General features: G+C 30.0%; 59 protein-coding genes, 1 pseudogene and 1 other annotated feature (1 of these 61 running past the window's edge). Of the genes and pseudogenes, 52 read left to right on the forward strand and 8 right to left on the reverse strand.

Annotated features, from left to right (window positions below; translation table 11 throughout):
* The first annotated feature begins 131 nt into the window (after positions 1 to 131).
* Entirely contained in the window at positions 132 to 506 is a 375-nt protein-coding gene (locus B5F09_RS02455) for a RidA family protein (RefSeq protein ID WP_087371246.1), read from the forward strand.
* A gap of 31 nt (positions 507 to 537) precedes the next feature.
* Here B5F09_RS02455 and B5F09_RS02460 read toward each other — a convergent pair whose 3' ends face one another.
* Positions 538 to 1,131, reverse strand: a complete 594-nt coding sequence (locus B5F09_RS02460) for a LexA family transcriptional regulator (protein ID WP_087299063.1) — start codon at positions 1,129 to 1,131, stop codon at positions 538 to 540.
* A 136-nt stretch (positions 1,132 to 1,267) separates the two neighbouring features.
* Between B5F09_RS02460 and B5F09_RS02465 the strand changes: the two genes are divergently transcribed.
* Together B5F09_RS02465 and B5F09_RS02470 are read left to right on the forward strand one after the other, a co-directional pair.
* Positions 1,268 to 2,524: a DNA repair protein gene (locus B5F09_RS02465; RefSeq protein WP_087371249.1), complete on the forward strand. Its 1,257-nt coding sequence runs from the start codon at positions 1,268 to 1,270 to the stop codon at positions 2,522 to 2,524.
* Positions 2,514 to 2,828, forward strand: a complete 315-nt coding sequence (locus B5F09_RS02470) for a YolD-like family protein (protein WP_087371252.1) — start codon at positions 2,514 to 2,516, stop codon at positions 2,826 to 2,828. Before B5F09_RS02465 ends, B5F09_RS02470 begins: the two co-directional genes overlap by 11 nt.
* Before the next feature lie 37 nt (positions 2,829 to 2,865).
* Here B5F09_RS02470 and B5F09_RS02475 read toward each other — a convergent pair whose 3' ends face one another.
* A complete protein-coding gene (locus B5F09_RS02475) occupies positions 2,866 to 3,705 on the reverse strand; it encodes an undecaprenyl-diphosphate phosphatase (protein ID WP_087371255.1) in 840 nt (279 codons plus the stop codon).
* Between the two features lie 95 nt (positions 3,706 to 3,800).
* Here B5F09_RS02475 and B5F09_RS02480 point away from each other — a divergent pair, with 95 nt between their 5' ends.
* The 5 genes from B5F09_RS02480 (at position 3,801) to spx (ending at position 6,744) form a co-directional block, all read left to right on the forward strand.
* Positions 3,801 to 4,379 carry a hypothetical protein gene (locus B5F09_RS02480; protein WP_087299055.1) on the forward strand — a complete coding sequence of 193 codons (579 nt, stop codon included), beginning with the start codon at positions 3,801 to 3,803 and terminating at the stop codon, positions 4,377 to 4,379.
* A gap of 62 nt (positions 4,380 to 4,441) precedes the next feature.
* On the forward strand, positions 4,442 to 5,140 hold the full coding sequence (locus B5F09_RS02485) for an ABC transporter ATP-binding protein (RefSeq protein ID WP_087299053.1): 699 nt from the start codon (positions 4,442 to 4,444) through the stop codon (positions 5,138 to 5,140).
* Entirely contained in the window at positions 5,134 to 5,838 is a 705-nt protein-coding gene (locus B5F09_RS02490) for a hypothetical protein (protein ID WP_087299051.1), read from the forward strand. Before B5F09_RS02485 ends, B5F09_RS02490 begins: the two co-directional genes overlap by 7 nt.
* A gap of 8 nt (positions 5,839 to 5,846) precedes the next feature.
* Positions 5,847 to 6,203 carry a GntR family transcriptional regulator gene (locus tag B5F09_RS02495; RefSeq protein ID WP_087371258.1) on the forward strand — a complete coding sequence of 119 codons (357 nt, stop codon included), beginning with the start codon at positions 5,847 to 5,849 and terminating at the stop codon, positions 6,201 to 6,203.
* Between the two features lie 94 nt (positions 6,204 to 6,297).
* Positions 6,298 to 6,744, forward strand: a complete 447-nt coding sequence (gene spx / locus B5F09_RS02500) for a transcriptional regulator Spx (protein ID WP_087299047.1) — start codon at positions 6,298 to 6,300, stop codon at positions 6,742 to 6,744.
* Positions 6,745 to 6,763: 19 nt separating this feature from the next.
* On the opposite strand, the gene B5F09_RS02505 is transcribed toward spx, so the two are convergent.
* Positions 6,764 to 7,336: a CYTH domain-containing protein gene (locus tag B5F09_RS02505; protein ID WP_087371262.1), complete on the reverse strand. Its 573-nt coding sequence runs from the start codon at positions 7,334 to 7,336 to the stop codon at positions 6,764 to 6,766.
* Between the two features lie 53 nt (positions 7,337 to 7,389).
* Between B5F09_RS02505 and B5F09_RS02510 the strand changes: the two genes are divergently transcribed.
* A complete protein-coding gene (locus tag B5F09_RS02510; protein ID WP_087299043.1) occupies positions 7,390 to 8,172 on the forward strand; it encodes an NAD kinase in 783 nt (260 codons plus the stop codon).
* The gene (locus B5F09_RS02515) at positions 8,169 to 8,984 is read left to right on the forward strand and encodes an RluA family pseudouridine synthase (RefSeq protein ID WP_087371264.1); all 816 of its coding nucleotides are present in this window, start codon (positions 8,169 to 8,171) and stop codon (positions 8,982 to 8,984) included. Before B5F09_RS02510 ends, B5F09_RS02515 begins: the two co-directional genes overlap by 4 nt.
* Positions 8,985 to 9,011: 27 nt before the next feature.
* On the opposite strand, the gene B5F09_RS02520 is transcribed toward B5F09_RS02515, so the two are convergent.
* On the reverse strand, positions 9,012 to 10,208 hold the full coding sequence (locus B5F09_RS02520; protein WP_087371267.1) for an FtsW/RodA/SpoVE family cell cycle protein: 1,197 nt from the start codon (positions 10,206 to 10,208) through the stop codon (positions 9,012 to 9,014).
* A gap of 86 nt (positions 10,209 to 10,294) precedes the next feature.
* On the opposite strand from B5F09_RS02520, the gene B5F09_RS02525 reads away from it, so the two are divergent.
* The 9 genes from B5F09_RS02525 to B5F09_RS02565 all read left to right on the forward strand — a co-directional run bounded on the left by B5F09_RS02525 (position 10,295) and on the right by B5F09_RS02565 (position 19,999).
* The gene (locus B5F09_RS02525) at positions 10,295 to 10,636 is read left to right on the forward strand and encodes a PTS transporter subunit EIIB (protein WP_087299037.1); all 342 of its coding nucleotides are present in this window, start codon (positions 10,295 to 10,297) and stop codon (positions 10,634 to 10,636) included.
* A gap of 41 nt (positions 10,637 to 10,677) precedes the next feature.
* Positions 10,678 to 12,921 (forward strand): tetratricopeptide repeat protein, encoded by a 2,244-nt coding sequence (locus B5F09_RS02530; protein ID WP_087371270.1) that lies wholly within the window; start codon positions 10,678 to 10,680, stop codon positions 12,919 to 12,921.
* A 4-nt stretch (positions 12,922 to 12,925) separates the two neighbouring features.
* A complete protein-coding gene (locus B5F09_RS02535) occupies positions 12,926 to 14,158 on the forward strand; it encodes an aminopeptidase (RefSeq protein WP_087299033.1) in 1,233 nt (410 codons plus the stop codon).
* A gap of 205 nt (positions 14,159 to 14,363) precedes the next feature.
* Entirely contained in the window at positions 14,364 to 15,950 is a 1,587-nt protein-coding gene (locus B5F09_RS02540; RefSeq protein ID WP_087299031.1) for a peptide chain release factor 3, read from the forward strand.
* A 79-nt stretch (positions 15,951 to 16,029) separates the two neighbouring features.
* Complete coding sequence (locus tag B5F09_RS02545; RefSeq protein ID WP_204215184.1) at positions 16,030 to 16,290, forward strand: hypothetical protein; 261 nt, start codon at positions 16,030 to 16,032, stop codon at positions 16,288 to 16,290.
* A 10-nt stretch (positions 16,291 to 16,300) separates the two neighbouring features.
* Entirely contained in the window at positions 16,301 to 16,822 is a 522-nt protein-coding gene (locus B5F09_RS02550) for a GNAT family N-acetyltransferase (protein ID WP_087371274.1), read from the forward strand.
* Between the two features lie 57 nt (positions 16,823 to 16,879).
* A complete protein-coding gene (locus B5F09_RS02555; RefSeq protein WP_087371276.1) occupies positions 16,880 to 18,829 on the forward strand; it encodes a hypothetical protein in 1,950 nt (649 codons plus the stop codon).
* Between the two features lie 35 nt (positions 18,830 to 18,864).
* Complete coding sequence (locus B5F09_RS02560; protein WP_087299025.1) at positions 18,865 to 19,167, forward strand: YbjQ family protein; 303 nt, start codon at positions 18,865 to 18,867, stop codon at positions 19,165 to 19,167.
* Positions 19,160 to 19,999, forward strand: coding sequence for an RluA family pseudouridine synthase (locus B5F09_RS02565; RefSeq protein ID WP_087371279.1), 840 nt, complete (start codon positions 19,160 to 19,162; stop codon positions 19,997 to 19,999). Before B5F09_RS02560 ends, B5F09_RS02565 begins: the two co-directional genes overlap by 8 nt.
* A 183-nt stretch (positions 20,000 to 20,182) precedes the next feature.
* On the opposite strand, the gene pfkB is transcribed toward B5F09_RS02565, so the two are convergent.
* The gene (pfkB, locus tag B5F09_RS02570; protein WP_087371282.1) at positions 20,183 to 21,103 is read right to left on the reverse strand and encodes a 1-phosphofructokinase; all 921 of its coding nucleotides are present in this window, start codon (positions 21,101 to 21,103) and stop codon (positions 20,183 to 20,185) included.
* 205 nt (positions 21,104 to 21,308) lie between these two features.
* Positions 21,309 to 21,431 (forward strand) — a sequence feature (ribosomal protein L20 leader region).
* Between the two features lie 14 nt (positions 21,432 to 21,445).
* On the opposite strand from pfkB, the gene infC reads away from it, so the two are divergent.
* The 8 genes from infC (at position 21,446) to B5F09_RS02605 (ending at position 26,621) form a co-directional block, all read left to right on the forward strand.
* On the forward strand, positions 21,446 to 22,000 hold the full coding sequence (gene infC, locus B5F09_RS02575) for a translation initiation factor IF-3 (protein WP_087299019.1): 555 nt from the start codon (positions 21,446 to 21,448) through the stop codon (positions 21,998 to 22,000).
* A 17-nt stretch (positions 22,001 to 22,017) separates the two neighbouring features.
* Positions 22,018 to 22,212 carry a 50S ribosomal protein L35 gene (rpmI, locus tag B5F09_RS02580; protein WP_087299017.1) on the forward strand — a complete coding sequence of 65 codons (195 nt, stop codon included), beginning with the start codon at positions 22,018 to 22,020 and terminating at the stop codon, positions 22,210 to 22,212.
* Between the two features lie 22 nt (positions 22,213 to 22,234).
* Positions 22,235 to 22,594 (forward strand): 50S ribosomal protein L20, encoded by a 360-nt coding sequence (rplT, locus tag B5F09_RS02585; RefSeq protein ID WP_087299015.1) that lies wholly within the window; start codon positions 22,235 to 22,237, stop codon positions 22,592 to 22,594.
* Between the two features lie 120 nt (positions 22,595 to 22,714).
* On the forward strand, positions 22,715 to 23,110 hold the full coding sequence (locus B5F09_RS02590; RefSeq protein ID WP_239404223.1) for an SRPBCC family protein: 396 nt from the start codon (positions 22,715 to 22,717) through the stop codon (positions 23,108 to 23,110).
* A gap of 186 nt (positions 23,111 to 23,296) precedes the next feature.
* Complete coding sequence (locus tag B5F09_RS15125) at positions 23,297 to 23,974, forward strand: FtsX-like permease family protein (RefSeq protein ID WP_239404224.1); 678 nt, start codon at positions 23,297 to 23,299, stop codon at positions 23,972 to 23,974.
* Complete coding sequence (locus B5F09_RS15130) at positions 23,967 to 24,587, forward strand: hypothetical protein (RefSeq protein ID WP_239404226.1); 621 nt, start codon at positions 23,967 to 23,969, stop codon at positions 24,585 to 24,587. Before B5F09_RS15125 ends, B5F09_RS15130 begins: the two co-directional genes overlap by 8 nt.
* Before the next feature lies 1 nt (position 24,588).
* Complete coding sequence (locus tag B5F09_RS02600) at positions 24,589 to 25,359, forward strand: ABC transporter ATP-binding protein (RefSeq protein WP_087299011.1); 771 nt, start codon at positions 24,589 to 24,591, stop codon at positions 25,357 to 25,359.
* Entirely contained in the window at positions 25,359 to 26,621 is a 1,263-nt protein-coding gene (locus B5F09_RS02605) for an FtsX-like permease family protein (RefSeq protein ID WP_087371285.1), read from the forward strand. The genes B5F09_RS02600 and B5F09_RS02605 overlap by 1 nt, the downstream gene beginning before the upstream one ends.
* Here B5F09_RS02605 and B5F09_RS02610 read toward each other — a convergent pair.
* On the reverse strand, positions 26,614 to 27,156 hold the full coding sequence (locus tag B5F09_RS02610) for a metallophosphoesterase (RefSeq protein WP_087371288.1): 543 nt from the start codon (positions 27,154 to 27,156) through the stop codon (positions 26,614 to 26,616). The genes B5F09_RS02605 and B5F09_RS02610 overlap by 8 nt on opposite strands.
* 219 nt (positions 27,157 to 27,375) lie before the next feature.
* Here B5F09_RS02610 and B5F09_RS02615 point away from each other — a divergent pair, with 219 nt between their 5' ends.
* The 4 genes from B5F09_RS02615 (at position 27,376) to B5F09_RS02630 (ending at position 34,647) form a co-directional block, all read left to right on the forward strand.
* The gene (locus B5F09_RS02615; RefSeq protein WP_087299071.1) at positions 27,376 to 28,080 is read left to right on the forward strand and encodes an ABC transporter ATP-binding protein; all 705 of its coding nucleotides are present in this window, start codon (positions 27,376 to 27,378) and stop codon (positions 28,078 to 28,080) included.
* Between the two features lies 1 nt (position 28,081).
* Complete coding sequence (locus tag B5F09_RS02620; protein WP_087371291.1) at positions 28,082 to 31,306, forward strand: FtsX-like permease family protein; 3,225 nt, start codon at positions 28,082 to 28,084, stop codon at positions 31,304 to 31,306.
* 227 nt (positions 31,307 to 31,533) lie between these two features.
* Complete coding sequence (locus tag B5F09_RS02625) at positions 31,534 to 32,997, forward strand: C40 family peptidase (RefSeq protein ID WP_087371294.1); 1,464 nt, start codon at positions 31,534 to 31,536, stop codon at positions 32,995 to 32,997.
* Between the two features lie 174 nt (positions 32,998 to 33,171).
* Positions 33,172 to 34,647, forward strand: coding sequence for an NAD(P)H-hydrate dehydratase (locus B5F09_RS02630; RefSeq protein WP_087371297.1), 1,476 nt, complete (start codon positions 33,172 to 33,174; stop codon positions 34,645 to 34,647).
* A 12-nt stretch (positions 34,648 to 34,659) separates the two neighbouring features.
* Here the strand turns inward: B5F09_RS02630 and pgeF are convergent, their stop codons facing one another.
* Positions 34,660 to 35,409: a peptidoglycan editing factor PgeF gene (pgeF, locus tag B5F09_RS02635; RefSeq protein WP_087371300.1), complete on the reverse strand. Its 750-nt coding sequence runs from the start codon at positions 35,407 to 35,409 to the stop codon at positions 34,660 to 34,662.
* A gap of 76 nt (positions 35,410 to 35,485) precedes the next feature.
* On the opposite strand from pgeF, the gene B5F09_RS02640 reads away from it, so the two are divergent.
* Complete coding sequence (locus B5F09_RS02640) at positions 35,486 to 35,830, forward strand: hypothetical protein (RefSeq protein WP_087298997.1); 345 nt, start codon at positions 35,486 to 35,488, stop codon at positions 35,828 to 35,830.
* Positions 35,831 to 35,852: 22 nt separating this feature from the next.
* Here the strand turns inward: B5F09_RS02640 and B5F09_RS02645 are convergent, their stop codons facing one another.
* Complete coding sequence (locus tag B5F09_RS02645) at positions 35,853 to 37,496, reverse strand: NFACT family protein (RefSeq protein ID WP_204215186.1); 1,644 nt, start codon at positions 37,494 to 37,496, stop codon at positions 35,853 to 35,855.
* A gap of 113 nt (positions 37,497 to 37,609) precedes the next feature.
* Here B5F09_RS02645 and gmk point away from each other — a divergent pair, with 113 nt between their 5' ends.
* The 20 genes and pseudogenes from gmk to B5F09_RS02745 all read left to right on the forward strand — a co-directional run.
* Positions 37,610 to 38,182, forward strand: a complete 573-nt coding sequence (gmk, locus tag B5F09_RS02650; RefSeq protein WP_087298995.1) for a guanylate kinase — start codon at positions 37,610 to 37,612, stop codon at positions 38,180 to 38,182.
* Between the two features lie 64 nt (positions 38,183 to 38,246).
* Positions 38,247 to 39,089: a patatin family protein gene (locus tag B5F09_RS02655; protein WP_087371303.1), complete on the forward strand. Its 843-nt coding sequence runs from the start codon at positions 38,247 to 38,249 to the stop codon at positions 39,087 to 39,089.
* 171 nt (positions 39,090 to 39,260) lie between these two features.
* Entirely contained in the window at positions 39,261 to 39,680 is a 420-nt protein-coding gene (locus B5F09_RS02660; RefSeq protein WP_087298991.1) for a YjdF family protein, read from the forward strand.
* A 25-nt stretch (positions 39,681 to 39,705) separates the two neighbouring features.
* On the forward strand, positions 39,706 to 40,281 hold the full coding sequence (locus tag B5F09_RS02665; RefSeq protein WP_087298989.1) for a YdcF family protein: 576 nt from the start codon (positions 39,706 to 39,708) through the stop codon (positions 40,279 to 40,281).
* Positions 40,282 to 40,318: 37 nt separating this feature from the next.
* Positions 40,319 to 40,837, forward strand: a complete 519-nt coding sequence (locus B5F09_RS02670) for a nitroreductase (RefSeq protein WP_087298987.1) — start codon at positions 40,319 to 40,321, stop codon at positions 40,835 to 40,837.
* Between the two features lie 94 nt (positions 40,838 to 40,931).
* Positions 40,932 to 43,127, forward strand: a complete 2,196-nt coding sequence (priA, locus tag B5F09_RS02675) for a primosomal protein N' (RefSeq protein ID WP_087371306.1) — start codon at positions 40,932 to 40,934, stop codon at positions 43,125 to 43,127.
* Between the two features lie 12 nt (positions 43,128 to 43,139).
* A complete protein-coding gene (gene rsmB, locus B5F09_RS02680) occupies positions 43,140 to 44,393 on the forward strand; it encodes a 16S rRNA (cytosine(967)-C(5))-methyltransferase RsmB (protein ID WP_087298983.1) in 1,254 nt (417 codons plus the stop codon).
* Between the two features lies 1 nt (position 44,394).
* On the forward strand, positions 44,395 to 45,423 hold the full coding sequence (gene rlmN, locus B5F09_RS02685; RefSeq protein ID WP_087298981.1) for a 23S rRNA (adenine(2503)-C(2))-methyltransferase RlmN: 1,029 nt from the start codon (positions 44,395 to 44,397) through the stop codon (positions 45,421 to 45,423).
* On the forward strand, positions 45,423 to 46,160 hold the full coding sequence (locus B5F09_RS02690; protein WP_087371310.1) for a Stp1/IreP family PP2C-type Ser/Thr phosphatase: 738 nt from the start codon (positions 45,423 to 45,425) through the stop codon (positions 46,158 to 46,160). The genes rlmN and B5F09_RS02690 overlap by 1 nt, the downstream gene beginning before the upstream one ends.
* Before the next feature lies 1 nt (position 46,161).
* On the forward strand, positions 46,162 to 48,132 hold the full coding sequence (gene pknB / locus B5F09_RS02695) for a Stk1 family PASTA domain-containing Ser/Thr kinase (RefSeq protein WP_087371314.1): 1,971 nt from the start codon (positions 46,162 to 46,164) through the stop codon (positions 48,130 to 48,132).
* Between the two features lie 9 nt (positions 48,133 to 48,141).
* A complete protein-coding gene (gene rsgA, locus B5F09_RS02700; RefSeq protein ID WP_087298975.1) occupies positions 48,142 to 49,017 on the forward strand; it encodes a ribosome small subunit-dependent GTPase A in 876 nt (291 codons plus the stop codon).
* Positions 49,010 to 49,651 carry a ribulose-phosphate 3-epimerase gene (gene rpe, locus B5F09_RS02705; protein WP_087371317.1) on the forward strand — a complete coding sequence of 214 codons (642 nt, stop codon included), beginning with the start codon at positions 49,010 to 49,012 and terminating at the stop codon, positions 49,649 to 49,651. The genes rsgA and rpe overlap by 8 nt, the downstream gene beginning before the upstream one ends.
* Complete coding sequence (locus B5F09_RS02710; RefSeq protein WP_087298971.1) at positions 49,648 to 50,247, forward strand: thiamine diphosphokinase; 600 nt, start codon at positions 49,648 to 49,650, stop codon at positions 50,245 to 50,247. The genes rpe and B5F09_RS02710 overlap by 4 nt, the downstream gene beginning before the upstream one ends.
* A gap of 138 nt (positions 50,248 to 50,385) precedes the next feature.
* A pseudogene (locus B5F09_RS15135) lies at positions 50,386 to 51,207 on the forward strand (penicillin-binding transpeptidase domain-containing protein).
* A 45-nt stretch (positions 51,208 to 51,252) separates the two neighbouring features.
* Complete coding sequence (locus tag B5F09_RS02720) at positions 51,253 to 53,820, forward strand: ATP-dependent Clp protease ATP-binding subunit (protein WP_087371320.1); 2,568 nt, start codon at positions 51,253 to 51,255, stop codon at positions 53,818 to 53,820.
* 92 nt (positions 53,821 to 53,912) lie between these two features.
* Positions 53,913 to 54,737, forward strand: a complete 825-nt coding sequence (locus B5F09_RS02725) for a YihY/virulence factor BrkB family protein (protein WP_204215190.1) — start codon at positions 53,913 to 53,915, stop codon at positions 54,735 to 54,737.
* A gap of 101 nt (positions 54,738 to 54,838) precedes the next feature.
* Entirely contained in the window at positions 54,839 to 55,579 is a 741-nt protein-coding gene (locus B5F09_RS02730) for a 16S rRNA (uracil(1498)-N(3))-methyltransferase (protein WP_087371324.1), read from the forward strand.
* A complete protein-coding gene (locus B5F09_RS02735; RefSeq protein ID WP_087371328.1) occupies positions 55,576 to 56,349 on the forward strand; it encodes a hypothetical protein in 774 nt (257 codons plus the stop codon). Before B5F09_RS02730 ends, B5F09_RS02735 begins: the two co-directional genes overlap by 4 nt.
* On the forward strand, positions 56,346 to 57,635 hold the full coding sequence (gene mtaB, locus B5F09_RS02740) for a tRNA (N(6)-L-threonylcarbamoyladenosine(37)-C(2))-methylthiotransferase MtaB (protein ID WP_087298958.1): 1,290 nt from the start codon (positions 56,346 to 56,348) through the stop codon (positions 57,633 to 57,635). Before B5F09_RS02735 ends, mtaB begins: the two co-directional genes overlap by 4 nt.
* On the forward strand, positions 57,632 to 57,671 hold the start of the coding sequence (locus B5F09_RS02745) for a UDP-N-acetylmuramoyl-L-alanyl-D-glutamate--2,6-diaminopimelate ligase (RefSeq protein WP_087298956.1). It continues 1,421 nt past the right edge of the window; 40 of the gene's 1,461 nt are visible here — the first part of the coding sequence; the start codon lies at positions 57,632 to 57,634; its stop codon lies beyond the right edge, outside the window. Before mtaB ends, B5F09_RS02745 begins: the two co-directional genes overlap by 4 nt.

Raw genomic sequence — 57,671 nt, forward strand, 5'->3', positions numbered from 1 at the left:
TATAGATTGATTTCATGGGGAAATTAATCAAAATATATAAAAACCAAGGTAGAATGAGGTTTTAAGTTAATTTATATATAAAATAAACTAACTATTTTTGACACTACCTGAAAAACAAGGAGGAATAGAAAATGAAAAATGTAGTAAAAACAAATAAAGCTCCAGGAGCAATTGGACCATATAGTCAAGGAATTAATGTTGGTGATTTATATTTCTTTTCAGGACAAATCCCATTAAATCCAGAAACTAATGAAATGCCAGAAGGAATCGAAGCACAAGCGCATCAGGCATTAAAGAATGTTAAAGGCTTATTAGAAAGTCAAGGATTGGATTTTTCTAATGTTATAAAAACAACAGTATTTTTAGATAACATGGAAGATTTTAATACGGTAAATGAAATTTATGCAACATATTTTGTAGAGCCATTTCCAGCAAGAAGTGCTGTTGAGGTAGGAAAATTACCAAAGGGTGCTTTAATTGAAGTTGAAGTAATTGCTTGTAAATAATAAAGATAGAATTTTGTAATTCTATCTTTTTTTAAAAATAATTTTTTACAAAAATGACTTTACCAATAACTTTAACCGGTAAATCATTAGCTTCTTTTAAAGTATAATGAACATCATTTATTGATGGATTACAGGCTATCAAAGTAATTCCAGTATCATCTTGATAATATTTTTTAATTGTTACTTGATCACCAATTTGAATAACAGCGATATCGTTATTTTTAACTGTATCTTGACTTTTTACATATATTAAACTACCATCAACAATTCCAGCATCTTTCATAGAATCACCAGTTACTTTTAAAAAATAGTCACCTAAATGATATTCTTCTAAAGTGATTCTTTCCTCACCGAGATAGTTATTATCCAAAAATAAATCATATCCGCCTTTAGCTATCCCTAAAATCGGTTTTTTTAAAGTGATTGCAGTTCCGTTCAATAGCGAACCAACATCAAATTCTAAAACCTCTGACATTTTATCAATTGTTTCTTGTTGTAATGATTTAACAGAGCCGTTTAACCAGCGGCCAACGGTAGTATGAGTTACGCCAAATTCTTTAGCGATTTGTTGATTTGTTAAATGATAACGAGATTTATACTCTTTAATAAATTGTTTTAACTCCATCGTTGTCACCTCAATTAAAATTATACCTGAAGATAAATGGAAAATAAAGGATTTCAATTCAATAAGTAGCACACAATTGCATAATTTATTTGAATATGCACATTTTGGATACTATAATGGCATTGAGGTGATTGGATTGAAACGGGTATATTTGTGCATTGATTTAAAAACTTTTTTTGCTTCTGTTGAATGTGTTGAACGAAATTTAGATCCCTTTAAAGTAAATTTAGCAGTTGCAGATAAAGAGCGTGGTAAAGGGGCTTTGTGTCTAGCAATATCACCAAAACTAAAAGCGCTGGGAATAAAAAATCGTTGTCGTTTATTTGAAATTCCATCTTATCTTGATCTAATAATTGCAAAACCACGGATGAAATTATATATGCAATATGCAGCTAATATTTATGAAATTTATTTAAAATATGTCTGCGATGATGATATTCATGTTTATTCTATTGATGAAGCATTTTTGGATATTAGCACTTATTTTAAATTATATCGTAAAACGCCATTACAAATGGCTAGAATGATTATTGATGATATTTTTGAAACTACTGGTATTACAGCAACCGCTGGCATTGGCAGTAATTTATATTTAAGTAAAGTAGCATTAGATATTAGTGCCAAACATAATCCTAGTAATATTGGTATTTTAAATGAACATCTTTATAAGCAGACTCTTTGGCATCATCAGCCAATCACTGATTTTTGGCATGTTGGTAGGGGAATCGCTAAACGATTAGCTAAATATCAAATTTTTGATATGGCAGGCGTTGCTTTTTGTGATGAAAAGATCTTATATCAAGAATTTGGAGTTAATGCCAAATATTTAATCGATCATGCCTGGGGTAAAGAACCAACAACGATTGCCCAAATAAAAAAATATCAGCCAGAAAATAATTCGATTTCACACTCGCAGGTTCTATTTGAAGATTATAGTTATGAAGATGCATTATTAGCGATGAAAGAAATGGTTGAGTTAAAAGTGCTTGATTTAGTAGAGCAGCATTTAGTAACTAGACATATTGCCTTATATGTTGGTTATAGTAATAAAAAAATTAAAGCAACTGGTGGTTCGTTAAAAATAGGGGTTTGTACTAATTCTTATCGAATTTTATTATCGGAGTTTATAACATTATATAAACGAACAACACATTTAAACTGTCCAATTAGAAGGTTAGGAATTAGTTTTGGAGGTGTAATTGATGAAAAATATGAAGCTTATGATTTATTTACTGATTATCAAGAAATTGAAAAGGAACGTAAGTTACAAGAAGCATTAATTAATATTAAAGGACGCTATGGGAAAAATGCTGTTTTTAAAGGGATGGATTTATTAGAAAAGGCGACTACTTTAAAGCGTAATAAATTAATTGGAGGTCATAATGGTGAATAATCTAGAAAAACGAGCGCGCTTATTTCTTTCTTTTGATTCATTAAAAGGGTTTAAAGATTATTTAAAGGCTAAACAAAAAATAACTGTTGATCCAGTTGAGCTAGCCCCTGATGCTTTAGATGAACTAAATTGGAAAATTAAACAGGTACAGCCGGGTATGATGATTACGGTTGTTTATTATAATCAAGGTGAATATGTTTTACGCACAGGTTTAGTTAGTAAAATTGATTTTGAATGTAAAAGATTAACAATAGTTAATCAAGAAATTAATTTTAATCAGATCATTAAAATTAGTGATTTATAAAAAAAATCCCACCAATAATTATATTGGTAGGATTTTTTTATAGGAATAAAACACATATGATTCCAACAAATAAACAATATACTGAAAAAATATGTAATTTTCTATTACTTAAAAATTTAAATAATAATTTTAAAGAGAAATATGTAACAACTCCACTAACAATAAATGCAATTAAATATGGTAACCAAAGTGTACTTAATGCAGTTGAACGAAAAAAGTCACCTAGTTTTAAAATAATTGCTCCAATACTTACAGGCATAAACATGAAAAAGGAAAAATCTCGAGCGGCTTTTTGTGTTAAACCACCTAACATACCACCAGTTAAAGTAGCACCACTACGGGAAATACCAGGAAGCAGGGCCAATAATTGAAAAAAGCCCAGTCTTAAAGCGTCAAAAAGATTTATCTTACGAGCAGTCCTTTTGCCATGATAGCCAAATTTATGAATTAAAAGCAGAAAGATTGCAGTGACTAAAAGACAACAGCCGACTAATTTTGGGGCAGAAAAAGCAGCCTCAATTTTATCATTAAGGAAAAAACCACCAATAGCAGCTGGGATTGTTGCAACAATTAGTAATACACAATATCTAAATTCGTTTTCATAATAGTTCCTTTTTCTTGAATCAAAAATATAGCTAAAAAACGCGATGAATAATCCGATTATTTGTTGACGATAATAATACATGATTGCAAGTAAAGAGCCAGTATTAACGATGACTTCAAAAGTAATATCGTTTATTGGCACCATTAATCCTAGTTTTTTAAAAATACTTTGAAAAATAACTAAGTGACCACTACTAGAAATAGGGATAGGTTCACTAAACCCTTGAATAGCTCCGAGGATACTATAAACAATGATATTTTTAATTAATTCCATCTTTTCACCTCGCGATTATTATAACTTAATTGAAAATAAAAAGATAGGAAAACATGATTTAACAAAATTAACATATATTTATATGGGAGGAAACTATGAAAGATATTATTGTAAATTGGGTTAAAGAAGATGAAGAACTTTTAGAACCATATGAATGGGATGAAGATGATGATTTAGAAATCATCTCGCGGCTAAAAGGTTATTTAGTTGATCAAGATACATTACATGATTTTATTTATGGTTGTATTAATTTATATGAAAAAAAATATTTTAATCGAATCTTTATAGTCGGTGATGGTAAATATAGTGTTGTTGTTGAAATTAATTCTAATGGTAAACTATCATATCGTTCTTTAACGATGATGAAACAGCGTAATTTAATTAATGACTATTTAAAAAAACAGCCACTTACTAAATTTAATTATCATATGTATGATGAAGGCTTGCTTAAAGAATATGGCTTAACGCGCAATGAACGTATCAAAAAACAGTATGTTGAACATATGATAGATAAAATATACGTGGAAGATTATGACCGGTTTTTAAAAATTTGCAGTCAATTAGAAATTAATGATGAAAAAAGTATTGGTAAATATTTACATTTAAAAAAGAAATTAGAGATAGGCTATTCATTTATCCATGAGTTACTTTATAACCAGTTAGTAAAGAAATAGTGTTGACAAGATTCATAATACGTGTTACTGTATTAGTGTATTAATACAGTAGGAGGTTAGTTATGAGTGAATTGTTGAAAATTGACAACGTTACCAAAAAATATGGGCGTTTTAAAGCATTGGACAATGTGACTTTAACATTACAGTCAGGTAAAATTGTTGGTTTATTAGGTCCTAATGGTTCAGGAAAAACAACGTTGATTAAAATCATTAATGGTCTATTAAAAGATTATCAAGGTAATATTTTAGTAGATGGTAATCCAATTGGGGTGGAATCTAGAAAAATTATTTCTTATTTGCCGGATGAAAATTATTTTCAAGATTGGATGTATATTAAAGATGTATTAAATATTTTTAGTGATTTATATCAGGATTTCCAAAAAGATAATTGTCTAGAATTGATGAAACGTTTTAATTTAGAACCAAATATGAAAATTAAATCTTTATCTAAAGGGATGAAAGAAAAGTTTCAATTATGTTTAGTAATGTCTAGAAAAGCTAAATTATATATTTTAGATGAACCGATTGCTGGAGTTGACCCAGCGGCACGTGAAGTGATTTTAGATGTTATTTTAAATAATTATGATGAAGATGCTTTGGTTTTGATTTCAACACATTTGATCAGTGATTTAGAAACAATTTTTGATGAAGTAGTATTTTTAAAGGAAGGAAAAGTTGTCTTACATCAAGAAACTGAACAACTACGTCATGAAAGAAAACAATCAATTGATGAAGCATTTCGGGAGGTATTTAGATGTTAAAGTTATTAAAGTATGAAATAATCGAATCATATCGCCAATATTTATTGACTTTTGTTGTTTTTTTGATGCTTTGTGCAATTACACCATTAGTTCCAGTATTTATCAGTAATATATTGTCAATTTTAGTTGCGATAGCTTTTACGGGAATATTTATTGCGATATTTTTAAATGTAATTATCAGTTTTAATCGTTCAATGTATAAACGACCTGGTTATTTAACTTTGACTTTACCGGTTAGAACGGAAAATTTAATTGGTGCTAAATTAATTGGTAGTTTGATTTGGGTTGTTATTAGTACATTGGTTTTATTGATTGGGATAATGATTTTAGTAATGGCTACTGGTGAAGTGTCATTATTAGAGGTTATAGAGCTTACTAGAAACAGTTTTACTTATATTGTTGATCATTTAGGTAATATTGTAATGGAATTTGTCAACGCGATGATTGCTATGGCAACAATAATTTTATCATTTTATTTAGTTATAACATTTACAAAGACAAAATTTGTCCCTAAATATAAAACAGTATCAGGGATTGCCCTTTATTTTATTGGATGGATCTTAATCGCCAATCTTCTTATGAAGTTACCAATAGCTAGTGATGATATGTTAGTGTCAATTGCCCTTTGTATAGTTTTATCGGTTATTTTCTACATTGCAACAGTCTATTTGATTAATCATCAAATTGAAGTAGAGTAGGTGAAACAATGAAGAATGAATTTGATCCTAATTTACCGATTTATCTGCAAGTAATGGAAGAAATTAAAAAAGATATTTTTGTTGGTAAATATCATTGTGGTGATAAAATTGCTTCAGTACGTGAGCTAGCTTTAGTATATAGTGTTAATCCTAATACCATTCAAAAAGCATTAAGCGAGCTAGAAAGAACGGGAATAATCTATAGTAAACGAGCTCAGGGTCGTTATGTAAGTGAAGATAGTAATTTAATTGATGATTTAAAAAAAGAAGTTAGTGATCAAAAAATCCGGACATTTTTAAATAAAATGATGGAAATTGGTTATGATAAAAGTATGATTATTAAAATGATTGAGGAACTTGATTAACTGATCAAGTTCCTTATTTTCGGTATTATTATTTAAAAAGGATAGAAAAAAAATTAAATTAATGTATAATAGTAAAGGTAAGGGAGATGATATTATGATTCGCATTTACACGGCACCTAGTTGTGCATCATGTCGAAAAGTAAAGGCATGGCTGAAAGAACATAATATTCCTTATGTGGAAAAGAATATTTTTTCAACCTTGCTTAGAGAAGTTGAATTAAGAGAATTGTTAGAGCGAAGTGAAAATGGAACAGACGATATCATTTCTAAAAGAAGTAAAATAATCAAAGAAAATGATATTGATTTAGATAGTATGTCAATCAATGAATTGATAAAATTCATTCAAGCTAATCCATCAGTTTTAAAACGACCAATTATGATTGATGAACGACGTTTTCAAGTTGGATATAATGCTGAAGAGATTAGAGTGTTTATTCCTCGAGAATTACGTAAATTGGCAGAATGTCCAAATAGCGAATCTTGTCCGCAATTTGTTAACAATCCAGATTCGATTAAAGAGGCTTATCGAAGTGAAAAATAGCAGTGAATGTATCGTGTCATCACTGCTTTTTATTTTGGATACTAGTTATTACACGGTTAATTTTACTCATACAGTTTCTAGAATAATCTAAGTGATATTGATTGATGAAATCTAAAAATGCTTGTTTACCTCTTTTATAATCAAGTACTTCATATTCTAATTCATAATCAATAATATTATTATAGACATTATAATCAACACAAATAAGACCATCTGGGGTGCTGATTTCATAACGAGTAGTTGTCAAACTATAATCGGTAATAAACATAGTGCTATTAAGATTTAAGGGTTTTAGTTTATCAAATACTTCATTAGTAACTAATTGATGATTAAGGATTTTTTCTTTTGTTTCTTTATCAATCATTAAATTTGTTTCTAAAGTGCCTTGTTTTTGAGGTTGTTTTAAAGTTAATTCAAATTGATCGTTTTTATCGCGAATTCTTAAAGAATATCTTAGTTTAGATAATCTAGGATGTGATAAATAATGGTTTGTTTGTTTATAACAGCAATCAATTTGATGATCATTAATAATCTGATCAAATATTTCTTTAGTAATTAAGATTTTAAATTCTATTTCTAAGTTTTCTTCCATAGTATCCTCCATTGGTATATAATATATTATAAACGCTAAGGTTGGTGAAAACAATGATACAATATGCATTAGTAACTAAACAAGATGAATTATCAAAAAAAATAGCTCAAGAAATTAAAGATGGGCTAAAAGAAATTGCAAACTATAATCAGGAAAAGCCTGATTTAGTAATTAGTGTTGGTGGTGATGGAACGATGCTAACATCAGTCCACCAGTATTTAAATCAAGATGTGGGGTATATCGGAGTTCATACTGGGACATTAGGCTTTTATACAGATTATTTAAAAGATGAAATAGATGAATTAATTATGGCAATTAAAAATAATCAGTATAAAATCAATCATCGTAATTTATTAGAAGTAAGTGTTTATCGTCATGGAAAAAAAGATACTTATTTAGCGTTAAATGAAATGCGAATTGATTATGGCTTTGTTACGCAGGTAATTAATGTTTATATTGATGATGAACTATTAGAAGTATTTAGGGGTAATGGTTTATGTGTTTCTACACCATCAGGATCAACTGCTTATAATAAATCTATTGGTGGGGCAGTTATTTATCCTGGAACTCCTTTAATGCAGCTAACAGAAGTAGCACCAATTCAACATAATGCTTACCGTAGTTTAGGAGCAAGTATGATTTTAGATGCCAATAGGGTTATTAAATTAGAAAGCAATCATTTTAAATGTGTTAGTATGGGAATTGATAATCTTCATTTTGATTTTAGTGATGTTGAAAAAATAGAAATTCGTATTGCAACAAAGACAGTTAATTTTATCGAATATCGATCAATGTCTTTTATTCAAAGAATTAGAAGGGCGTTTATTTGCGAATGAGATATGTAGCTTGTGAAAGTGGTATTTTATTAAGAGAATTTTTATTTAAACAAAATCTAAGTAAAAAGGCTATTAAGGCGATAAAAACTAAAGGGGATATTTTAGTCAATGGTAGTCATCAAAGTGTTCGTTATATTTTGAATAAAGGTGATATTATTGAATTGATATGGCCATTAGAAAATAATGAATTATCTTCATATGATATAAATTTAAAAATTTATTATGAAGATCCTTACTATTTGGTAGTTGATAAGCCTGCCGGTTTGCCAAGTATTCCGACTCGAAGATATCCAGATAAAACTCTAGCTAATGCCTTAAGTGCATATTATCGAAAAAACAATATAAATGCTGCTATTCATTTAGTTAATCGTTTAGATAAAGATACTCAAGGACTATTATTAGTGGCTAAAGACCGTTATAGTCATTATTTGCTTTCTAAAGATATTAAACAGATTAAACGAGTTTATCATTGCCTGGTTGATGGAAAATTAGAAGGATTTGGAACAATCGATAAAGCGATAGCTAAAGTAGAAAACAGTGTTAAACGGATTATTAGTGATACTGGTAAAAAAGCTGTCACTCACTATCAAGTAATTGAAAGTGGTAATCAACAAAGTAAAGTAAGATGTGTTTTAGAAACCGGCCGAACTCATCAAATTAGAGTTCATTTAGCTAGTTTACATCATCCACTTACTGGCGATAGTTTATATGGTTCGAATATAGATATTAAATATTATTTAGATAGTGTTGAATTATCGTTTATTCATCCTTATACTAATCAATTAATAGAGATAAAAAAAGAGGTGGTCTAATATGATTATCATATTAACCATCTCTTTTTAATAACGTTTTTTACCTTCAATTATTCTTGTCTGACGTTCCATATCTAAGAAAATTCCTATTGCGATCATATAAGATAATAATGAAGAACCACCATATGATAAAAACGGCAGGGTGATACCGGTTATTGGTAATAAGCCAAGAACCATACCAATATTCCAAACCTGCTGGAAGATTAAAAGACCAAGAATTCCAGCGGTCAAATATTTATCACGATTATTTTTAGCTCTAAAACCAATTCTGATAATTATTGCATCTAATGCACAAATAACTAAAATTGTAAAACCACCACCGATAAAACCGAAACTTAAAGAAATAACAGCAAAGATAAAATCGGTCTGGGCTTCTGGTAAAGAAATAACAGCATTCTCTAAGCCATATCCCCATAGACCAGCAGTACCATATGAAAGCATCGCATTAAATAATTGATAACCTTCTTCATTATAAGTACCTTCAGGATCGATCCAGCCATAAAAACGACTTAATTTATGACCGCCACCAATGATACTTGCAAAAACATCATGCTGGTAAACGAAAAGATAAACCATGATTATAATTATAACTAAAGCAATGATACCACCAATAATAAACCATCCCGCTCTTATTCCCGACATAAAGAGAATAAAAACAATTGATGAAAGCATGATCATAGCTACTCCAGAGTCATTTTGAAGATAAACTAGAATACAGGGTGGTAAAGAAATTGCTAAGATCTTACCAATTAAAATCAAATCGTTATGAAAGTCATGAACTAAATAACGATTATTGTGTTTATCAATAGTATCAGCCATAACCACAACCATAATAATTTTCATGAATTCTGATGGCTGTAAGTCAAAGCCTGGTAATGTGTACCATGATGTGGCCCCGTTGTTATTTTTGGCTAAGGGTATAATCGAAATACCAAAATGAGTAATTAAGAAATGTTCAACAGCTAATCCTACTAACAAGACCATTAAAATACCATATATAATCCACATAGAAGAATAGATCCGGTCATTTGATACTTTATAAACAATAGCTATTACAACAAAAGATATAGCATAAAATACTAACTGCCTAATCCAATATGTACTTGGATTCCCAACGGTAATTAAAGGAGTAGCACTTTTGATTCCTAAACAGCTAATAAAGCATAGTAATAAAATAACAATCAATAAAGGTTTACAGATTACGGATTTTTCTTTTTCTTCCACAAAATCCCTCCTTATAAAAAAGATAGTTTTTTTATTCATGGTATAGTATACTATAATTAAGCAATAATTAATAGGGGGTTATTTTAATGAATTATTTACCATATATTTTAATTGCAATTATAGTTATTGTTATTTTAGCTTATATTTTTATAAAATCAATGAAAAATAAAGGTCCAAAGCAAGTAACATCAGCTGATATTCCTGTTGATGTTAATAAAATTATTGAAGCAGTTGGTGGTAAGTCTAATATCAAAGAAACTACAGCTACTTCTTCTAAAGTTACTTTCTTTGTAAATGACGATAATTTAGTTGATAATGAAAAGCTTAAGGCTTTAGGAGCTTCGGGAATTGTTCAAACAACTAATAAGGTTACAGCGATATTAGGAAAGTATTCTAAGGAAATATCTCGGGTAATTAATGATCAATAAGCAGATAATTAATCTGCTTATTTTATTAAAGGAGCAAATTTATGGATATAAAAGATCGGATGATAAATTATGAACCGTTGTTTAATCAATGGTTGTTTGATGAACTATTAGAAATCCATGATCAAGAAGCATTAATTAAGGTAAAGCCGCAAGGAATAGAAACTGAAAAAGAAGCATATATCAAAGTAATTACGATTTACAATCAAAATGATAATTTAGAAGAATTAGAACAGCGCATGGCGCAGATTAAAACGGGATTGGGACTTGATAATATTAACCAGACTGAATTTCTTGATTATGAACAATATTTAATTGAAAACAATCAAGGAATGATAATTGGAATGGATTTATGTTTGTTATTAGAAAATGATGATTATCAAATAACTGATATAGATAAATTAAATGGGCATTTATTATATGAAGAGGGATTGAAATTATTTGATCGCCGTCAATATCAACAAGCTTTAAAGTATTTTCAAAAAGGTGAAGAACTAGAAAACAGTGATTGTATTTGTATAATAGGATATCTATATGAACGTGGTTTAGCATTAAAACAGGATTATTTTCAAGCGCGCAAATATTATCAGCGTTCTAGTAATTTAGGAAATGTTGTTGCTAGCTGTAATTTAGCTTATTTATATGAACATGGATTAGGTGGTATCAAGGATTATCAAAAAGCTTTTGAATTGTATCGATACGGAGCAAAAGCTGGTTTTGCAAGAGCTATTTGTAATTTAGGATATTGTTATGAATATGGTCATGGAACTCAAGCGGATATGGATAAAGCAGTTGAATGTTATATTGAAGCAGCACAACTAGGGTATAGTGAAGCACTGTTTTGTCTAGGAACCTGTTTAGAGTTTGGTGAAGGAATGGAGCAGGATTACTATCGTGCCTTTAAATGTTATGAAGAAGCAGCCAATCAGGGTCATGAACGTTCAGCCCATCGTTTAGGATACTGTTATGAAACTGGTCAGGGAACGACTCAAGATTATGTTAAGGCGTTTTATTGGTATCAACATGCTTGTCAAGCTAATTATGCCCCAGCCTTTGTTTCTTTAGCTTATTGTTATGAAAATGGTTTAGGAACTGAAGTTGATTTAAAACAGGCAAGAAACAATTATTTAAAGGCGGCAAGATTAGGTTATGTACGCGGCCAATTCTGGTTAGGGTATTTTTATGAAGGGCATCCTGAAATCAAAAATGCCAGCTATCGAAGTACTTATTGGTATCGTCAGGCTTGTAAACAAGGTGATGTTCAGGCAATGGTAGCTTTAGGATATTGCTATGAAAGTGGTACTGGAGTAAAACAGAATCACAATAAAGCTGTTGCTTTGTATCAAGAAGCAGCTGATTTACAGTATGCGCCGGCACAATGCAATTTAGCGTATTGTTATGAAGCTGGAATTGGAGTTGAGGTTGATTTAAAGCAGGCTATTAAATATTATCGTTTGGCTGCAAAAATAAATTATCCTCGTGCTTTGTTTAATTTAGCTTATTTGTACGACCATGGTGAAGGGGTAGAAAAAGATCATCAAAAAGCTTTTGAGTTGTATTTACAAACGGCTAATGATGATTATGCGCCAGGATTGTTTCAAGTAGGGTTAGCTTATGAAATTGGTCGAGGAGTAGAAGAAAATATTGATAAAGCCATGGATTATTATCAAAGAGCAGCTAAGTTAAATCATACTGGGGCATTATATGCTTTAGGATTGATTTATGAAGAAAACTCTGATTACCATGACGATCATCGAGCGATTGAATATTATCAAAAAGGGGCTAAGTTAAATGATGCTCGTTCAATGTATCGACTAGCCTTATATTTAGATGAAGGTGAGTTTATCGAACGTGATTATCAACAGGCTTATAGCTATTTACAAAAAGCTGCTAAAAGTAACTATGGACCAGCCCAAAATATGTTAGGTGTTTATTTAGAAGATGGGCTGGGTTGTAAAAAAGATGCTAATTTAGCGTTTAATATGTATTTATCAGCAGCTAATAGTGATTATTATGCACCGGCAATATTTAATTTAGGACGTTGTTATTTTTATGGGATTGCTACAACTGTTGATAAACAAACTGCTTTTGAAATGTTTTTTAAAGCGGCTAACCTGGATTATCCAGAAGCTAATTTTATGTTAGGATATATGTATAGCTATGGTGATGGGATAGCTAAAGATATGGTTAAAGCTAAAGAATATTTGAAAAAAGCTGCTAACTCAGGGCTTAAAGAAGCTAGTGAAGAACTAGAAAAAATATATCAAAAAACTAAAGGAGATGAATGATAAGATGTCATTTAATGAAAATTTATTAAAATATGCTAGGTTGATTGTTAAAGCTGGTGTTAATGTTCAAAAAGGTCAAATCGTAGTAATCGATGCTCCTGTTGAAAATGCTAAGCTTGCAAGAATGATTGCAAAAGAAGCTTATCTTGCTGGGGCAAGTGAAGTGGTAGTTAAATATAATGATGAAGTGGTATCAAAGTATAAATATGAATATGAAGATATCGATAATTTTGGTAAAGTACCAGAATGGTTTGTACATTTTAGAAATGATTATGCTAAAAAGAATGCTGCAATTATAAGTATTCAAAGCAATGATCCTGAAGGTTTAAAAGGAATTGATCCTAAAAAGATCTCATTGTGGTCTCGTTCTGTGGCAATGGCTTGTAAGCCATTTTACGATGGGATGGATTTAGGAATAAATCCTTGGTGTATTGCAGCAGCAAGTTCAATAAAATGGGCTAATAAAGTCTATCCAGATATGTCAGATAAAGAAGCGGTAGAAGCTTTATGGCAGGCTATTTTTAAAGCTTGTAAAGTTACATGTGATGATCCAATTGATGCGTGGCAACAACATCGTTATAGTTTTGAAAAACGCGTTAATTATTTAAATGATTTAAATTTAAAAACATTGACATATACTAATTCACTTGGAACTAACTTAACAGTTACTTTAAATGATGATTATTTATTTGCCGGTGGTGGAAGTTATAATAATGATGGAGTTTATTATTTTGCTAATATTCCAACTGAAGAAATATTTACTAGTCCATATCGAAATGGTACTAATGGGGTAGTATATAGTTCGATGCCGCTTAATTATAATGGTAATTTAATTGATAAATTTAAAATAGAGTTTAAAGATGGAAAAATTGTCGATTTTGATTGTGAAGTTGGAAAAGATGTATTAAATGAAATCATAAATATTGATGAAGGTAGTCATTATTTAGGAGAAATTGCTTTAGTTCCTTATGATTCAGCAATATCTAATATGAAAACACTTTTCTATAATACTTTATATGATGAAAATGCTGCTTGTCATTTAGCAATTGGAAAAGGTTTTGGTGAATGTATAAAAGATGGTTTGAAATTAAGCAAAGAGCAGTTACTTGAAAAAGGAATAAATGATTCTTTAACACATGTTGATTTTATGATTGGTACCAGTGATTTAAATATTACAGGAACTACTAAAGATGGTAAAGAGGTCTTAATTTTTAAAGACGGTAATTTTGCATTTTAAATATAATTAAATAACTACTTTGACCATCACTTCAAAAAGAAGTGGTGGTTTTTAATATTATGATTTGTAAACGGGGTAAAATCCGGTTGACAAATCTAGTTTTAATCGATATTATTTATTTTTGCAAGGAGATATAAAGATGTGATATTAAAAGACTATAAATAAGATAGATTGAGTTTGATAAATAATACAAGGAGAATATTGAATGAGTGATATAAAAACAGAAGTTGAAAAAAGAAGAACATTTGCCATCATCTCGCATCCAGATGCTGGTAAAACAACATTAACAGAAAAGTTTTTGTTATATGGTGGTGCTATCCAACAGGCTGGTAGCGTTAAAGGGAAGAAAAATAGTAAACATGCTACAAGTGACTGGATGGAAATTGAAAAACAAAGAGGAATTTCGGTTACTTCTTCCGTTTTACAATTTAATTATAATGGTTTTTGCATTAATATTCTTGATACTCCAGGCCATCAAGATTTTTCCGAAGATACTTATCGAACATTAATGGCTGCTGATTGTGCAGTAATGGTTATTGATGCAAGTAAAGGGGTCGAAGATCAAACTCGTAAATTATTTAAAGTTTGTACAATGCGACACATCCCAATTTTTACATTTATAAACAAAATGGATCGTGAGGCTTTAGATCCATATCAATTAATGGAAGAAATCGAACAGGAATTAGGAATCGACACTTGTCCAGTTAACTGGCCAATTGGTTGTGGTAAAGAATTTAAAGGGGTTTATGAACGTCATGCTAAAGAAGTAATTCGTTTTATCCCAGTTGATGGTGGACGTAAAGAAGTTGATACTAAAGTAATGCATTATGATGATCCAGAATTAATTAATGAACTTGATGAAGAGTTATATAATAAATTACAAGAAGATGTTGAATTATTAGATATGGCTGGTAATGAATTTGATTTAGAAAAGGTTCGTAAAGGGCAATTATCACCAGTTTGCTTTGGTTCAGCTTTAACTAATTTTGGAATTGAACCATTTTTAAAACATTTCTTGGAAATGACAACTTCACCATTACCTAGAAGTACTGGAGAAAAAATGATTGATCCATTTAGTGAGGATTTTAGTGCTTTTGTTTTTAAGATCCAGGCTAATATGAATAAAGCACATCGTGATAGAATGGCCTTTTTTAGAATCTGTTCTGGTAAATTTACTAAGGGAATGGAAGTTTATCATTATCAAGGTAAAAGAAAAATTAAGTTAAATCAATCTAAACAATTAATGGCTGATGAACGTCAGGAAGTTGAAGAGGCATATGCTGGAGATATTATCGGTGTTTTTGATCCTGGTATTTTCTCAATTGGTGATACAATTACTACTGGTAAAGAAAAATTTGCTTTTGAAGGAATACCAACTTTTGCACCTGAGCATTTTTCTTTGATTCGTAATAAAGATACAATGAAAAGAAAACAGTTTGTTAAAGGTGTAGAACAGATTGCTAAAGAAGGGGCAATTCAGATTTTTACCGAACTTGGCGGTGGAATGGAAGAAATAATTGTTGGTGTTGTTGGGGTACTTCAATTTGAAGTATTAGAACATCGTTTAAAAACTGAATATAATGTTGAAATCATTAAAGAACCATTACCTTATCAATATATCCGCTGGGTAAAAACAGATAAAGATTTAAAATCATTGAATTTATCTAGCGATACTAAAAAAGTACAGGATTTAAAGGGACAGCATTTATTATTATTTACTAATGATTGGTCTGTACGCTGGGCTACTGAAAAGAATCCTGACTTAGAATTATTAGAATTTAGTAAGAATTAAACCCTTGATTTTCAAGGGTTTAATTTATGTTAATAAGTAAATTATTGGGCGAAACAATTAATAACATGCTATAATTACGATGAAAGGGGTGATAACTATTGCAAATATAGGAAAACGTCGCTTGTGTCGTTGTATTAAAACAATGAATATTGTCATCGGTAAGCAACAGCGCGATTTATTTACTAAAGGTGAAGTTTATGATTGTGTTATCCGTGATAGTGGTCACCTGCAAATCAATTATAAAATTTATGGTAAAGAGTTTGATTTATCATGTACTAAAGAAGAGTTTGAAGAAAGTTTCGTACTAATAAATAAAAAAACTGGAGTAAGAAAAAAATAGGAGTAGTACAATGAAATATGAATTATTGAAGTTAGAGGAATTTGATCGATTTTATCAAATATTATCAAATAATTTCCCTACTAAAGAAATTAAAGAGTATAATTATATGAAAGATACATTCCATGCTGGGCTTTATCAGGTACTAACATTAAAAGATAATGATCAAATTGTTGGAATTATGTCATTTTATCAACATGATGATTTTAGATTTATTGATTATTTTGCAATAGATGGTTCTTTAAAGGGAAAAGGTATGGGTAGCAAGATGTTGCAATATTTTATTAATTTAGATGATAAAATGGTTATTTTAGAAGTTGAACATCCTGAAGATGAACAAAGTAAACGGAGAATTGCTTTTTATCAACGCAATGGTTTATATTTAAATAATCAGTTTGAATATTTTGTACCGCCAGTAAGAAATTTAAAACATCGTTTGTATTTTCATTTAATGTCTTCTAAACGAAAAATAAATAATATAGAGTTTGAAAAATATTATCCTCAAATCTTAAAAATGGTTTATGGAATAGAATAATTTGGCAAATCTATGTGGATATGCTAAAATTAAGTGAAAATCAGAAAGGAGATTATAATGGCTAGTAATTTCTATATCGATAATATTAACGATAGTGACAAGTTAAATGAAATTACTCTTTTGTTAAACGGGATGGAAGAAGTATCCCGTATCAAAGTAGGGAAAACGGGTATTTCATTTTATTGTGAAGAACCAGAAAATGTCCAGCAGCTATTAAAAAATGCCGGGGAGGATTTGGTCTTAAAAGAAGAAGTTAATTCTAGAAAAAGAGAATTCGTTCCTACAGAAAAAAAAGTAGAACATATTTTTATGTTTACTAATTTAGAAAGCGAAGAAGATGCTAAACAAATTAAAGAAGTAATTTCACGTTATTCGGCTTATGAAAACGTAAGTCTTGATTTTGCAAATAAGTTATTAAAAGTAACTACAAGTGATAAAAAAGTACTTGTAAGATTAAATCGTTTGGTTGATAAAGTTAATCCCGCAATTGATGTTGAACTTTGGAAAAAACCTTTTAGATCACAAGATTTATTTCAAGAAAAATATTTAAAAGCAATGATTAGAATTGCTATTTTAGTAGTTGCTTTATCATTAGGGATTGTAACAAGAGAGGATCCTAATATCATAACTAGACTAGGATGGTTAGTAACCTGGTTAGTCGTAAGTGAAAAAACACTAATACAAGCATATAAAGATATAAAAGTTAAACAATTTATTAGTGAAAATATTACTATTACTGTAGCATGTTTATTTGGAATTATTTATGGTGCTTATGTAGAAACGATTTTTGTGGCAATTGTTTATCAATTAGGAGAACGTTTATTATTAAAATTATTAGGATATTCAATTGATAAAGTTGATGATGCTATTAACCCAGTCACTTTAGGAAGACGAGAAATTGGTGAAAACGATTATGAGATGGTTTCGCTAGAAGATGTTGATATTGGTGATATTTTAGTAGTTTTACCTGGAGAAACAATTCCTTTAGGAGGAGTAATTGAATCGGGAACAAGTGAGCTTGATGTTTTTGCTATCAACGGAAGTGAAGTTTTAGAGGAAGTTAAACCTGGAGTTGAAGTTCAAAGTGGTAGTGTTAATGTTAAAGACACTTTGAGAATTAAAATATTGTATACATATGAACGTAGTGCGATGAATAAGATCTTAGAAATCGCGATGATGGCACCAGCTGGAACTTCAAAAACGCATCGAATTGTAGAATTGGTTAGTAAGGTTGATTCAATATTATTTGTTGTTATTGGTATCTTGTGTGCAGTATTTATACCGTTATTAGATTGGGAAAATAATTTTAGATTTATGTATGCTGGGATTATCTTTTTAACAATTTCAGGAACATTTGCTTATAAACAAGCTTCTTCATTTGCGGTTCTAACTGGGGTTGCTAAAGCATTTTCTGAAAACATTATTATAAAAGAAAATAGTGGTTTGGATGCTTTGAATTCTTGTCGAACTATTATTTATGATCGTTTTGATGGTGTTGAGGTTAGTGAAGAAGAAATGGATTTATTTGCTAAGCTTTCAAAATTAAATCGAGATTTAATTATTTTTAATGATGGTCCCGTTGATCTTGAAGATGATCAATATCGAATTTACAATAATTTATCTGTTGAAGAAAAATTAGAGATAATGGATAAGGCAAGTATTGCTGGTCCAGTTGCTTATATTGGTGATAACTCAAAAGATATTGCTTTATTGCAAAAATCATATGTTGGAATTAGTCGTGGTGGAATTAAAGATAAAAAAGTTATTGATAATAGTGATATTATGTTAATGAATTCGGATTTAAATACTGTTATTGAAACATTTATGATTTCTAGAAAACAAAAAGCGATTACTTTAGAAAATATCTTCTTTGGTTTATTTGTTGAATTAGTATTAATGGTTGTGGCAATGGTTAATGTTTTACCATGGTGGTTAGCATTAGTTGTAAATCTATTAATTTCTGTACTATTATTATTTAACACTCATAGAATTTTTAATATGAAATAAATATCTAGCCATTATTAGTATGGAGGTAATATAAAATGGATATGATTGAAATGAGTACAATGGATTATATTCCTGGTTATAAAATAACTAAGAATTTAGGTATTGTTTTTGGTAGTAAGATTCTAAATCAGGCTTTAGAAAGCGATGATAATATTGATATTGAACAATTATTAGATGCAAAACGTCAAGATGCAATGGCTTTAACAGTAGAACAAGCTATGCGTCGTCATGCTAGTGCGATTATTAATGTTCGTTTTACAACTACTAATTTAGGGCATAATATGATTGAATGCCAGGTTTCAGGAATGGCAGTAAAGGCTGAAAAGATTGATGAATAACTTAATGGTAAAAAAAGAAAGTATTTTATTTGATTTTTTATTAAATTATTATAATAAAAAGAAAGTAAAGACGTTATTAAAATATAAACAGGTTCAAGTAAATAAGCAGATAATAACGCAGTTTGATTATTTATTAAAACCTGGTGATGTAGTAACGGTAACAAAAAATAATCAAGATTTAAAATTTGAAATAATTTATGAAGATAATCAATTGATCGTTATCAATAAACCAGCTGGGTTATTGAGTATGTCTGGTGGTTTTGAAAAAGAAAAAACAGCCTATCATATAGTTAGTGATTATTTAAAAAGTAAGAACAAAAAAGCTCGTGTTTTTATCGTACATCGTTTAGATCGCGAAACTTCTGGGGTTTTGATGTTTGCTAAAAATGAAACAATAAAAAATAAACTGCAAAACAATTGGAATAAACTTGTTTATAAACGCGGTTATTTAGCTATTGTTGAAGGACATTTACAAAAAAAGCAAGGTACTATTAAAAATTATTTGCAAGAAAGCAAAACACAACATGTTTATATTGCTAAACAAGGGAAATTAGCGATAACTAATTATCAAGTATTAAAAGAAACTAAAAACAATAGCTTAGTAGAAGTTTATCTAGATACGGGGCGTAAAAATCAAATTAGAGTTCATATGCAATCGCTTGGTCATAGTATTGTTGGTGATAAAAAATATGGAGCCACTACTAATCCGCTAAAAAGAATGGGATTGCATGCACACGTTTTTGCTTTTAGACATCCAGATACTAATCAAAAGATGGAATTTAAAGCACCTATTCCTGATGAATTTAACCAATTATTTAGCTCTGTCAAGTAGACAGGGCTTTTATCATAATTTATTAAATGTTTCATATAATAAATATGGTGATATAATGTTTGCATGGCTAGTGATAATTATTCTTTTCTTCTATGAAGGAATTGAATATATAAATTCTCTTGATAAGTCAAAAGGTCATAATCAAAAGTGATTATGACCAATTATTATATTTAGCTATTTAAATTATATTATTTTTTCTACCGTTAATTGTTTTTCAACTTCTTTAATTAAATCTAACTGTGCTAGATCTTCACTAAAAGCAGTTGCACCACCACAAGCACTGCCTAATTTTAAGGCTTCTTTATAATCATGATTTTTTAAATATCCAGCAACAAAACCGGCAACCATACTATCACCACTACCAACACTATTGATTAATTTTCCTTTAGCACTAGGACAATAATAAACTTCTTTATTTTCATCAACTAATAAAGCTCCGTCTTTTCCAAGAGAAACAAGAACATTGATAGCCCCTTGTTCTTGTAGTTTTTTAGCATATTTAATAATATCTTCACGACTATTAATTGTAACCTGATACAATTCTTCTAATTCACGCTGGTTAGGTTTAATTAAAAAAGGATGGTATGGCAATACTTTTTTCAATAAATCATTAGTTGCATCAACAACAATAGCAACATCTTTATTCTTTAATAGTTTCATTATTTGTTCATAGGTATCATTAGGCATGGAACTAGGAATACTACCAGCAAGAATCAAAATATCACCATTTTCTAATTTTTCTAATTTTTTAAATAGTTCAGTAATTTTATCTTTAGGAATATCAGGACCACTGCCATTAATTTCGGTTTCTACTTGACTTTTTAATTTGACGTTAATTCTTGACATCCCATTATCAAGTGTACATAAATCACAGTTAAAACCCCGTTTTAATAGTTGTTTTTGAATTTCTTGACCTGTAAAACCAGCAATGAAACCTAAGGCGGTTGTTGGTAAATTTAAACGCCATAATATTGTTGAAACATTAAACCCTTTTCCACCAGGATAGATTTCTTCTTTAAAAGAACGATTAGTCTCGCCATCTTCAAAGTTGTTTACATACATTAAATAATCTAGAGATGGGTTAAATGTAATTGTATAAATCATTTTTTATTACCTCCATATTTTAAATTAACATTGTAATAATTATATCACTAATATTACTAAAATAGATTAAAAAGCGTTTAGTAGTTTATGATGATTTAAATTTATTGCATAAAATAAAAATACTTAAATATAATATTGTAAATAGTTTAAAAAAATATTGACTTTGATACAATAAGATGGTAATATACAACAGTAAATGAAAAGTAGTGGAAAGAAGAAGTGCCTGCTTCTCGCCCGATTGATTAAGTCGATGGGCAAATGTCACTAAGATATAGTTATCTTAATGTCAGTGTGTGGGTACTTAGTGTGCTCACTTTTTATTTAAACTACAAACTGCACAAGATGGAGGTGGCTTTTATTAGCAGATTTGATAACAGAAAACCAAAACAACCAGATGAGTTAGTAAATGAAAAAATCCGTTTTAAAGAAGTATTGGTAATTGATCAAAATGGTGAACGTTTAGGAGTTAAAAGTCGTAATCAAGCAATCGATTTAGCTTATAACGAAGGTCTTGATTTAGTGTGTGTTGCTCCAAATGCAAAACCACCAGTATGTAGAGTTATGGATTTTGGAAAATATCGTTTTGAACAGCAAAAGAAAGCTAAAGAAATGAAACGTAATTCTAAAGTTGTTGCTTTAAAAGAAACTCAATTGTCAGTGACAATTGATGTACATGATAAAAATGTTAAATTAAAAAGAACATTGAAATGGTTAGAAGAAGGAAATAAAGTTAAAATTGCAATTAGATTTAGAGGACGTCAATTGGCTCATACGGAACTTGGTAAAAAAGTTATTGATGACTTTGTAGCTGAATGCGAGGAAGTAGGGCAAATTGAAAAGCCTGCAAAGCTTGAGGGTAGAACCTTAACTGCAATAATTGCACCAAAGAAAAAATAATTCAGGAGGAATATATTATGCCAAAAATGAAATCACACAGTGGTCTTAAAAAACGTTTAAAAAGAACAGGTAGCGGTAAATTGAAACGTAGTCATGCTTACACTTCACATTTATCACACAATAAAACTCATAAACAAAAGAAACATTTGGCTAAATCAGGATTAGTTAGTGCTTCAGATTATAAGAGAATTAAATCAAGATTACCAAAATAATTGATGTAGGAGGAATGAATAAATGGCAAGAGTAAAAGGTGGATATACTACTAGACATAGAAGAAAAAAAGTATTAAAATTAGCCAAAGGATACTATGGTTCTAAACATAGATTATATAGAACAGCAAATGAACAAGTAATGCATTCATTAGCTTATTCATATCGTGATAGAAGACAAGTTAAAAGAGATATGAGAAAATTATGGATTGCACGTATTAATGCTGCTGCTAGATTAAATGATATCTCATATTCTAAATTAATGCATGGTTTAAAATTAGCTAATGTTGAAATCAACCGTAAAATGTTATCTGAAATTGCAATTAGCGATCCAAAAGGATTCACTGCAATCGTAGATACAGCTAAAAAAGCTTTAGCTAAATAATTTAATCGATTATTAAAAGTTCCGTTAGGAACTTTTTTTGTGCTTAAATTTAAAATTTAACGAGGTTATTTGTAAAAAGGGATTTTTAATTGTGTTATAATTGGACTATGGAGGTGCTTGATGATGAAAAGGATCGATATGCAGGTTGATTTTAAAAGTGATGTGGAAAAAGTATTTAACGCTGTTAGTAATATTGAAGATTGCTCATGGCGAAGTGATTTATCACGGGTAGAAAAAGTAGATGATAATAAGTTTATTGAATATGATCGAAAAAATAGAGCAACTAAAATCTTGATTACTGATTGTCGTCAAAATATTCAATTTGAATATGATGTTCAAACTAATAATTATTTAGGACATTGGAGTGGTCAATTTGCACCATTACCAGATGGTGGCTGTCGTTTGTTTTTGGTGTTTTATTTTGAACCTAATTCTGTATTAGGTAAATTTGTGCGTGTAGATCGTTTTGAAGAACGTTATATAGAAGATTTAAAAAAAGAGTTGCAAGAAAGTTAATATAATAGTAAGTAATTAGAAATTTTTAAATTTGTTGATTATATCAATGATTTATAAATTTCTTTTTTTTAACAAATAATAGTAATAAATCTATGTTTTTTTACTACAAATTATCATAATTATTAAATTGACTAAATATGAAAGCGCTATTATACTAGTATTTATACTGTCAAATGGAGGTGTAAAATGGGGAATTTTAAATTTGCAATGAAAATGCTTGTCAAAGAATATAAAAACAGCTTATTTTATTGTTTAACACTAGTTTTTGCAATAGCAGTATGTTTTATTTTCTTTAATATAATAAATAATGATTTATTAAAAGATCCAGGAACAGTTTCAGGTGGCGTCTCTTGGCAACAAGTAAAAGTTCCATTTTCAACATCCTTATCATTTATGATTATCTGTTTTTGTTGCTTTATGATCTTTTTTGCTAATAATTTCTTTATTTCAAGAAAAACTAATGAAATTGCAATTATGTCGCTTTCTGGTAATAGTTCAATCGCATCAACATTATATCTGATATATCAGACTTTTACATTATTAATCATAGCTACGCCATTAGGGATTGGAATTGGCGTTTTAGTAGCACCATTATCCAATTATTGGATGTATCAGTATTTAAATGTTGAAGCTTCAATATATCAAATATCTATCAATACATATATTGAAACAATTGTCGTAGTGGCTATTGTTTTATTAACGTTATCAGTCTTTGCAAGTGGTTATATTTATCGCAATGATATTGCTTATTTATTAAAACAGGAAAAAGCGATGGATTATAATTCATCAGGAAGTAGTAAAATTGCTCCGATTTTTAATGTAGTTTTGTATATATTAGGGATTGTAATGATTTTTTATGGCTGAACATTCTTCTATGAATTATGTTGCACCAATAGTTGTTGGGATTGCTGGAATGGTTAGATTGATTAAATCTTTTTTACCTGAATTTATAAAGACATTTAAAGATAAATATTTGTTAGAAAAAAGATATGCTTTAATTTATTTTTCTAACTTGGCTTATTCAATTAGAAGATCAGTTTTGTTGTTTTCTTTAATAGCTGGATCGGTTACTGGGATGGTTGTTATTATTGCTACTTACTATAATTCACCACGGGAATATATTACCGCAATAATTGGCTATATAGTAATTGTTGTTTTATTGATTACAAGTATTGTTTATAAATATTGTATGGAAGCCCAGACAAGAGCTAATTTGTTTTATAATCTTTGGAAAATCGGTTATACCAGAAGTGAATTAATTAAAATAGTTAATCGGGAAGTGTTTTATTTTTATCTATTATTGCTAGTAGTTCCAATGATCTACATTGTTATTATTATAGGACGGTTTATATATTATGGTCAGATGACAATGATGTTTTCATGTGTTTTGGTGCTGATTTATGTAATATCAGTGATCATTTCAGGTTTTCTTACTAGATATAATTATCGTAAGCTGGTAATAAAAGGAGGAAAGTAGAGTGGAAAAAAATAAAATTTTGATTGCTAAAAATGTAACAAAAATCTATGGGGTTGGAACTAAAAATCCCTATACGGCTTTAAAAGATGTATCGTTAGAAATGGAAGAAGGCGAATTTATTTGTGTAATGGGTCCTTCTGGTGCTGGAAAGTCTACTTTTATCAATAATTTATCGACAATCGATTTACCTACTAAAGGATTTGTTTATATTAATGGTAAGGAAGTTAGACAAATGAGCGAAAGAGAGATAGGACGATTTCGTTATGAAAATTTAGGCTTTATTTTTCAGGAATTTAATCTATTAGATTCATTAACTATTTTTGAAAATATTGCTGTTCCTTTAACACTAGCTGGAAAGAAGAAAAAGGATATCCAAGAATCAGTAAATCAAATTGCTAAAAAACTAGGTGTTGAAATGATTTTAAATAAATATCCTAGTGAATGTTCAGGTGGTCAGCGTCAAAGAGCAGCAATCTGTAGAGCTTTAGTAACTAAGCCAAAATTAATCGTAGCTGATGAACCAACTGGTAATTTAGATAGTAAGAACTCTCACGAATTATTATCGTTATTTAGAGATTTAAATGTAAATAGTGGTGTTTCAATATTGATGGTTACTCATGATCCTAAAATAGCTTCTTATTCATCTAAGTTATTATATATAAAAGATGGTGTAATTGATGAAACGATTGAACGGCAAAATATGAGTCAAAAAGAATATTTTTATAAGATAGTCGATATTAACTCTACTGAATCGCAGGCTTTATTTGACTAATGGGATTATTTAAATTAGCACTTCAATCGTTAAAAAGTGACTTATTAAAGACCATATTTTATTTTTTATCGTTTTTGTTGACGACAGTTTTTATCTTTTTGTTTTTTAATTTAGCGATGAATCCTGCTGCTGGTATCAATCTCGGTGGTCGTGATAAAACAATTGTAACTCCAATTGCTGTTTTTGTTATTTTGATTGCTATGATTTGTGTTTTTATGGCTAATGATTTCTATGTTTTAGCTAAAAGCAAAGATATATCGATCGTATTGATGTCAGGTGCTTCGGTTTATAAAGTAGGTATGTATTTATTGTTGCAAAGTTTGATTGTTATGTTTTTTGCAATTTTGCTTGGTTTATTACTAGGATATTTATTAGTACCGGTTTTAAATAGAATTTTCTTTATTACATTTAATTATTCAGGAGATTTTTATTATGTAAGTGATCGTGCTTATGTGGCAACTACAATTATTTTGTTATTTGAAGTTGGCTGGTGTACTTATCTAAACATGGGTTATTGTTATCGAACTAGTATTAATAAATTGATCAATGATAGTGTTAAAATTGAAACTTTTGGTTTTAAATTAAGGAAACCTTCTAATTTGTTTTATATACTAGCTTTTATTGTACCTTTAATAATCTTTCCCTGGTTAAAAAGTGTTGAAGATTATTTGCTTTTATCAATAGTAGCAATGATTGGTTTATATGGGGTTATTAAACATATTATTCCAGAAATTATTGAACGCTTTCAAGAAAGATATGGTATTGAAAATCAATACTTATTAATTGTATTTGGAAATGTTAAGTATGATTTACAACGAGTACGAATGCTCGTATTATTGGTGATGATGTCAGCACTGGTTTTGATGTGTAGTATTCTATATACTTTAAATACACCGCTTATTAGTACGATTGTTTTGTTTTCTTATTTAAGTGTAATGATTTTATTGGCATTAACATCATTATTTAAATTAGGGATGGAGTTAAAGGGACGGAAAAAGTCGTTTGCTAATCTATATTATCTTGGTTATAGTTTAAAGGATTTAAAAAAGATAATCAATTTAGAAATGATTATCTTTTATGGGATGATAATTTTAATACCATTAGTTTATCAAATTGTAATTATTATTAGATTATATAGTCTTGGATTAATTAATTTTTATTTAATAGCTTTAATGTTGATAATTTCAATCATACCGATGTTATTTTGTATGGTGGCTTGTATCATTATGTATCATCATATTTTACCAAAAAGTATTATTTGAACCATTTTTTAAAGAATGGTTCTTTTTTTCTTTTGTTAGATTGATTTGGGTTAAAAGGGTTACATGGTTCTAGTGTTTTTACTTGATAAAAAGTTGCCTTTTTTTCTTTAGTATCAAATATACAATATGTAGGAAAACGATACTGACCTCGAGGGTATGAAACACTGCCAGGATTAATAATTATTGTACCGTCAATTTCATCGTAATATGGTCGATGAGTATGACCATAACAGATAACATCAGCTTTTTTTTCTTTTGCGCTTTGATATAAATAATCCATATTATAATCAACATCATAAAGATGACCATGGGTAACGAAGAATTTTAAATTATCAAAAGAAGGGCAGATTTCATTTGGAATATTACCATAATCATTATTGCCGCGAACAAGATAAAAATTATTTAGTGGCAAATTATCATAACCGATGAAAATATCACCGCAGTGAATATAATAATCAACGGGATTAGCTTTTAATAATTTTAGTAAATCTGATTTAGACATTGCATGGGAATCAGATAGAATCATTATTTTCATTGAAATACCTCCTGAATAAATTCTAACACGAAAAGTTAAAAAAATCTGCTTATCATGGATAAAAGTTAATGATTTTTGATTCTAAAATAATATTTTTTTTACTTTTATTTGATTAAAAAATAAAGTCGTTTCTTGATGAAAAAGGGGATTGGAGGTTTAAAATGGCAATTATTTCATGATATAATATTATATATGATAGAAAAGAAAGGTTGTGAGGTGATGAATTGCTTTATAACGTTTGAAGATGTAAAAAAGATATATAAAGTAGGTGATGTTGAGATTCCGGCATCAAACGGTGTTAATTTCGAAGTTGAAAAAGGCGAGTTCGTTGTAATCGTTGGACCCTCAGGAGCCGGAAAGACTACAATTTTAAATCTTTTAGGCGGAATGGATAAAGCAACAAGTGGTAAAATAATTGTTGATGGTCAAGATATTGCTAAATATAATGAAAAGCAATTAACACAATATCGTCGAGATGATATTGGTTTTGTTTTTCAATTTTATAATTTAGTACAAAATTTAACTGCATTAGAAAATGTTGAATTAGCTTCACAAATATCAAAAAATCCTTTAGATGTAAAAATGGTTTTAGAGCGAGTTGGATTAAAAGATCGAATGAATAACTTTCCAGCTCAATTATCTGGTGGTGAACAACAAAGAGTGGCGATTGCAAGAGCGATAGCTAAAAATCCTAAACTGCTTTTATGTGATGAACCAACTGGTGCTTTGGATTATCAAACTGGTAAGTCCATTTTAGGATTATTAAGAGAGATGTGTGATAAGTATTCTATGACAGTTGTTGTTATTACTCATAATAGTGCTTTAGCTCCAATGGCAGATCGGGTCATTAGACTAAAAAATGGTCGTGTTGATTCAATGAAGATGAATGAAACACCTAAATCAATAGCTGAAATCGAGTGGTAAAATGAAGAAAAAAGCTTATGTAAAAAATCAAATTCGAACTATCTTTAATACTAAAGCACGTTTTCTTTCAATTTTTTGTATTGTATTTTTAGGGGCTGCATTTTTTGCTGGATTACGGCATACGCCATTGATCATGGAACAATCAATGAATGATTATTTGAAAGAATATCATTTTAATGATTTGAATTATGTGGCAACTTTGGGATTTACTGAAGAAGATCTTAAATTAGTCAAAAAAATTGATGAAGTTGAAAATGTTGAATCTGGTAATCGGTTTGATGCTTTAGTTGAGTTTGATGAAAATGTTAAAGGAGCTACTGTATATACTAATGAAACTTTTGATAATCAAGTAAATAAGGTGGAGTTGGTTAGTGGTAAATTACCAAAAGATGATGATGAATGTCTTATTGATAATAGTTTTGCAAGTCAAAATGGAATTAAGGTCGGTGACCAGATTACTTTAACTAATGACAATGCCACTAAAAAATTTACTGTCACTGGTTTGATTAACGATACCCGTTATTTAAGTTCAGTTGAGCGTGGTACTAATACTCTTGGTGATGGTACTAATGAAGCTTATTTTCAAATTTTATCAAAGGGTAATGAAGGTTTAGATTTACCGCAAGAACTTTATGATTTACGTGAGCAAACAGTATTTAATGAGTTAAGAATAACGTTAAAAAATGAAAATAATTATAATTATTTCAGTGATGAATATTTAGAATATGTTGATGATGTTAATTCTAAAATTGAAAAGATTTTAAATAAACAGATTGACTCGTTAAATGAAGATCTTGTAAATGATGCTAAAGAACAATTAGCTAAAGGTGAAGCTGATTATAATGATGGTTTAAATCAATATCAAGATGGTTTAAGTGCTTATAATGATGGTGTCGTACAATATGAAGACGGTATGCAGCAGTATCAAGATGGTTTGGCTGCATATAACAGTGGTTATCGACAATATCAAGATGGTTTAAATGCATATAACAGTGGTTTAGCTCAATATGAAGCGGGATATCAGGATTATTTAGCTGGTAAAAGTGAATATGATGCTGGATTAGCGAGTTATAATCAACAGTTAAGTCAGTATGAGACTTATAAAAGTCAATATGAACAGCTAGCACCATATTATGATGAGTTAGTTAAACAATATCAAGATGCAATAGCAGCTGGAGTTCCTGAAGATCAATTAACAGGATTAAAAGCTAAAATTACTCAAATTGAACAATTAGCATATGCTGTAAGTCAATATGAAGCTAGTTTACCAGCAGCTAAACAGGTTTTAGATCAATCGGCTGTCGAATTAGAATCAGCCCGTGTTACTTTAGAAAACACAAAAGCAACTCTTGATAGTTCTAAGGCAACATTAGATGCTACTGGTTCTACTTTAGCTGCTTCAAAAGAAAAACTTGATAGTAGTAAAGTCACTTTAGATGATACTAAAGCATTACTTGATCAAACTAAAATAGACTTAGATAATGCCCAAATAGAATTGCAGCAAGCACAAGTAGAATTAGAAGATGCTAAAAAAGCTATTGACGATATTCCTAGCGGTGAACTAATTAGTTTAACTCGTGAAGAAAATGCAGGAATTATTAGTTTTAGTTCTGCAAGTGATTCAATTGCCGCAATTGCTGCAATATTTCCACTGATATTCTTTTTAGTAGCTGCCCTTGTTAGTATGACAACAATGACAAGAATGGTTGAAGAACAAAGAGTTCAAAGTGGTACTTTTAGAGCATTAGGTTATCATCGCCGTGATATTATTAAACAATATATCATTTACGGCTTTTTGGCGACTTTTGTTGCTAGTATAATTGGTATTATTGCAGGAGTTTATTTCTTCCCTGCTATTATCTATTATTTATACCGAAAAGTTTTGTTTAGTGTTGGAGCTGATATTAGTATTCTTTTTGATGCTTTTATTTGTATTCAAACATTTATAATATCGGTAGCAATTATATTATTAGTTACTTATTTAGTTGCTCGTCGTGAAGTTAGCGAAATGCCTGCTAGCTTACTTAGACCTAAGGCACCAAAAACAGGTAAACGAATCGTACTTGAAAGAATAACGTTTATCTGGAAACGATTATCTTTTAATCAAAAAGTTACTATGCGTAATATTTTTAGATATAAAAAGCGTTTCTTTATGTCAATTGTTGGTATTGCTGGGTGTACAGCATTAATTGTAACGGGATTTGGTATTCGTAATTCTGTTTCAACACTAGCAGATAAACAATATGGCGAAATTTATACTTATGATGGATTAGTAGTTTTTAATAATCAATTGACTAATGAACAGTTAGAAAACGAAATTAAGGATTTTGAAGATCTTGATGAAATTAAGGATACAAGCAGTTTTTACCGTCAAACAATTACTATTCATGGTGATAAAGACCACTATGGAACTTTAGAAGTATTTGATAACAATAAAGAATTAAGCAAATTTGTCAATCTTGAGGACTATCATAGTCATGAAAAAATAACACTGGATAATCAAGGTGTAGTAATTTCTGCCAAATTATCAGAATTATTAGATGTAAATGTCGGTGATAAAATTAAAATCACAATAGATGAAAAAGATTATGAAGTAAAGGTTACTGGATTAATGACGTTATACTTCCAGCACCAGTTATATATGAGTGAGGAGTTTTATCAAGAACTTACTGGTAATGAAGCAATATCTAATTATGCTTACTTTGATATCGGTGATGAATCAATGGAAGCTAAGATTGATGATTATTGTAAAAATGATGATAATATTTCTTCAGTTAACTATACTGATGGTATATCGCAAAGCTTTAGAGATCAAATGGTTAGTATCGATAGTGTGGTAGTTATTCTTATTGTTTGTGCAGGAGCTTTAGCGTTTATTGTTTTATATAATTTAACTAATATAAATATTCAAGAGCGTAAAAGTGAGATTGCAACAATTAAAGTATTAGGTTTTTATCCACGTGAAGTCTATGATTATGTCTTTAGAGAAAATACGATTCTTTCAATAATCGGTTCTATTCTAGGATTAGGATTAGGGAAAGTTTTACACTTATTTATTATCTATACAGTTGAAGTTGAAATTGCAATGTTTATTAGAAGTGTCAATTTAATGAGTTATGTTCTTGCTGTGATTTTTACGTTATTATTTACTTATTTGATTGATTTTGGAATGCGTAGAGTGTTACGTAAAATTGATATGGTAGAATCGCTAAAAAGTATTGAATAGGCACTAAAATTGATAAATTTTATTTATGAATATGCAAATTTTAGTTTAGGACTTAAGAAAATATTAAGGATTTCTTAAAAAATCTTAAAAAAATTCATTTTCTTTAACTTAAGCTATCATGGGGGTTATAGACGATTGGAAGGAATGTAAGAAGCTTTCAGGGGTGGATTTTTCCTTTGAAAAATATTATAATAGTCCTTGGATATGTTATTGAAAGGAGGTAACGAATGGAAAGAGATATAAAAGAAGGCGTGAAAAGAGTGATGGATGAATACATCACAAATCGCAAGGCTATGTTTATTCCGATTGCAGCTGTTGCTAGTTTTATGTTAGTAGGTTATGCTGCAACTGACAAAGAAAAACCAGAAATTATTTCAAATCAAATTGATTTAGTTTATGGTGAAGAATTTGATGCCGATAGTATTGATATTAGCGACAACAAAGATAGTCGTGAAGATATTTTAGTATCAGTTGAGACTGCATCATTAAATGAGAAACAAATTGGTAGTTATGATGTGGAGGTAACAGCAACTGATGCTGGATCTAATGTTGCAACAAAGACAGTAACTGTTAATGTTGTCGACAACGAAGCACCTAAAATTGAAACTTTAGGTTCTAGTCAAGGGTACATTATTGAAGTGCCAATTAATGGAAGTGCTGATTTAGCAAGTTATGTTAAAGCAAGTGATAATGTAGATGGTGATGTTACACCATTTATCAAAAGTAGTGAAACTTTAAACACTACAGTTAAAGGACAACAAGATATTACTTTAACAGTTGATGATACTTCAGGTAACACAACTGAAGAAACTTATACTTTCGTTGTAAGTGATTTAGAAGCACCAGTAGTTAATTTTACTCAAGGTGCTAATGTAACTGTTGATTATGGTAGTGTATTTGATATTAATGCTTATGTAAATGTAACTGATAACGTTGATGGTGTTATGGCACCAGTTGTTGAAGGTTCTGTTGATACATTAAAATTAGATGAGACTCAACCATTAAAAATTAGTGCAACAGATAGTTCTGGAAATCCTACTGAAGCAACTTTAAATGTTGTTGTAAAAGATATTTCTGCTCCAGTTATCACTTTAAATAAAAGTGAAATTACAGTTAATACTGGAGAATCAGTTGATTTTAGCAGTTATTTAGCTTCTGCGGTTGATAACAAGGATGGTGATGTTCGTGCAAACGTTCAAATCGATGCTCCTAGTACATCTAAAGCAGGAACTAAGACAGCTACATATACTGTAACTGATGCTGCTGGTAATACTGGAACTGCAAGCTTAACAGTTAAAGTTAATAAAAGAGCTTCAGGTGGTGGAAGTTATGCCGGATCAGCTCCAAGTAATAGTTATGGAAATACCGTGCTTTCTGCAGCTTATTCAAGATTAGGATGCCCATATAAATGGGGTGCTGCTGGACCAAATGCTTTTGACTGCTCTGGATTTGTACAATGGTGTTATGCTCGTGCCGGAGTATCATTGCCACACTCATCTTCAGCACAAAAGAATGCTGGTACACAAATTAGTGTTTCTGCAGCACAACCAGGAGATATCTTATGGAAATCTGGTCACGTAGGAATCTACATTGGTAATGGAAAATACATCCATGCACCTCAAACTGGTGATGTAGTTAAAATTTCATCAGTATCTGGTTCAGGGTTTGTATGTGCGGTTAGAGTAAAATAAGAATAACAATAAAGATTACGAATTTTGTTCGTAATCTTTTTTTGTGTTTTCTTTAGATTCAGTATATAATTATATAAAAAGAACTAAGATAAAATTGATTGTATTTAATATTATAATAATTAAAAATACAAATATATTCTTAGAATATTAGTGATAGAAAGATAAGGTGGATTTATGTTTGTAGCAACAAGTAGACAAATGAAAGCCTATGACCAGGCACTATTAAATGAAGGGTATAAAATAGAAGAATTAGTGGATAAAGCAAGTGATGTTATTTTACCGCATTGTTTAAAATATTCACATATCATTATTGTATGTGGTCCCGGAAATAACGGGGCTGATGGAATAAGTTTAGGAATAAAGCTTCATATTCGAGCTCGTGAAGTAAAATTATATTGTTTTGGTAATCCTGATAAGTTTTCTGATGCCAATAATTATTACGTACAACAGGCTCAGGAAATGGAAGTGCCAATCGTATTTATGGCTCAAGAAGATATGGGATTGTTTAAAAGTGATTTACAAAAAGCTGATTTGATTGTTGATGCGATGTTTGGCTTTGGTTTAAATAGTCCAGTTAGGGGACTAGCAAAAAATTTAATAGATGAGATCAATACTTTAGTTGATACTGATGTTATTGCTATTGATATTCCTACAGGTTTAAACCCGGATAATGGTATTCCTTATGGTAGTGTTATTCAAGCTACTAAAACAGTTACTTTAACTGCTATTAAGCAAGCTTTTTTAAATGAAGAATGTCACCAATATACAGGTGAAATTGCAATTGAATTATTGCGAGTTAAGGATTTAAGAAAGGATCAAAAACTAGCTAGATTGGTAAGTCCAGCTTGGGTTAAACGTCATTTAAAACAACGTGACTATTATGGGTATAAAGGAGTTTATGGTAAGGTGTTACATATAACTGGATGTAATCATTATCGCGGTGCTGCTTTGATGGCCGCTAAAGCTTCGGTATATACGGGAAGTGGTATTGTTTGTGTTAATTCAACTGAAAAAGTAATTGATGGATTAACTGTATTCGTTCCTGAAAGTACTTCGATGTTACGAAACGATAAATTAGATCATGAGATGTTTGATGATTATAATGCTATTTTGATTGGTTCTGGTTTAGGATTAAATGAACAAAGTGAACAATATGTAATAGACGTTTTAACTTATGCAACTTGTCCAGTAATAATTGATGGCGATGGTTTAACAATACTTGCAAGACATCTAGAATTGTTGAAAGAAACAAAGGCTAAAGTTATTTTAACGCCACATGCTGGGGAATTTAAACGTTTATGTAATTATGATGATGAATTAGATATGATTGAAAAAGCAACTCAATTTGCTTTAGAATATCAAGTTGTTGTAGTGTTAAAAGGACCAAATACTTTAATTACAAATGGAACTAATATTTATCGTAATATTACTGCTAATAAAGCAATGGCAACTGCTGGTATGGGTGATGTTTTAGCGGGAATAATTACAAGTTTTGCTGGTCAAGGGTATGATGTAAAAGATGCGGCTATTTTAGGTACTTATATCCATGGTGCTTGTGGTGATATTTTAGGTGATGATGTTTATACAGTTATTCCTAGTGAGATGATTAAATTAATTCCTAAAGTAATGATGGATGTAATCAATGAATAAAAAGAATTCTTGTTATTCAAGAATTCTTTTTATTATTGTAATATTGCGCCCACTATCTTTATTTTTACGATAACTATAAAATAAATCATCGTTTTCTACTGTACAATATGGAGAAACAGTGATATTGTTTTCCAATAGTCCCAAATTTAATAGCATTTGTTTATTTAAGCCTTTATTATCAAGCTGATAATGAAGTTCGTCGGTTTGGTAATAGAAAGGACTAGTATCAAAGTCCATCTGTTTAACTAAATCAATAACATTATCCATGACTTCTAAACAATCCTGGCAAATGCAAGGACCAATATATGCTAACATTGTTTTTGGATCACAATTTTCATGTTCAATTAAATGCTTAGTAACTTTAGAAACAATTTGTTTAGTTGTTCCTAGCCATCCTGAATGAATAGCGGCAATTATTTTTGTTTTAGGACAATAAAGTAATACTGGCGTGCAGTCAGCGTGAAATGATAATAAATATAAATTGGCATCTTTAGTATAAAGAGCATCAGTATCTTTAAAAGCTGTTTCATGTTCATACATTCCTTTACCACCATCAGTGGTAGTAACTTCTTTAAAATTGGCAGAATGTACTTGCCGTGGCGCTACCATGTGATCTAAGTCAGTATTTAAAATTTCAGCTAAATGTTGACGATTTTTTAATATTAATTCTTTATCATCGTTATTAAAAGACATATCGCCCAATTCTTTTGTAACAGTATAGGCTTCAATTGCTTGATTAGTATTCCATTTAATTAATTTCATTTTTTTCCCTTTCTGTGTAATTTGTCTAAGTTTTTGATTTATTAAAACATATAGTATACTAAAGGAGGTGGAAGTGATGTTTGGTAATTCTTGTTGCAATTGTAACTGCAACTGTAATTGTAATAATAGCTGTCGTGCAACACCAATCGTAGCTCCTAGAAAAGTTTGTACTAGATGTACAAATAAATATGTAGAACAACCAATTATTTGTCCAATTGAATGTCGTCATGTGTGCAATGTAGTATACTATCCACGCTATTATCCACGTTATGAACAAACTTTTATGACTCAGGATAATGCTAATCCATATGCAAATAATAATGGATTTATGTCAGGAAATTCTGGGTTCATGTCTGGAAACTCTAACTATATGAATAGTAGCAATAATGTAATGAATGGAAGTTGTAATTGTGGTAATTAGAAAAGATAGATGCCTTAGGCATCTATTTTTTCGTTAATTCATTAAAACATGCTTCATCAGGATCAATATAAATAGTTTTATAGCTGTCTAATAATACTTGTCCTGGTTTACTCCCATGAGGTTTTTTTAGAGTTTTTACTAAAGTATAGTTAACAGGGACACTGCTACTATTTTTTCCTTTAGAAAGACATGCGGCCATATTACTAGCTAGACGGATCGTATATTCGTCTAAATCATTTCCTTTGACAATAACATGACTACCTGGCATATCTTTTACATGGAACCAGGTATCATAACGATGGGCATGTTTAAATGTTAAATAGTCATTTTGTAAGTTGTTTTTTCCTACCCAGATTTCAATTCCATCTTTTGTATAATAAGTTTCAAAAGATGGATGTTTCTTTTTGCGGATAGAATTAGTTTTTGTTTTCTTTTTTAAATATCCTTGCTGTTCTAATTCTTCTTTGATTTCTAAAGCATCATAATAAGAAGCATTATTCATTAAAGTAATTAAACTATCGAAATAATTAATTTCTTTTTTAGTTAATTCAATTTGTTCATTTAAAACATTAATTGAATTTTTTGCTTTTTGATATTTATTATAGTATTTTTGAGCATTAGCTTTAGGATCAAGCTTTTCATCTAAATCCACCATAATTTTAGTATTGTCATAATAGTTATCTAATTCAATATGACGCATTCCTTTTTTTAAAAGATGTAAATTAGAATATAATAAATCACCAATAATTCGATATTCATCACTGTTTTTAGAATCTTCTAATGTAGCTTCCAGTTTAGCTAGTTTATTAACATTTTTTTGATATTCATTTTGAATATATTTTGTTAAGTTTGATGTTTGCTGTTTGATTCGTTCTTTTTGATCAATTAAGTTAAAATGCTGATCTAATCCTTCAAATAAAGGATAAAATACTGGCTTAACATTTAAATGAGTCAATGGAATCAAATGAAAATATTCACGATCATCAACTTTACTAATATAAATGGTTTCACTACTGTTAAGTTCTTGCATTATATTTTTAAAATCATCCCCATTATCATGGCGATAGATGATTTCTTTTGATAATATCGGTGACATTCCCTGATACACTTTAGTAAGATTATTATTTTCAATAAAATCACTAGTAAAAGGATTCACTTTATTACCATTCATTGGTGGCAAACGATAGATTGCACCAGGTTGAATGAAACGTTCACTATTGATATTTGGGGTAATTCTTTTTAAACAGTCAATAATTTTATTTTCATGATTACATAAGATTATATTTGAATGTTTACCCATGATTTCGATATAACAGTTATACTCTACATAATCGCCAAATTCATTGTATGAACCAAAGATAATATGACAAATACGATCAAGTTCAATCTGTTTAACAGCCTTTATATAGCCACCATCTAAATGTTTACGAAAAAGCATAGTTAATGGATTAGGACTATCAGGAGTTGGGTAATTTAAGTTTGTAAGTTGAATTCTTGCATACATAGGATGACAAGATAACAATAATTTATAATTTGTTCGATTACTACGAACATTTATTAATAATTCGTATTTAGAAATCTGGTAGATTTTATTGATTCTACCACCAGTAATTGTATTGTTTAAAGCACCGATTACCTGGTGCATCATTATTCCATCATAAGACATTTTTATCACCGCAATTAGTATAACATAGATTGTAGATAAATGACACGAAAATAATTGACAATATTAGAGCGATTTTGTATGATGAACATATCATAAAAAAAGGGGTGTAAGCTGTGCAAAAAGGAATGCTGATTATTTTAAGTGGGCCTAGCGGTGTAGGTAAAGGAACTGTAAGAGAACAGTTATTTAAAGATGAAAGTTTAAATCTTGCATATTCTATTTCAATGACAACTAGAAAGCCACGTCCTGGTGAAAGAGACGGGGTTGATTATTTTTTTGTCGAAGAAACTGAGTTTGAAGAAAAAATTAAAGAAGGAAAGTTATTGGAATGGGCTAAATTTGTTGGTAATTATTATGGAACACCTAAGGATTATGTAGAACAACTATTAGCTCAAGGAAAAAATGTTGTTTTAGAAATTGAGGTTCAAGGGGCCCTTCAGGTAATGGAAAAGTGTCCTGATGCAACTACTATTTTTATAGTACCACCTAGCTTTGAAGAATTAGAAAGAAGAATTCGCGGTCGGCGAACAGAAGATGAGGCTATTGTTCAAGAACGTTTAGCTAAAGCGCGTAAAGAAATTGCAACTAAAGATGAATATAAGTATGTAGTTGAAAACGATGACGTAATGTTAGCTAAAGAACAAATTGCTACAATAATAAAAAATCATTGCACTAATCAGGATTAATCATCCTGATTTTTTATTTGAATTTTCTATGGTATAATTTGATTAATTGTTTGGAGGAATAGAGATGAAAGTAGGATTAGTTTTAGAAGGTGGCGCTATGCGGGGAATGTATACCGCAGGCGTTTTAGATATTTTTTTAGATCATCAAATCCCTGTAGATGGAATTATTGGAGTTTCAGCCGGAGTGCTTTTTGGGGTTAATTATGTTTCTAAACAGCGTGGTCGGGCTTTAAGATATAATCTAAAATATGCTGGCGATAAACGTTATATGGGCATCCATTCTTTAATTACGACTGGTAATATTGTTAATAAGGATTTTGCTTATTATGAAGTTCCATTTAAACTTGATCTTTTTGATCAAGAAACTTTTGCTAGTTCTAAAACAGATTTTTATGCAACAGTAACTAATGTCGATAGTGGAAAAGCAGAATATATTAAAATTACAGATGTTTATAAACAGATGGAAGTTTTTCGGGCTACTTCAGCAATGCCATTTGTATCAAAAATTGTTTCATTAGATAATAAAAAATATCTTGACGGGGGTATTGCAGATAGTATACCGGTAGATAAATGTCATGAGCTTGGTTATGATAAAATTATTGTTGTTTTAACTAGACCGTTAGAATACCGCAAGAAAAAAACCAATACTTTAGTTCCAAAACTTGTTTATCGTAAATATCCAAACTTTGTGGAGGCTATCAATCAACGCTATCAAAAATATAATCAAACAGTGGCTAAAATTGCTAAGTTAGAAAAAGAAAATAAAATTTTTGTTATTAGACCTAGTCGAACAGTTCCAATCAAGCGCTTAGAAAAAGATCCTGAACGATTACAAGAACTTTATGATTTAGGGGTTGTTGATAGTAAAAAAAGAATTGATGATTTAATTAATTATCTTAATGATTAATTGTATAAAATGATGCTTTAATAAACTTTGTTTTAATGAAAAAGTTAGCTATAATATAAGTGCTAGAATAAAAACACATTGTGGTTGGTAGTCCACAAGCAGCTAAGCTGTCAGTAACCTGCCTCCTTAGGTTGTCCGTTTCTAGAGATAAATAATTAAGGAGGACGCTTTATGTCAGGTGCAGTTAGTTTAGAGTTAAATGTTTATTTTGAAGAACCTTTTTGGGTTGGAATGTTTTATTTATCAATAGATAATAAGACAAAGATTTGTCGGATTGTTTTTAAAACAGAACCAACTGATAGTGAAGTTTATCAATTGATTTTAACTAAGTATCATAAGTTAAAATATAGTAATGGTTATAAAAACAAGGAAAAAGATAAACCTAAAAATTATAAAAGGTATCAGCGATTAATCAAAAAGCAGAGTTCTAAATTAGAAACTGGTACAAAATCAATGCAGATATTGAAACAAGAATATTTGATCAATAAGGAATTAAAAAAGAAAGAAAAACGAATTAATCGTCAAAAAAAACAAGAAAGATTGTATCAGCTAAAAAAACAAAAACGTAAAGCAAAACATCGGGGTCATTAAGACCCTTAGTTTTTTGGAGGCAAAGATGGTAATAATATTGATAATAGGATTATTTATAATTGTAAATGGGATTATTTTCTTTACAGTTTTTAAAAATCCTAATAAAAAGATAAAAAATATTGTTTATGATTGTGGAATAGTTTGTGGCTTTCCCGCAAACAATGATGGCACTCCTTCAAAAATCATGCAATCAAGGATTGATGCTGGAATATGGTTATATAAAAATAATAAGATAAAAAAATTGATATTATCTGGTGGTGCTGTAAAAAATGAATTTGTAGAAGCACAAGTAATGAAAGATTATGCTTTGAATCTGGGAGTTAAAAGTAAGGATATTATTGTAGAGACTAAGTCGCGCAGTACTTATCATAATTTAATGTATTGTAAGGATATTGTAATTGAAAATAATTTTAAGGATTGTTTAGTAATTACTAATAGCTGGCATTTACGAAAAGCTGATCATTATGCCCGAAAGTTTAAATTGAATTATAGTATGTATCAAGCTAAAAAGCCTCAGGAATATTCAATGTTTAAAGTTTTAATGTTACATTTGTATACTAACGGCGTCATGTATAAAAACTTTTTTAAAGGGCTATCTTGATTTTGTGCTATAATTAAGGCTAATAGGAGGTGTTTTTATGAATGAAACAATTAACAATTTAGTTAATCGTCGCAGTGTGCGTAGTTATCAAAATAAACAAATTGACGAAGAAGCTTTGCAACAGATTTTACAAGCAGGTTTATATGCTCCTTCAGGAATGGGAAGACAACCAACTATCATGGTCGTAATTCAAGATGAAGCAACTATCAAAGAGGTATCTCGTTTAAATGGAGCTGTTATGAATAGTGATAGTGATCCTTTTTATGGCGCTCCAACAGTAATCGTTGTTTTAGCTGATTCAACAGTTCCTACTTACCGTGAAGATGGTAGTTTAGTTATGGGAAATTTAATGAATGCAGCCTGGGCAGTGGGAGTAGATTCTTGCTGGATCCATCGAGCTCGCGAAGTTTTTGATAGTCCCGAGGGAAAAGCTTTGCTTAAAAAATGGGGTATTGATGAAAAATATGTTGGAATCGGTAATTGTATTTTAGGTTATTGTCAAGGTGAAAAACCAGAAGCAAAACCACGAAATGAAAATCGAATTTATCGCATTTAAAATAATGTATTATAAATGTATCAATGATGAAAATTGATACATTTTGTTTTATTATTTATTTGTGGTAAAATAGGAAAAAAATGAGGTGATAAAGTTGTATATAGTGCAAGTATTAGTTGAACATCCTACTCATGCATTGGATACTAATTTTGATTATTTATCCAAAGAAGAGTTAAAACCAGGTGTTAGAGTAGCGATAGTATTTGGTTATCAACGAATTATTGGTTATGTTACTGGATGTAAATATAGTGAAAAATCTAAGGAAGATTTAGAAGAAGAAGCTGGTTTTAAATATCGCTATATTAGTGAAGTAATTGATAAACAGCCATTATTAAATGATGAATTACAACAATTATCGATTACTCTTGCTAAACTAACTTTATCGCCTCGAATCAGTTGTTTACAAGCGATGCTACCACCGCAATTAAAACCAAGTAGTAACAAAGCGGTAGGGATAAAATATCAAAATGTAATTGAAGTAATTGATAAAGATGCTGTTTTAAAAACCGTAAAACAACAAGAAGCTTTGCAATTTTTAAACCAGCATCCCCATACGCTATTAAAAGATTTTCCTTATAGTAAATCAGTATTAGATAAAATGGTTGAACAAAAAGCGGTAATAATAAAAAAAGAAGAAGTATACCGTGATCCTTTTGTCGATGATCAAAAAAACCCAATAGAATATGCTTTGACAAGCGATCAACAAAAAGTTGTAAATGGCATTATGGCAAAAATAAACGTTTATCATACGGCTTTGATTCATGGGGTAACTGGCTCTGGAAAAACAGAAGTTTATTTACACTTATCTAAATATGTGATTCAAAATAATCGAACAGTTTTAATGTTAGTACCAGAAATTTCATTAACACCAATGATGGTCAATGCTTTTAAACATAAATTTGGTAAAGAAGTTGCAATTATTCATTCAAGACTATCACCTGGTGAACGATATGATGAATATCGGCGTATTTTAAATCATGAAGTCAAAATAGTAGTTGGAGCACGTAGTGCTATCTTTGCACCTTTAGAAAATATTGGCTTAATTATTTTAGATGAAGAACATGATCCTAGTTATAAACAAGAAAGTAAACCGCGCTATCAAACCGCACAGATAGCTAGGATCCGTGCTAAATATCATCACTGTCCAGTTGTTTTAGGAAGTGCAACGCCTTCACTAGAATCATATAGTCGCGCTATTAAAGGGGTATATGATTTATATGAATTACCAAAACGAATTAATCAGTTTCCATTACCAGAAATTGAATTAATAGATATGGCTAAAGAAATGCGACAGCAGAATTATTCACTTTTTTCTAGAGCAATGCAAAAGCAGATTCAAGCTCGTTTACAAGCTAAAGAACAAATAATTTTATTATTAAATAAGCGTGGTTATGCTTCATTTGTTCGCTGCTTAGATTGTGGCGAGGTAATTAAATGTCCGCACTGTGATGTGACCTTAACTTATCATAAACAAGAACGGATGTTAAAATGTCATTATTGTGAATATCAAATACCAATCATGAAACATTGCCCTAATTGTAAAGGTACTAATTTAAAACATTTTGGTACAGGAACTCAAAAAGTCGAAGAACAGTTAGAAAATCTTTTTCCAGGAGTTAAAGTAATTCGTTATGATGTCGATACAACTAAAAATAAAGATGGTCATCAAAAGTTGTTACAGCAATTTGAAAACCATGAAGCTGATATTTTGCTAGGAACGCAAATGATTGCTAAGGGACTAGATTTTGAAAATGTAACCTTTGTCGGTGTTTTAAATGCTGATTTAAGTTTAAATATTCCTGATTTTCGCTCTAATGAACGAACTTATCAGTTATTAGAACAGGTTTCCGGGCGCGCCGGTCGTGGTAAAAAGAAAGGAACAGTAATGATTCAAACCTATAATCCAGATCATTTTGTTTTACAGTGTGTTAAAACGCATGATTTTAATCGCTTTTTTAATGAAGAAATGAAAATTAGGCGATTGGCCAAATATCCACCGTATGTTCATTTACTTAGTATTATAATTCAAGGTAAAAATGAACAGGCAGTGTCTAAAAACGCTAATCAAATCAAGACTTATCTTCAAAAACAATTGCCACAGATTTTAATTCTTGGCCCGGCTAACAGTTTAATTTATCGGATGCAGGATATTTATCGTAAAAGAATTTTAATCAAATTTACAGATAGTAAAAAACTATATCCTGTACTTGAAACAATGAGTGATTTTTATAATAAACAAGGAACTAAAGTTCATGTAGTTTGTGACTTTAATCCGTATAGTCAAATATAGAAAGGACAAATTATGGCACGAAATGCAGCATTAAAAATATTATTAAAATACGAAACAGAACAAAGTTATTTAAATATTACTTTAAATGAATATTTAGAAAATAGTACTTTGTCAAGAAATGATAAAGACTTGACAACACGGATTGTTTATGGAACAATTCAAAACAAGCTCTATCTTGAATACCAATTAGCACCATATATAGAGGGAAAAAAGGTGAAACAAAGAGAAAAAATCATTTTATTGATGTCTTTGTATCAACTGATATTTTTAGATAAAATTCCTCAATATGCAGTAATTGATGAAGCGGTTAAACTAGCTAAACAAAAGAATCTTTATGCTGGTAAATTTGTTAATGCGATATTACGTAATTTTATCCGTCATGGTAAACGCGAGGTTGTAAAAAAAGATCCATTAGAAAAATTAGCGATTGAAACTAGTCATCCATTATGGTTGGTAAAGATGCTAAATAAACAATATGATTTTGCAACAACTCAAAAAATATGTTTTCATGATAATACACCACCAGTTAGAACGGCACGAGTTAATACATTAAAAACAACTAAAGAAAATATTCTATCTGATAAAAATTTTGTAAGTGGAAATTTAGCTAGTGATAGTGTGTTATATCGCTCTGGTAATATAGCTAGTACTAGTTATTTTAAAGAAGGATTAATTACTATTCAAGATGAGTCAAGTCAGTTAGTAGCACCGTTATTGGCACCAGAAAGTGATGATTTAGTTTTAGATATGTGTTGTGCTCCTGGTGGTAAAACAGCACACTTAGCAGCAATTATGAAAAATCAGGGTAAAATTATTGCTTATGATTTATTTCGACATAAAATTGATTTAGTTAAAGCTAATTTGAAACGTTTAGGTGTTAAAAATGTAGAGTTATATGAAAATGATGCAACTAAGCTAAAAAAAAGTTATGCGCCAGAAACGTTTGATAAAATTTTACTAGATGCTCCTTGTAGTGGGTTAGGAGTTTTAAAAAGAAAACCAGAAATTAGGTATCATGATTCGAAAATAATGGATTCAATCATGATAATCCAGACAAAATTATTAGACAATGCCTACTATTTATTGAAGAAAAATGGTAAAATGGTTTATAGTACATGCACTATAAATAAAAAAGAAAACGAAATGATGGTAAAAAAGTTTATTGAAAAATATCCTGATATGAAAATTATTGAGGAAAGAACTATATTACCATATGAATTTAATAGTGATGGATTTTATATGTGTAAATTAGAAAAAGGGAATTAAAATGGAAAATATTTATAATTATTCTTTAGAACAACTAACAAACTACTTTGCTTCAATTAATCAAAAGCCGTTTCGAGCTAAACAGGTGTTTAGCTGGCTTTATCAAAAAGAAGCTAGTTCTTTTGATGAAATGTCTAATTTATCAAAAGAATTAAGAGAACAGTTAAAAGAACATTTTACATTTGATATTTTAAAGATTGTTGAAAAACAAGAATCTAAAGATGGGACGATCAAATATCTATTTGAAATGTTAGATGGCAGTTTGATTGAAACTGTATTGATGATTCATGACTATGGTAAATCATTATGTGTTACAAGTCAGGTTGGTTGTAATATGAAGTGTAGTTTTTGTGCTAGTGGTTTACTAAGAAAACAACGTGATTTAACACCAGGTGAAATCGTAGCTCAGGTAATGAAAGTGCAGCTGGATACTAAACAGCGGATTAGCCACGTTGTTGTTATGGGAACTGGTGAGCCGTTTGATAATTATGATAATGTCATGGAGTTTGTCCGCATTATTAATCATCCTAATGGACTTGCAATCGGTGCTAGACATATTACTATTTCAACTTGTGGATTAATACCAGGAATACAAAGATATAGTGACGAAGGCATTCAAACTAATCTAGCAATATCTTTACATGCACCTAATGATGAAATTAGAAATCAATTAATGCCGATTAATCGTCGTTATCCACTTGATGATTTACGACAGGCCATTAGTGATTATATTGATAAAACTAATCGTCGCGTTACGTTTGAATATATTTTATTAAAAGATGTTAATGATAGTCTTGTTGATGCTAGACAGTTAGCACATTATTTAAGAGGATTAAATGCTTATGTTAATTTGATTCCTTATAATAGTGTTGATGAACATGGTTATCAGCCAAGTGATCAAGAAACGATTGAAAAATTTAAAAGCGAGTTATTAAGATTACATATTAATGTAACTTTAAGAAAAGAACACGGTCGAGATATCGACGGTGCTTGTGGTCAGCTTAGAGCCAAAAGAGGTAGGGTTAAATAATGAATTATTATGCAAAAACGGATATTGGAAAAGTAAGAAATAAAAATCAAGATCAGGCAGCAGTTAATGCCAATATAAAAGATCAGATAATCGCTGTAGTCTGTGATGGCATGGGTGGTCATCGCTCTGGTGAAATTGCTTCACGAGTAGTGATGGATCATGTCTTAAGCTGTTTTGATATCATTCCACCGTTTGATACACCCGAAGAGTTAAAAAAATGGCTTCAAGAAACAATCGTTGAATGTGATCAAATTGTAAAAAGAATGGCGATGCAAAATGTTGAACATCAAGGAATGGGAACAACCATTGTTGTTGCTATTTTTATGGATAACAAACTATATGTATCACATGTAGGTGATAGTCGGGCATATATTTTAAAAGATGGTCAATTAACACAAATAACTAAAGACCACACTTTAGTTAATGAATTAGTTGATCGAGGAGCTATAACACCTGAAAGTGCTAAGCACCATGTTCAAAAGAATGTTTTAACCCAGGCTATAGGAGCCCCAACGGAATTGAAACCTTCTTTAATAGAAATGGATTTTGAAAATAGTTTATTAATGTTATGTAGTGATGGATTATATAATTGTTTGGATAATGAAGCAATTAAAGAAATTTTGCTTAAGAATACTAAAGTAGTAGAAAAAGTGATTGAATTAATTGACCAGGCGAATGAAAATGGTGGCCGTGACAATATTGGTGTGGCAATCATAGATAACCAGGGAGGAAGATAAAATGGCAAAAATAATTGCAGAGCGTTATGAATTGTTAGAACTTATTGGTCAAGGTGGTATGGCCGATGTTTATTTGGCTCAAGATATTATTTTAAATCGGACTATTGCAATTAAGATTTTAAGAACTAGTTTAGCTAAAGATCCGATTTATGTGACAAGATTTCAGCGAGAAGCAAGTGCTGCCGCTGCTCTTTCTCATCGTAATATTGTAGAAATATATGATGTTGGTGAAGATGAAGATAAATATTATATTGTTATGGAATATGTTCCTGGAACAACTTTAAAAGAATTGATTTTAAAACGCGGGGCTGTTCATTATATTGAAGCAATTGATATCATGAAACAAATTGTTAGTGGTATTGCTAAAGCTCATCAATTAGGTATTATTCATCGTGATTTAAAACCACAAAATATTTTAGTTACTGATAGCGGGGTAGCTAAGATTGCTGATTTTGGGATTGCTTCAATGCAATCATTAGCTCAAGTTACCCAAACAGATGTAATCATGGGATCGCTTCATTATCTGGCACCAGAATTAGCTCGTGGTGAAAAGGCGACAGCTCAAAGTGATGTTTATGCATTAGGAATTGTTTTTTATGAGCTTTTACGTGGTGAGGTACCATTTAATGGGGAATCGCCAGTAAATATTGCTTTAAAGCATATGCAGGAAGATTTGCCATCATTATTGGATTTCAATCCATCGATTCCGCAATCAGTAGAAAATATTGTCATTAAAGCTACTGCAAAAAATTTGAACGATCGTTATCAAAGTGCTGCAGAGATGTTAGATGATATTAATACTTGCTTAGACCGGCCAAATGAAGAAAAGCTGGTTTTCTCATATGATAGTGATGATGAACCAACTATTGTTGTTGATCCACGAACTGCTTTTAGTTCAAATGATACATCTGAAGTTAAAACAAGAGAAGAAAAACCAGTTGAAGAAGAGGAAAATGATAACTTCTTTAAACGATTTGTAAAAAAAATCAAAGGCTTAAGTACGCGAAGTAAAGTAATTATTGGAGCAGTGACTGCGCTAGTAATTTTAGGGATAGCATTTGTTATTTATTTAAATACTGGATCAGATGCTAATTTAATGCCGGATTTAGCTGGAAGAACAGTTGATGAAGCTAGAGAATTGCTGGATGATTATGGAGTTACTATTAGTGATAATATTGTTGAAGAATTGTCTGATGAGTATGATAAAGGCGAAATAATTGAAACTGATCCTAAAGCTGGTACATCAATTAAAGAGGGTGATGTAATATCACTTACGGTGTCTAGTGGTAAGTATATTGTATTAGAAGATTATGTTGGAATGACGCAAAGTGAAGCGGAAAAAGCAATCGCTGATTTAAGTGATGATGTTGAAATTGAAGTTGTTATTGAAGAAGAAGTTTCATCTAGTCCTAGAGGAGAGGTAATTGATCAAGATAAGGATAGTGGAACTAAACTGGATCCTAATGATGAATCAAATTTAACGATAACTCTTACTGTTTCTAAAGGTGACTATATTGTTGTTGGTAATTATATAGGAATGAGTCAAAGTGAAGCGGAAGCTGCTTTGAAAAAATTAGGTTTTACAGTTACAATTGAAACTGAAGAATCTGAAGAAGCTAAAGGAACTGTAATTGATCAAAGTTATAATAAAGGATATCGTCTTGATCCTGATGATGATGATCGTAATATTACTTTAACTGTTTCAAGTGGAAAAACTTATCAGGTTAGAGATGTTTTTGATCGTAACATTAATTCTGCCAAAACAATTTTGGAAAATAATGGATTTAAAGTAAGATTGGTTGACTTATCAAATTCTACTGATCAGACTTTATTAAGTAATTATCCATTTAGATCAGTAAATACTGTTGCTGGACAAAGTCCAGAGGCAGATACTACAGTAAATGAACAAGGAACAACAGTTACTTTATATTATTATTCAAGTCAGCCAGAATCTGCAAATGAAGAAGATTAGGAGATAATAATGCCACAAGGAAGAATTATAAAAGCGTTAGCAGGATATTATTATGTAGAAGATAATCAAGAGATTATTCAATGTCGGGCTAGAGGTAAATTTCGTAAAGACGAAATTAAGCCTCTAGTTGGCGATTTTGTTGAATATCAAGTAGATGGCATTAATGATGGCTATATAATGAAAATATTACCACGAAAAAATGCCTTAACAAGACCGTTGATTGCCAACGTTGATCAGGCCTTGATAGTTTGTTCATGTAAAGAACCAGATTTTTCATCAGCTTTATTAGATAAGTTTTTAATGGTGATTGAACATTATAATATTAAACCAATAATTGTCTTTTCTAAGGCTGATTTGTGTGAAGATGATTCAATTGAACAATATATAAAAGATTATCAAAAAGCTGGCTATACTGTGTATAAAACAAGTTCTAAAAATAATCATGGTATTGAAGAGATAAAAACAATTTTTAAAGATCAAGTAACCGTTTTTACCGGTCAAAGCGGGGTTGGTAAAAGCAGTTTATTAAATGCTTTAAATATTAATTTAAATTTAAAAACAAGTGATATTTCTAAAGCGCTTGGGCGTGGTCGTCATACTACTAGACATGTTGAGTTAATTAAAATGTATGATGGATATTTAGGTGATACGCCAGGTTTTTCGTCTTTAGAATTGGAAATGACACCTCAAGAAGCTGCTGTTGCTTATCATGATTTTGCCAGTTTTAGCCAAGAATGTAAGTTTAGAGGCTGTTTACATGATAGTGAACCAAAATGTCGGGTAAAAGAGGCAGTTGAAGAGGGTTTGATTACTAAAGAACGTTATGAACATTATTTGTTAAATTTACAAGAAGTTAAAAAGAAAGAGGAACGAAAATATGGTTAAAATAGCACCGTCATTATTATCAGCTGATTTTGGCTGTTTAAAAGATGAATTAGCAGCAATTAGTAAGGCTGATTGGCTTCATTACGATGTAATGGATGGGCACTTTGTACCAAATATTTCATTTGGTTATAGTGTATTAAAAGATGTTAGTAAGGTTACTGATTTATATTTAGATGTTCATTTAATGATCAGTGAACCGATGAAATATGCTGGTAATTTTATTGATAGCAAGGCTTCTTCAATTACTTTCCATTATGAAGCAATCGAAGAAAATAAAATTAATGAATTTATCAATTATTTAAAAGAACACCAGGTAGCAGCTGGAATCTCTATTAAGCCAGATACTGATATATCAGTTTTAAAACCATATTTAGATTCTTTGGATCTTATTTTAGTGATGTCAGTTGAGCCAGGATTTGGTGGTCAAAAATTTGATGATCGCGCATTGGCTAAAATTGCCTGGCTTGCAAAGATGAAAGAAGAAATGGGTTATCATTATCTTATCGAAGTTGATGGTGGTATCAATGAAGAAACTGGTAAATTATGTAAAGATGCCGGTGTTGATGTATTAGTTGCTGGAAGTTACATTTTTGGTAGCGATAATTATCAAGAAAAGATTGATTCATTACGATGAAAATTGGGATTTGTAGCGCTTTAGCTAATAATATTGATTTGTCAATTGATTATATTGGTGTTGATCGTGGTGTTGAAGTTTTACTAGCACATAATAAAACACCAATCTATGCCATTGGTGATTTCGATTCTATTAATAATCCTGATGTTTTAAATCAAATTGAAGTTACACGGTTACCAACACGAAAAGATGTAACGGATACCCATGCTGCTGTTGAATATGCAATTGAACAAGGATATGATGAAATCGATATTTATGGAGTTACCGGTGGAAGACTAGATCATTTTTTTAGTGCTGTTTGTTTATTGGAAAAATATGCTAATCTTAAAATTAGAATTATTGATGATCAAAATATTATTCAGCTTTTATTACCGGGAAGACATTTAGTTAATAAAGATCAATATAAATATTTTTCTTTATTTGCATTGGATAAAAGTTATTTAGATATTACAGGAGCACATTATCCTTTAAATCACTATTTATTGTATCGCTATGACCCTTTATGTGTTTCAAATCAAGTTAAAGATGATCAGGCAGTAATTACTACTACAGATAAAATTATTTTAGTTAAATCTAATGACATAAAACTTTTTTAAGGATTTAGACAATTAAAAAGATTTATTTTCACCGGTATTTATTTCCGGTGATTTTTAGTAATTAAAAAATGATATTTGGAGGGAACTTATGAAAAAATAACTAAAATAGGGATTGGTATCTTGTTGCTTTCTTTTATAGTGTTAATAGGTTATTTAAAAATCAATGATTATATCACTCAAAATGATCAGGAAAAAACATTAACAAGCAAAAAAGTAAAACAAGAAGATTTAAAAACTAATGAACCAGTAATAATAGATGGCAATTGGATAAATTATTTTAATGGACTAAATGGAAGTGCTGTTATTTATGATCCTAGTGCTAATCAATATCAAATATATAATCAGGAATTAGCTCATACTCGGCAATCACCTTGTTCTACTTTTAAAATTATTTCTTCGTTAATTGGTTTAGAAAATGGAATAATAGATCCATAAAATTCTGTTCGTAAATGGAATAATGAAATATTCTGGAATGAACAATGGAACCGTGATATAGATTTTTTTAATGCTTTTCGTAATTCATGTGTCTGGTATTTTCGTCAAGTCATTGATGAAATCGGACCAGATATGATGCAAAAAGAATTAGAAAAACTTAAATATGGAAATTGCGATATTTCTGATTGGTCAGGTAAGTTAAATACTAATAATGATAATCCGCTTTTAACAGTTTTTTGGATTGAATCATCATTGTTAATTTCTCCTAAGGAACAAGTGGAGGTAATGGAACATATTTTTGGTGATGATAGCGATTATAGCCAAGAAACTGTTGAACAATTAAAGCAGGTGATGTTGTTATCAGAATTGAATGATGAAGATACTTTAATTTATGGGAAAACTGGAATGGGTAAGGATTATGGTATTACTGCTGATTCGTGGTTTACCGGTTTCTGCAAGTCAGATAATAAAAAAGTTTTATTTTTTAGCACTCGGTACTTGACTGTGCTAAAAAGAAGTGTATAATATAGTTAGCACTTAGGAAAAGAGAGTGCTAAAGGAGTGATAGATATGAATATAGATAAGTGGACGGCAAAAATGCAAGAAGCAATTCAAAGAGCTATTACAATGGCTAGTGAAATGGGACATCAGGTTGTTGACGTTGAGCATTTCTTATTAGCACTTTTAGAAGATAGCGCTGGTATTTTGTATCGTGTATTAACTAAAGCAAATGTTAATATTGCTGATTTACAAAATAAATTACACGCTAGATTACAAAGTAAGCCAGTGGTAAACAATGTAGATATAAATAGTATTAGAATCTCATATGATTTTAATCAATTAATTAATCTTGCCAATAAACAGATGCAGGATTTTAAAGATGAGTATTTAAGTGTTGAACACATTATTATGGCTTTATTTGAATTAAATAGTACTTGGGTAAAAGAGTTATTAAAAGAATATAATTTAAATAAGCGTAATGTAAGAAAAATTATTGATGAAATGCGAGGTGGTAATATGGTAAATAATCAAAATCCTGAAAATCAATACGAAGTATTAGAAAAATATGGACGTGATTTAACAAAGGATGTTGCTGAAGGCAAATTAGATCCAGTAATTGGTCGTGATGAAGAAATTCGACGGGTAATACAAATCTTATCACGTAAGACTAAAAATAATCCGATTTTAATTGGTGAACCTGGTGTTGGTAAAACAGCAATTGTTGAAGGATTGGCATGGCGTATTTTTAAAAATGACGTTCCTGTTTCAATTCAAAATAAGACTTTATACGAACTAGATTTAGGTTCATTGGTTGCTGGTGCTAAATATCGTGGTGAATTTGAAGAAAGATTAAAAGCTGTATTAAATGAAATCAAAAAATCTGAAGGCGATATCATCCTATTTATCGATGAAATTCATCAATTGGTTGGTGCTGGTAAAACTGATGGGGCAATGGATGCTGCTAACTTATTAAAACCAATGTTAGCTCGTGGTGAATTGCACTGTATTGGGGCCACAACATTAGATGAATATCGGATGTATATTGAAAAAGATGCTGCTTTGGAACGTCGTTTCCAAAAAGTTCAAGTTGATGAACCGGATAGTGATGATACTATTGCCATCTTACGTGGTTTAAAGAATTCATTTGAATCTCATCATGGGGTACAAATTACTGATAGTGCTATAATTGGGGCAGTAAATATGTCACAACGTTATATTACTGATCGTTTTTTACCAGATAAAGCTATCGACTTAATCGATGAAGCTTGTGCTTCAATTCGAATGGAAATTGATTCTCTTCCAGAAGAACTTGATACGATTACTCGTGAAAAGAATCGTTTGGAAATGGAACGAATTTCTATTGAAAAAGAAGATCGTAATGAAGATAATGAAAAACGTTTAAATGAAATTAAAGGACGTATTGCTTCATTAGATGAACAAATTAATGGTTTGACTGATAAATGGCAAACTGAAAAGAAATCTTTAGATCATATCAAAGAATTAAAAGATCAAAAGGTTCGCTTGGAAAATCTAAAAGATAAATATCAAACTGAAGGTAATTTAGAAGAAGCTTCTAAAATTATGTATCAAACTTTACCTCAAATTGAAAGAGAAATTCAAAACTTTGAAGCTTCTAAAAACGAAGATGATTTATTACAAGAAAAAGTTACTGTTGATACCGTTAGTGAAGTAATTTCACGTTGGACTGGTATTCCAATTAGTAAACTTAAAGAATCTGAACGTGATAAATTATTGAAACTTGATGATACCTTAAAAGTTCGCGTAATCGGTCAAGATGAAGCTATTACAAAAGTTACTGATGCCATTTTAAGATCACGTGCTGGTATCAATGATGAACAACGACCAATTGGAAGTTTCTTATTCTTAGGACCAACTGGTGTAGGTAAAACTGAGGTTGCTAAATCACTTGCAGAACAGTTATTTGATACCGAAAAGAATATTGTTCGTATTGATATGTCTGAATATATGGAAAAATTCAATGTTTCTCGTTTAATTGGGGCTCCACCAGGATATGTTGGTTATGAAGAAGGAGGTCAATTAACTGAAGCGGTACGTCGTCATCCTTATTCAATTGTTTTATTAGATGAAATTGAAAAAGCTCATCCTGAAGTTTTCAATATTCTATTACAAGTATTGGATGATGGACGAATCACTGATTCTAAAGGTAATGTAGTAAGCTTTAAAAATACAATTATCATTATGACTTCTAATATTGGATCTAATTATTTATTAGAAGGTAATAATAGTGAAACTCAGGCGGCTGTTGATAATGAATTAAAAGCGCACTTTAAACCTGAATTCTTGAATCGTATTGATGAAATCGTATACTTCAACTCATTGAGTCAAGAAGTTGTAAATAAAATTATTGATAAATTTATTAAACAATTACAAGATCGATTAGTTGACCGTAAGATTACAATTACAGTTAGCGATCGTGCAAAAGAAATTATTAGTCAACAAGGATATGATGTTACATTTGGAGCTCGTCCATTAAAACGTTTTATCCAATCTAATATTGAAACACTTGTAGCTCGAGAAATGATCAAAGGTGATATTAAACATGGTAGTCATGTAACTGTTGATTATGATAATAATTTCTTTATAACAGTTAACTAACAAAGATGAAACCAGATAGCTGGTTTCATCTTTTATTTTGTTATTTATTAACTTAACGGTTATAATAAAAATATCTACATATTCTAGAAAGGATGAAAATTGTGAAAAGGCTGGTAAAGGTCATCAAAAAATTCATTTCACCACAGAGCAATTTATTTCGTTATTCATTAAGTTTTTGTTTACTTTTAGCATTATTACCAGCATTAATCGTTATTTTAAAAGTTTTTCAAAGTGATCTATTAGATGCTAATAAACTAGCAAGTCTATTATATGGTTATGTACCTAAAATATTATTAGAGCCATTTATTGAATATGTTTTATCTCAAGAATATACAACTTTTATTTCTTTGATTGTTTCATCGGTTTTTTCTATTTATTTAGCGAGTAATGCTTTTTACTCATTTATGTTGATTTCTATGACTGATGAAAAATTTGAAACTTATTCAATATTGATTAGAATAAAAGCAATAATGTTATTTGTATTGCTGGTTTTAGGAATAGTAGCACTAGCTTTTTTTAATTATTTAATAGGTATTAATACTACAATTGTAATGCTGGGTGGATTGTTTATAGTTTTTTATTTTTTTTATCGATTTTTGTCTTTTGAAAAACGGCCTTTATCATATGGTTTGTTAGGTGCTGGTTTTACAAGTACTGGAATTGTTTTAATTGGAGTATTTTTCTTTTATATTGTAGATCATTATACTCGTTATTATGCTTTATATGGACCGTTAGCTAGTCTGGTTATCATGTTGATTTCTATTTATTTGATATCTAATGTTATTTATTTTGGATATTGTTTAAATCATGAATATGGAAAGTCGTATGATAATATTGAATATAAGCATTTGCGTTATTATCAATCTGGTAATAAGTTAATTGATCAAATATTAACAAGGTTAAAAAAACGGTTTTAAAATTATCTTATTTGTCTTTTTATATACAATCTAGAAAAAATAAGTTAGAATATTTTTATCTATTTATTATTCATGATAGAATGGAAAGTGGAGGTTTAATAATGCAGCGATATTTTATAAATGAAATTATTGATAATTCAATAATAATTAATTTAAATGAGGATGATGTTCATCATTTAAAAAATGTAATGCGTAAAAATAATGGTGATCAGATTATTTGTGTTGATCTTAAAGGGAAAGTTTATCTTGGCAAGATTGTCGATATTAATACTGGGTCAATAGAAGTAATTGAATATCTTGATGAAAATAATGAATTGGATGTAGATGTTACTTTAATTTATGCTTTGCCAAAAGGTGATAAATTTGAACTGGTCTTACAAAAAGCAACAGAACTAGGAGTAAAAAGAATTGTACCTTTATTATCACGACGCTGTGTTGTTAAAACAAATGAGCAGAAGTTCGCTAAAAAGATGATTCGTTATCAAAAAATATTAAAAGAAGCAAGCGAACAGTCACATCGTAATATTATTCCAGAGATTACTAATGTAATTAATTTAAAGCAGCTAGGTGATTATTTAGGGGATTATAATTTAGTCGCCTATGAAGAATTAGCAAAACAAGGTGAGCATATGGTTTTAAAAGAAACCTTGAAACAATTGCATTCTGGTGCTAAAATAACGATTATTGTCGGCTGTGAAGGTGGGTTTGATCAAGATGAAATTACCCAAATGGAGCTACTAGGAGTTAAAGCGTGTTCTTTAGGAAAACGTATTTTACGTAGCGAGACAGCACCGTTATATTTTTTAAGTGTGATTGGCTATAGCAGGGAGATAGAAAAATGAAAATTTTAAAATTACTGGAAAAAAACCGGTATGAAATAAAATTAAATAAAACCGGGTTGTATCGATTTGTTGAAGAGGGGAGCAAAGAACTTGTTGAATATGGTTTTAGCTATAAAGTTAAATATCCACAAGATTTATTTGCTTATGAGGTTATCTTAAATGGGATTAGAAATAAACAGGTTATCGATGAATGTTATAATCAGTTTGTGGCAGTAAATTATGATATTTTTGAATATGTCACTTATAAAGAAAGGCAAAGAATGATTAACCAGGATGAAGAAAAAGTAATTGCAAATCTACCACATTTTAAGGATAATCAAAGTAAAGAAGAAATTTATATTCCTTTTTTAGAACCATTTATAAATAAATACTATACAACAGATTATCAATTAGTCACATTAAAAAAACATAAAGAATATATCGCAAATTATCCTCGAAATATAAAAAATATGTTTGAATTGTATGGTATTCAACCATATGATTCACATTTATCATCATTACAGTTAGTAGGAGTAGATGATGAATATTATTATTTTTATCATTTTGATTTTAAAACAGTTTATCAATTTGATAAAAAGGGAATTGTTGTTGATGAATTCCCATTAATCGATAAATATACAAAAGAATATCCTGATTTAGAATTAATTAAAGAAGCTTTGGCTTTATTAGCTAATAGTGATGATGAAGCTAAAGTAGTTGAATTTTTACATACCAATAAATTTATTGGTGAAAAAACATATAAAAAATTATTAAAAAAGGTGAGTAAATGAAAACAGTAGCATTCCATACATTAGGTTGTAAAGTAAATACATATGAATCAAATGCCATGTTAAAAATATTTCAAGATGCTGGCTATCAAGAAGTTGATTTTAAAGAAGTAGCTGACGTTTATGTTATTAATACATGCACAGTTACTAATACTGGTGATAGTAAGTCTAGACAGATGATTCGAAAAGCAATAAGAAAAAATCCAGAGGCAGTTGTTTGTGCAGTAGGATGTTATAGTCAGGTAGCCCCTGAAGATATTGAACAGATTGAAGGAATCGGTGTCGTTTTAGGAACACAATATCGAAAAGAGATTGTGGATTTAGTTGAAGAATATCAAAAAACAAACCAAAAAATTGTTAAAGTTGATAGTGTAAAAAATCTGCGTAAATTTGAAGATTTAAATATCGATCGTTTTAAAAATACCCGTGCATTTTTAAAGATACAAGATGGCTGCAATAATTTTTGTACATATTGTATTATTCCTTATGCTCGTGGAAGAGTTCGTTCTCGTAAACCAGAAAGTGTGTTAAAGCAAGCTGAGCTTTTAGTGAGTCGTGGCTATGTTGAAATTGTATTAACAGGAATTCATACTGCTGGTTATGGGGAGGATTTAGAAAATTATAGTTTTTATGATTTATTAGTTGATTTAGTGAAAATAAAAGGTTTGAAACGTTTACGAATTTCTTCAATTGAAACTAGTCAGATTACTGATGAGATAATCGATTTAATTGGTTCAAACGATATTATTGTTGATCATCTTCATGTCCCTTTACAATCAGGATGTGATGCTACATTAAAAAGAATGAATCGTAAATATACTACTGAACAGTATTTAGAAAAAATTAATAAGATTCGTAGTTATTTACCTAATATAGCTTTTACTACTGATGTTATTGTTGGATTCCCAGGTGAAACTGATGAAGAATTTCAAGCGACTTATGATTTTATTAAAAAAGTTAATTATAGTCAGCTCCATGTTTTTCCATATTCGCCTAGAAAAAACACACCTGCTGCTAAAATGAAAGATCAAGTAAATGATCAAGTAAAACATCAGCGAGTTGAACGATTATTAGAATTATCTAAACAGTTAAATTATGATTTTGCAATGAAACAAATTGATAAAACTTTAAAAGTTTTATTTGAAAAACGTTTAGGTGATTATTTAATCGGTCATGCTAGTGACTATCTTCAAGTAAAAGTAAAAACTAATGAAAATTTAATTGGTGAAATTGTTAATATTAAAATTGAAAAATATAGTGATATGTTAGAGGGGAGCATCGCCTCATGAAATACTTAAACGAATTGTTTGATACAGATATTGATA

Source organism: Erysipelatoclostridium sp. An173, assembly GCF_002160495.1.
Taxonomy (GTDB): Bacteria; Bacillota_I; Bacilli_A; order Erysipelotrichales; family Coprobacillaceae; genus Thomasclavelia; species Thomasclavelia merdavium.

Bases quoted from the DNA above. Each gene is read 5' to 3' on its own strand.
- mtaB (WP_087298958.1), top strand. From the start codon at position 56,346: ATGAAAACAGTAGCATTCCATACATTAGGTTGTAAAGTAAATACATAT.
- B5F09_RS02615 (WP_087299071.1), top strand. From the start codon at position 27,376: ATGAATTGCTTTATAACGTTTGAAGATGTAAAAAAGATATATAAAGTA.
- B5F09_RS02670 (WP_087298987.1), top strand. From the start codon at position 40,319: ATGAATGAAACAATTAACAATTTAGTTAATCGTCGCAGTGTGCGTAGT.
- B5F09_RS02510 (WP_087299043.1), top strand. From the start codon at position 7,390: ATGATACAATATGCATTAGTAACTAAACAAGATGAATTATCAAAAAAA.
- pgeF (WP_087371300.1), bottom strand. From the start codon at position 35,409: ATGAAATTAATTAAATGGAATACTAATCAAGCAATTGAAGCCTATACT.
- B5F09_RS02490 (WP_087299051.1), top strand. From the start codon at position 5,134: ATGTTAAAGTTATTAAAGTATGAAATAATCGAATCATATCGCCAATAT.
- infC (WP_087299019.1), top strand. From the start codon at position 21,446: ATGGAGGTGGCTTTTATTAGCAGATTTGATAACAGAAAACCAAAACAA.
- B5F09_RS02630 (WP_087371297.1), top strand. From the start codon at position 33,172: ATGTTTGTAGCAACAAGTAGACAAATGAAAGCCTATGACCAGGCACTA.
- B5F09_RS15125 (WP_239404224.1), top strand. From the start codon at position 23,297: ATGGGGAATTTTAAATTTGCAATGAAAATGCTTGTCAAAGAATATAAA.
- B5F09_RS02590 (WP_239404223.1), top strand. From the start codon at position 22,715: ATGATGAAAAGGATCGATATGCAGGTTGATTTTAAAAGTGATGTGGAA.
- rpe (WP_087371317.1), top strand. From the start codon at position 49,010: ATGGTTAAAATAGCACCGTCATTATTATCAGCTGATTTTGGCTGTTTA.
- B5F09_RS02625 (WP_087371294.1), top strand. From the start codon at position 31,534: ATGGAAAGAGATATAAAAGAAGGCGTGAAAAGAGTGATGGATGAATAC.
- spx (WP_087299047.1), top strand. From the start codon at position 6,298: ATGATTCGCATTTACACGGCACCTAGTTGTGCATCATGTCGAAAAGTA.
- B5F09_RS15130 (WP_239404226.1), top strand. From the start codon at position 23,967: ATGGCTGAACATTCTTCTATGAATTATGTTGCACCAATAGTTGTTGGG.
- B5F09_RS02735 (WP_087371328.1), top strand. From the start codon at position 55,576: ATGAAAATTTTAAAATTACTGGAAAAAAACCGGTATGAAATAAAATTA.
- B5F09_RS02495 (WP_087371258.1), top strand. From the start codon at position 5,847: ATGAAGAATGAATTTGATCCTAATTTACCGATTTATCTGCAAGTAATG.
- B5F09_RS02730 (WP_087371324.1), top strand. From the start codon at position 54,839: ATGCAGCGATATTTTATAAATGAAATTATTGATAATTCAATAATAATT.
- rsmB (WP_087298983.1), top strand. From the start codon at position 43,140: ATGGCACGAAATGCAGCATTAAAAATATTATTAAAATACGAAACAGAA.
- rplT (WP_087299015.1), top strand. From the start codon at position 22,235: ATGGCAAGAGTAAAAGGTGGATATACTACTAGACATAGAAGAAAAAAA.
- B5F09_RS02475 (WP_087371255.1), bottom strand. From the start codon at position 3,705: ATGGAATTAATTAAAAATATCATTGTTTATAGTATCCTCGGAGCTATT.
- B5F09_RS02660 (WP_087298991.1), top strand. From the start codon at position 39,261: ATGTCAGGTGCAGTTAGTTTAGAGTTAAATGTTTATTTTGAAGAACCT.
- B5F09_RS02655 (WP_087371303.1), top strand. From the start codon at position 38,247: ATGAAAGTAGGATTAGTTTTAGAAGGTGGCGCTATGCGGGGAATGTAT.
- B5F09_RS02530 (WP_087371270.1), top strand. From the start codon at position 10,678: ATGGATATAAAAGATCGGATGATAAATTATGAACCGTTGTTTAATCAA.
- B5F09_RS02605 (WP_087371285.1), top strand. From the start codon at position 25,359: ATGGGATTATTTAAATTAGCACTTCAATCGTTAAAAAGTGACTTATTA.
- B5F09_RS02550 (WP_087371274.1), top strand. From the start codon at position 16,301: ATGAAATATGAATTATTGAAGTTAGAGGAATTTGATCGATTTTATCAA.
- B5F09_RS02460 (WP_087299063.1), bottom strand. From the start codon at position 1,131: ATGGAGTTAAAACAATTTATTAAAGAGTATAAATCTCGTTATCATTTA.
- B5F09_RS02725 (WP_204215190.1), top strand. From the start codon at position 53,913: ATGAAAATTGTGAAAAGGCTGGTAAAGGTCATCAAAAAATTCATTTCA.
- B5F09_RS02560 (WP_087299025.1), top strand. From the start codon at position 18,865: ATGGATATGATTGAAATGAGTACAATGGATTATATTCCTGGTTATAAA.
- B5F09_RS02545 (WP_204215184.1), top strand. From the start codon at position 16,030: ATGAAAGGGGTGATAACTATTGCAAATATAGGAAAACGTCGCTTGTGT.
- B5F09_RS02480 (WP_087299055.1), top strand. From the start codon at position 3,801: ATGAAAGATATTATTGTAAATTGGGTTAAAGAAGATGAAGAACTTTTA.
- B5F09_RS02720 (WP_087371320.1), top strand. From the start codon at position 51,253: ATGAATATAGATAAGTGGACGGCAAAAATGCAAGAAGCAATTCAAAGA.
- B5F09_RS02540 (WP_087299031.1), top strand. From the start codon at position 14,364: ATGAGTGATATAAAAACAGAAGTTGAAAAAAGAAGAACATTTGCCATC.
- pknB (WP_087371314.1), top strand. From the start codon at position 46,162: ATGGCAAAAATAATTGCAGAGCGTTATGAATTGTTAGAACTTATTGGT.
- B5F09_RS02690 (WP_087371310.1), top strand. From the start codon at position 45,423: ATGAATTATTATGCAAAAACGGATATTGGAAAAGTAAGAAATAAAAAT.
- B5F09_RS02485 (WP_087299053.1), top strand. From the start codon at position 4,442: ATGAGTGAATTGTTGAAAATTGACAACGTTACCAAAAAATATGGGCGT.
- B5F09_RS02645 (WP_204215186.1), bottom strand. From the start codon at position 37,496: ATGTCTTATGATGGAATAATGATGCACCAGGTAATCGGTGCTTTAAAC.
- rpmI (WP_087299017.1), top strand. From the start codon at position 22,018: ATGCCAAAAATGAAATCACACAGTGGTCTTAAAAAACGTTTAAAAAGA.
- B5F09_RS02620 (WP_087371291.1), top strand. From the start codon at position 28,082: ATGAAGAAAAAAGCTTATGTAAAAAATCAAATTCGAACTATCTTTAAT.
- B5F09_RS02525 (WP_087299037.1), top strand. From the start codon at position 10,295: ATGAATTATTTACCATATATTTTAATTGCAATTATAGTTATTGTTATT.
- rlmN (WP_087298981.1), top strand. From the start codon at position 44,395: ATGGAAAATATTTATAATTATTCTTTAGAACAACTAACAAACTACTTT.
- B5F09_RS02515 (WP_087371264.1), top strand. From the start codon at position 8,169: ATGAGATATGTAGCTTGTGAAAGTGGTATTTTATTAAGAGAATTTTTA.
- B5F09_RS02565 (WP_087371279.1), top strand. From the start codon at position 19,160: ATGAATAACTTAATGGTAAAAAAAGAAAGTATTTTATTTGATTTTTTA.
- B5F09_RS02665 (WP_087298989.1), top strand. From the start codon at position 39,706: ATGGTAATAATATTGATAATAGGATTATTTATAATTGTAAATGGGATT.
- B5F09_RS02555 (WP_087371276.1), top strand. From the start codon at position 16,880: ATGGCTAGTAATTTCTATATCGATAATATTAACGATAGTGACAAGTTA.
- rsgA (WP_087298975.1), top strand. From the start codon at position 48,142: ATGCCACAAGGAAGAATTATAAAAGCGTTAGCAGGATATTATTATGTA.
- B5F09_RS02710 (WP_087298971.1), top strand. From the start codon at position 49,648: ATGAAAATTGGGATTTGTAGCGCTTTAGCTAATAATATTGATTTGTCA.
- B5F09_RS02455 (WP_087371246.1), top strand. From the start codon at position 132: ATGAAAAATGTAGTAAAAACAAATAAAGCTCCAGGAGCAATTGGACCA.
- B5F09_RS02610 (WP_087371288.1), bottom strand. From the start codon at position 27,156: ATGAAAATAATGATTCTATCTGATTCCCATGCAATGTCTAAATCAGAT.
- B5F09_RS02470 (WP_087371252.1), top strand. From the start codon at position 2,514: ATGGTGAATAATCTAGAAAAACGAGCGCGCTTATTTCTTTCTTTTGAT.
- pfkB (WP_087371282.1), bottom strand. From the start codon at position 21,103: ATGATTTATACAATTACATTTAACCCATCTCTAGATTATTTAATGTAT.
- B5F09_RS02535 (WP_087299033.1), top strand. From the start codon at position 12,926: ATGTCATTTAATGAAAATTTATTAAAATATGCTAGGTTGATTGTTAAA.
- B5F09_RS02640 (WP_087298997.1), top strand. From the start codon at position 35,486: ATGTTTGGTAATTCTTGTTGCAATTGTAACTGCAACTGTAATTGTAAT.
- B5F09_RS02505 (WP_087371262.1), bottom strand. From the start codon at position 7,336: ATGGAAGAAAACTTAGAAATAGAATTTAAAATCTTAATTACTAAAGAA.